Source organism: Parapusillimonas granuli (assembly GCF_013416525.1).
GTDB classification, from domain to species: Bacteria; Pseudomonadota; Gammaproteobacteria; order Burkholderiales; family Burkholderiaceae_B; genus Parapusillimonas; species Parapusillimonas granuli.
This window is the reverse complement of the sequence record NZ_JACCEM010000003.1, coordinates 1-56,043: the sequence shown is the minus strand read 5'-3', so window position 1 is coordinate 56,043 and position 56,043 is coordinate 1. Positions and strand designations below refer to the sequence as shown.

Genomic DNA, 56,043 nt, shown 5'->3' with positions numbered 1-56,043 from the left:
CGCCAGCAATCTTCGTACCTATCGTTGGGCAAGCCTACCGCAGCGGATTCGACGACCCGTCCAGATCCGTATCCGCCCCGTATTCTTCCAGCCGGTTGTACAAGGTCTTGAGGCTGATGCCCAGCATCTCGGCAGCCGTCTTCTTCACCCCCCCGCACTGCTTCAAGGTGGCCAGAATCAACTGCCGGTTGGCCTCCGCCAACGGCACCCCCACCGGCACCAGGATCTCCGACCCCCAGCCGGCCGAATGCGCCTCCAGCTCGAACGAATTGAAATCGCCCTTGATCACGTCGTCCGCCAGAATGTAACTACGATATACGTAATTGCGCAGTTCCCGGATGTTCCCCGGCCAGGAATACTCGCGCATGGCCTTGACCGCTTCGGGCGCGAAGGTCTTGCGGGTGTTGTTCTCGTCGTTCAGCTTCTGCAGGAAATGCTCGGCCAGCAGGATCACGTCGTCTTCCCGCTCGCGCAAAGGGGGCAGCTCCAGCGGAAAGACGCTCAACCGGTGATAGAGGTCCTCGCGCAGCGCCCCGCCCGCGACCGCCTGTTCCGGGTTGCGGTTGGTGGCCGCGACGACGCGCACGTCGGTCTCGATTTCCTCGTGGGCGCCGACACGCATGAAACGGCCGGTTTCCAGCACACGCAGCAGGCGTACCTGCAGTTCCATGGACATCTCGGTGATTTCGTCCAGGAAGATCGTGCCGCCGCGGGCGCGTTCGAAATAGCCCTTGTGCTGGCGGTCCGCCCCCGTGAAGCTGCCTTTCTCGTGGCCGAAGAGCTCGCTTTCGATGAGATTGGGGGAGATGGCCCCGCAATTGATGGGTATGAAAGGCTGCTGGTGCCGCGGGCTGGCCAGGTGTATGGCTTCGGCCGCGAGCTCTTTGCCGGTGCCGCTTTCGCCGACCAGCAGCACCGTGGCCTGGGTGGGCGCCACCTTCTCGATGTGGGCGCAGAGCAATTGCATCGCCCTCGATTTGCCTATCATCTTGGCGAAGCAGTCCGACGCGCCGGGCATGGGCGGGCTGCTCGCCATGGTCTTGAGTTCGACCAGTATTCCGCGCAACCGGCGCAGGCTGAGCGGCTTGAGCAGGTAGTCCACCGCGCCGCAGCGCAGCGCCTCGATGGCGCTGTCCACGCTGGAATAGCCGGTCATGAACACCACCTGCGTATCGCTCGGCCCGCTTTCCTTCCAGAAGGCAACGCCGTCGCCGTCGGGCAGTTGCACGTCCACCAGCGCCACGTCGGGTTTCTGCCTTTCCATCTGGATGCGCGCCTGGCGCACGTCGCTCGCCTGGGCGACGGTATAGCCGGCCTCCAGCGCGACGTCCGCGATGAGCTCGCGGATGTCGGATTCATCGTCAACGATCAATAAATGCGGCATATACGCTTCGTTTTAAAAATTGCTGCCTTGCCGACTTGTGGAAAGCCATGCGGGAGAAGTCGACAGGGATTCCCTTGTTGGTCATGGTACGCGGAAACGGTGGGAGCCAATGTAAACAAAATTTGCTTTTGAAACCAACGGCTATTATTGCGATCCGCCGCGCATTTCATATTAGACTCCGGCAAATGATTAACTCGTCCAAACTCATTGGGCGCTCCCCCGCGGCGTTCGAGCTTGCCCGGTCGATCGTGAAAGCCGCCCCGACGGATGCCGGCGTGCTGATCGTCGGGGAAAGCGGCACCGGCAAGGAAGTCGTCGCACGCGCCATCCATCAGCGCAGCGCCCGCTGCGACGCCCCATTCGTAGCCATCAATTGCGGCGCCATTTCGGCATCGCTGGCCGAAACGGCATTCTTTGGACACGAAAAAGGCAGCTTCACGGGGGCGGCCGCCACCGCCAAAGGCTGCTTCGAAACCGCCGACGGCGGCACCCTGTTCCTGGACGAGGTCACCGAAATGCCCCTGCCCATGCAGGTGCAGCTGCTGCGCGTGCTCGAAACCGGCCAATACCATCGCGTCGGAGGCATGGAGCTGCGGCGCGTGCATGTGCGCATCATCGCCGCCACCAACCGCGACCCCAAAGAGGCCGTCAGGTCGGGGCGTTTCCGTTCCGACCTGCTGTACCGGCTGGCCGTCTTTCCCATACGCGTTCCCGCCCTGCGCGAGCGGCAGTCCGACATCGCCTACCTGGCCCAGCGCTTCCTGGACGAGCTCAATGCCGAAGAAAAAACCCGGAAGATGTTTTCGGATGACGCCATCGCGCATCTGGAAGCGTACAACTGGCCCGGCAATGTGCGGGAACTGAAGAACACGGTCACGCGCGCCTACATCCTGGCCAACGACGTGATCGAAATCGGCCCCTTGGCGCCGGTATTCCGCGTCAAGAGCCCCGACCTGTCCAACGGCTTCCTGAAGATTCCCATCGGCACGGACCTGGCCAACGCGCAGCATGCGCTCATACAGGCGACGCTGGAATATTACTCCGGCGACAAGCGCCGCACGGCCGCCGCGCTGGGCATCAGCCCCAAGACCCTGTACAACCGGCTGGAACAGATGCGCAACGGCGAAACGCCGGCGGGCACTTCTTACCGCCACCGGTAATTCGCACCGTCCGGCCGCCGCGCGGCGGCCGGCTTCGCGGCGCCGGAGAGCGGGAAGACACATCTTTTTTCAATCGTTCAAAACACCGATACGGCTTTGTCTTGCGGCAACCGGGCGGCTCGCGGGCCGCCGCTCGAGCCCGTTCTTCGGCCGATCTGGCACGGATATTGCGTCATGTTCCATTGTGCATGCGCCGACTGGCGCCACATCCAACAACAGGAGACCAGACAAATGACGCAGATGTCTTACGAGTTGCTGACCAAGCAGCAAACCAGTCTGACGCCCCGCCTGCAGCAGTCGGTGAAGCTGCTGCAAATGTCGACCCTGGACTTCACGAAGGAAGTTGCTCAGGCCATCGCCAACAATCCTTTCCTCGAGGACGGAGAGGACGGTGCATCGGAGGAACATGCGGACGCCGGCCAACCCGCCGCCAAAGACGCCGGACATGTGAAGAACGCCGACCCGGAGTCCTCCGAACACGCCGCCGCCGAAGCGGAAGGCGACCGGGACGCGCAAGCCGCCGAGCCTGCCTTCGACGAGAGCGCCTCCACGTACTCGGGCGACTATCCCGTCCGGCGCGATCCCGACCTGCCGGACACCGATGTCGGCCAATGGGCCCAGCACCAGACCAGCATGCAGGAATCCCTGCTGACCGATCTTTGCGCGTATCCCCTGAGCGAGCGCGATCGCCTTCTTGCGGAATACATCATCGAAGCCATAGACGAGGACGGCTACCTGCGACTGCCTTTCTCCGACCTCGCGCCGGCTTCCGCGTTTTCTCCGCCCGTCGACGACAAGGAATGGGAGGCGGCGCTGCGGCTGGTGCAGCAAGTCGCCACGCCGGGGCTGGGCGCGCGCAACCTGCAGGAATGCCTGACCCTGCAGCTGCGGGCGCTGGACGAGGACACGCCGGGCAAGCAGTTGGCCGGGCGTATCGTCTCGGAACACATCGACAAGCTTGGTCGCTGCGACTATGCCGGGCTGGCGCGCGCGCTGGATTGCAGCGCGGAAGACATACAGCGGGCCACCCTGTTGATCCGCAACCTGGAACCCCATCCCGGCCGGCGCTACGGCGCCATAGACCCGTCCTGCTATGTCGTGCCCGACGTCATCGTGCGCAAGGTGGGCAAACTGTGGGTGGCGGTCAGCAACGAAAGCGCCATGCCGCATGCGCGCCTGAACACCGTCTACGCCAAGCTCTTTCGCGAGTCCCGGTACGAGGACCGTTCACTGATGGCGCAGGCACTGCAGGAGGCGCGCTGGCTGCTGCGCAGCCTGGAGCAGCGCAGCAGCACCATCCAGCGCGTGGCGCAGGCCATCGTCGCGCGGCAGCAAACCTTTTTCGACTATGGGGAAATCGCCCTCAGGCCCCTGATGCTGAGCGAAATCGCCGAGGAGCTCGGCATGCACGAATCGACGGTTTCGCGCGCGACCAGCCACAAATACCTGTCGTCTCCGCGCGGCCTGTTCGAATTCAAGCATTTCTTCTCGCGCGAGCTGGCCACCAGCTCCGGCGGGACCTGCTCGGCCGTCGCGGTGCGCGCGCTGATCCAGGAAATGATAGACGAAGAAAACCCCAAGGAGCCGCTGTCCGACGTCACGCTTGCCCGCAAGCTGGCCCGCGAAGGCGTGGTCGTCGCCCGCCGGACCGTTTCCAAATACCGCGCGCAGATCAAGTATCCGCCGGCAGAGCTGCGGCGGGCGCCATAGGCCCGTGCCCGGCCGCCGCGCCGGGGCCGGAGCCGTGGATGGGCCGGCAAAGCGGGTAAAATCCCGCAGGATCTCCCGGAGACCTGCATGGAAACACCCAAGCCGCCCACCATCGCGCTGATCGGCACCGGCGGCACGATCGCCTCGACGGCCGCCGACCCCGCCGCCATGACCGACTACGCGGTCACGGAACCCGTCAGCGCCATCCTGGACGCCGTCCCCGAAATCAACGCCCTCGCCGACGTGCAGTATTGCCAGCCTTTCAACGTCGACAGCCGCTGCATCGACGACAAAATGCTGCTGAAGCTGGCCAGGCGCGTCGACGGCATCCTGGCGGACCCCGCCGTCGACGCGGCCGTCATCACGCACGGCACCGACACGCTGGAAGAAACCGCTTATTTCCTCAACCTGGTGCTCAAGAGCCGGAAGGCGGTGGTCATGACGGGGGCGATGCGGCCGGCGTCGGCGCGCAGCGCCGACGGCCCGCTCAATCTGTACCATGCCATGCTGGTCGCCGCCGAGCCCGACGCGGCCGGCAGAGGGGTGATGGTGGTCATGAACGACGGTATCCACGCCGCCCGCCATGTCTGCAAGACGCATACGAGCAGCGTCCAGGCCTTCAGTTCGCAAGAGCACGGCTGCCTGGGCGGCATCGTCAACGGCAAGCCCCGGTTCTTCAACACCCCCGCCGCCCGCCATACGCTGGCGACCGATTTCGCGCTGGCTGGGGTGAAGGCGCTGCCCTGGGTGGACGTCATCTACGATCACCAGAGCGCCGGCCCGCATCTGTTCCAGGCTTCGATCGCGGCGGGGGCGCAAGGCATCGTGCTGGCGGGCACCGGCAACGGCAGCATGTCGCCCGCCGCCGAAAAAGGCTTACGCCTGGCCGCCAGGAAAGGCCTGGCCTGCGTGCGCAGCAGCCGCGTCGGCGCGGGCGCCGTATCGGCAAGCGCGTCGGACGCCCGCCTGGGGCTCATATCGGCCGGCTCGCTGAACCCCCAGAAGGCGCGCATCCTGCTGAAGCTGGCACTGACCGTCACCCGCGACCGCGAACGGATCCAATGGTATTTCGACCATTGCTGACGGCAACGAAACGGCCCCGGACCCTCATCCCTCCAGGCGTCGCAGGCTTTCGAACCGCCGGCGCGCGCCGCTCAGCGGGTCGACGAACTCGATCGCCCTTGCCAGCAGGCGCAAGGGCCGGCTGAAGTCGTCCTCCAGCGCCCGCGGCCGCAAAACGGGATAGAACCCGTCGTTGCATATCGGCATTCCCAATGCGCTCATGTGCACCCGCAACTGGTGCTTGCGGCCGGTGAGCGGCATCAGCCTGAACCAGCCCAGGCCGTCCCGGACCCGCATCAGCTCGATGCGGGTTTCGCTGTTGGGCGGCCCATCGACCTCCCGCATGGTGAATTGCCCCGGGCACTGCTCCAGCCGGCTGCGGCGCAGCGCCGGCGGTTCGAGACCGGCCCGCAAGGGAGCGACCGCCTCGTATTCCTTGAATACCCGGCGCGATTGGAAAAGCGACTGATACGCGCCCCGGTGGTCCGGATGCGCGCAAAACAGCAGCACGCCCGCGGTTTCGCGGTCCAGGCGATGGAGCGGCGTCAGCCAGGGCATGTCGAGCGCGCGCCGCAGCCTGGTCAGCGCGGTTTCCCGCAAATACCTGCCCCCCGGCGTGCTCGCCAGGAAATGCGGCTTGTCGACCGCCACCAGGTGTTCATCGCGAAACAGCACCGGCAGATCGAACGGCAGCGGCGCTTCGCCGGGCACTTCGCGGTAGTACCAAAGCCAGCGCCCGGGTGCATAAGCCGCCTCGCCCCGCTGGGGCCGGCCGGCCCGGTCGACGATGTCTCCCCGGGCGAGACGCTCGCGCAGGATTTCCGGGGGAACATGGGGAAAGCGCTCCGCCAGGAAATCGAGCAGGCTGCGCCAGGGGCCGTCCGGCAGATACACCCTGCTCGGCCCGACGCCGTCCCTGACGGGCAGCGGCGCGGCGGCGGCATCGGCCCCCGCATGCCGCGTCTCCATCAATCCGCCGTCCAATCCAGGATGACTTTGCCGCTCTTGCCCGACAGCATGGCTTCGAAGCCCGCCCGATACTCCTGGACGGGAAACCGATGCGTCACGATGGGCGCAAGGCTCAGCCCGCTTTGCAGCATGGCCACCATTTTGTACCAGGTCTCGAACATCTCGCGGCCGTATATGCCCTTGATTTCGAGCCCCTTGAAAATGACTTTGGTCCAGTCTATGCCGAAGCCCTGGGGCGGAATGCCCAGCATGGCGATCTTGCCGCCGTGATTCATCTGTTCCAGCATGGAGACGAAGGCGCTGGGCGCCCCCGACATTTCCAGGCCCACGTCGAAGCCTTCGGTCATGCCCAGCTCGCGCATGACCGCTTCCAGCGTCTCGTCGGCGACGTTCACGGTGCGCGTCGCCCCCATCCGCGCGGCGAGCGCCAGCCGGTAGTCATTGACGTCGGTGACCACGACGTTGCGCGCACCCACGTGGCGGGCGATGGCCGCGGCCATGGCGCCGATGGGACCGGCGCCGGTGATGAGCACGTCCTCCCCGACCAGGTTGAAGGCGAGCGCCGTGTGCGTGGCGTTGCCGAAGGGGTCGAACACGGCCGCCAGCTCGTCCGGCACGTCGTCCGGTATCTTGAAGGCGTTGAACGCCGGCAGGACCAGGTAGTCGGCGAAAGCGCCGGGGCGGTCCACGCCCACCCCCGAGGTGTTGCGGCACAGATGCCGGCGCCCCGCCCGGCAATTGCGGCAGAATCCGCAAGTGATGTGGCCCTCGCCGGAGACACGGTCGCCGATGCGGAAGCCGGCGACCTCCTGGCCGATGGCCACGATCTCGCCCACGTATTCATGGCCCACGTGCATGGGCGTCGGCACCGTGCGGGCCGCCCAGTCGTCCCAGTTCCAGATGTGGATGTCGGTTCCGCAGATGGCGGTCTTGCGGATCTTGATCAGCACGTCGTTGTGGCCGACGGCCGGGACGGGGACGTCGGTGAGCTCCAGGCCCACGCCCGCATGAGTCTTGACCAGCGCTCGCATCGTGTTCATATTCACTCCAGGCTTATATGCACCCCAGGCGCCGCCCGGCGCGCTCGAACGCCGCCACGGCCCGGTCGATCTGTTCCGGCGTGTGGGCCGCGCTCATCTGCGTGCGTATCCGCGCCTGGCCGCGCGGCACGACCGGATACGAAAACCCGATGACGTAGACGCCTTCTTTCAGGAGTTCGTCCGCCATGTCGCGGGCCAGCCGGGCATCGCCGAACATCACTGGGATGATGGGGTGCTCCCCCGGCACCAGCTCGAACCCGAGGCCTCGCATGGCGGCGCGGAACCGCCGGCCGTTTTCGTGGACGCGCCGCCGCAGCGCCTCGCCCTCGTCGCTTTGCAGCAGTTGCAGCACCCTCAGAGAGGCGGCCACGATGGGCGGCGCAAGCGTATTGGAAAACAGATAGGGACGCGAACGCTGGCGCAACAGCTCGGCGACGGAAGCATGCGCGGCCACATAGCCGCCCGAGGCGCCGCCCAGCGCCTTGCCCAGCGTGCCGGTGACGATGTGGACCCTGCCCTCGACGCCGCAGTGCTCGGGCGTGCCGCGCCCATGCGGCCCCACGAACCCCACCGCATGGGAATCGTCGACCATGACCAGCGCGTTGAATTCGTCGGCCAGATCGCAGATGGACTTCAGGTCGGCAATGATGCCATCCATGGAAAACACGCCGTCCGTGGCGATCAGCTTGAAGCGCGCCCCGGCCGCGTCCGCCGCCCGCAGCTGGGCGCGCAGGTCGGCCATGTCGTTGTTCTTGTACCGGTAGCGGCGCGCCTTGCTCAGCCGGATGCCGTCGATGATGCTGGCATGATTCAAGGCGTCGCTGATGACCGCGTCGTTCTCGTCCAGCAAGGCTTCGAACAGGCCGCCGTTGGCGTCGAAGCAGCTGGAATAGAGCACGGCGTCGTCCATCCGCAGGAAGGCGGCCAGGCCGTGCTCCAGCGCCTTGTGTCCCGCTTGCGTGCCGCAGATGAACCGCACCGACGCCAGCCCGAACCCTGCGTCGTCCAGGCCCTGCTTGGCCGCCTCGATCAAGCGGCCGTCGTTGGCCAGGCCCAGGTAGTTGTTGGCGCAGAAGTTCAGCACCTGGGCGCCGCCCTGCAGGCGCACCTGCGCCGACTGCGGGCCGGCCATCACGCGCTCGGCCTTGAAATAGGCGTCGGCGCGCAACTGGTCGACCTGCGCTTGCGCGTGCTCGAAGAATGCGTGCTTCACGAGCCCAGCCCCCGCACGGCGCCCGCTGTCTGCTTCTTCTGCCGGCGCCCTTGCGCGACCCACATCAGCGCCAGGATCAGCAGCGCCGGGATGTAGAACCAGAACTCCGACGGCCGGGCCGGGTTGGGAACCAGCACCCGGGCGATGTCCCAGCCCTGCTCCCAGCCCGCGCGGCGCGCCTGGCTGCCGAAGCGCACCGCCGCGATCTGCGCCTGGTCGCCCATGGCCATGACGGTCAGGCCCGCCGCGGACAGGCGCTGCAGGCCGGCCGCGTCGCCGGTGGCCGCGCTGCCTTCCGGCAGCGCCGGCAAGGGCACCGCCACGGTTTTCTCCAGTTCGTCGCCTTCCAGGTTCATGCCGCTGAGCACGGCGACCAGCCGGCCTCTTTCCGGCATGTCGGCGGCGATCTTGAGCAATTCGGCGGCGGGGCGGGACTCGTACTTGGGCGCGATGTGATTCATGAACCAGTCGGGCCGGAACAGCATGAAGGTCACCAGCAGCAGCAGGGCGACTTCCAGCCAGGTCGCCTTGACGCGCATCCAGCGCATGGTGGCCGCCGCGAAGGTCAGCGACGCCAGCGTGGCGCCGCCCACGACCAGGACCAGTTCGCCCCAGCCCTCGACGTCGATCAGCAGCAGCAGCGGGTTGAAGATGAACATGAAGGGCAGCACCGCCGTGCGCATGGCGTAGGTGACGCCCTGTATGCCCGTCTTGATGGGGTCTTCGCCGGAAATCGCCGCCGCGGCGAAGGTGGCCAGCCCCACGGGCGGCGTGATGTCGGCCATGATCCCGTAATAGAACACGAACATGTGCACCGCGATCAGGGGAATGACCAGGCCGCTTTGCGCGCCCAGTTCGACGACGACCGGCGCCATCAGGGTGGCCATCAGGATGTAGTTCGCCGTCGTCGGCATGCCCAGGCCCAGAATCAGGCAGACCGCCGCGGTGAAGAACAGCATGCCCAGCACGCTGCCCATGGACACCAGTTCCACGAACGCCGTCATGCGCAGGCCCAGGCCGGTGAGCGTGATGGCGCCGACGATCAGGCCGGCCGTGCCGCAGGCGATGGCGATGCCGATCATGTTGCGGGCGCCTTCCTGCAAGCCCGTCACGGTTTCCGACCAGCCCGTGCCGACGGCGGGCGCCATCGGCTGCTTGCGGAACCAGGCGATGAGCGGCCGCTGGGTCAGCATCTGTACCAGCATGGACACCACGGCCCAGAACGCCGACAAGCCGGCCGACAGCTGCTCCACCGTCAGGCACCAGACCAGTATGCCGATGGGGATCAGGAAATACAGCCCGGCGCGCACGGTCGGCCAGGTTTCGGGCCGCACCGGATTGGTGATGTTGATGTCGGTGGGCAGATCGGGATGCGATGCCGCGATGCGCAGCAGCCAGAGGTATAGCGCGACCAGCAGGCCGGTCAGGATCCAGATCGCCGCGTCGCCGGCCACCGCCTGCACGCCCACGCCTATCCAGTAGACCAGGCCCATGACGATCAGCGAGCCTGCCGTGCCCATGCCCCAGCCCGCCATCCTCTGCAGCAGCGTGCGCGGCTTCCCGGCGGACATCATGGGCTGTATGCCCAGCTGCAAGGCCTCCAGGTGCACGATGTAGAACAGCGCCACGTAGGAAATGGTGGCGGGCAGCAGGGCGTGCCGGATGATGTCGGTATAGGGTATGCCCACGTACTCGATCATCAAGAAGGCCGCGGCGCCCATGACCGGCGGCATGATCTGCCCGTTCACCGACGAAGCCGTTTCGATGGCGCCGGCGCGTATGCCGCCGTAGCCGGCTCGCTTCATCAGCGGTATGGTGAAGATGCCGCCCGTGACCACGTTGGCGACCGACGACGCGGAAACGATGCCGTTCACGGCCGAGGACACGACCGCCACCTTGGCCGGGCCGCCGCGCAGGTGGCCCAGCAAGGCGAAGGACACCTGCATCATGTAGTTGCCGGCGCCGCAGCGGTCGAGCAGCGAGCCCAGCAGCACGAAAATGAAGATATAGGAGACCGACACGCCCAGGGCCACGCCATAGACGCCTTCGGTCGTCAGCCACATGTGCGACACCAGGCGCTCCACCGAGGCGCCCCGGTGCGCAAGCGCGTCGGGCAGCCATGGCCCGAGCAGCGAATACAGGATGAAGACCGCGCCGAGCACCGCCATGGGCGCTCCAAGCGCGCGCCGCGTGACTTCCAGCAGCAGCACCAGGCCGACGGCGGCCACGCCGATGTCCAGCGCAGTGGGAATGCCCGGCCGGCTGGCCAGCTGGTTGTAGAAAAGGAAAAGATACGCGCCGCAGAATCCGGCGATGAGCGCCAGCACCCAGTCGTACCAGGGCATCTGGTCGCGCGGGGAGCTTTTCCGGGCGGGGTAGGCCAGGTAGCCCAGGAACATCGCGATGCCCAGGTGCAGGGCCCGCGCTTCGGTGTCGTTGAAAATGCCGAAGTTCAGTGAGAAAGGCAGCGGCGATGCATACCACAGCTGGAAGAGCGACCATGCGATCGCTCCCAGGAACAGGACGGCGCCGGTTATTCCACCCACATTGCGGCCGCCTCGGTCAACATCCGCAACCAATTGCTCCAGGTTGGCATTCGTTTGCTGAGGGTCGACGGACGACGATGCTGTCGTGCTCATGTGAGGATTCCTATTGTATTGCTGACGATTCGGTCCGGCGCTCCATGGATAGCCATGCGGGGGCCGGACCTTGAACGGGGAGCGGGCGGCTCGTGGCCACCCGCCTGTTGCCTATGCTTCGCCCTGACGTTACAGGAGGCCTTTTTCCTTGAAGTATTTTTCAGCGCCGGGGTGCAGCGGGGCCGACAAGCCGTTCTTCACCATGTCCTTGGCTTCGAGGTGGCCGAAGGCCGGATGCAGCTTCTTGAAGTCTTCGAAGTTGTCGAACACCGCCTTCACGATCCGGTAGACGGATTCCTCGGGCACGTCGGCCGACGTGACGAAGGTGGCCAGCACGCCGTAGGTGTTGGTTTCCTGCGGGTTGTTGGGGTATAGCCCGGCGGGAATCGAGACCTTCGCATAATAGGGGTACTGTTCCACCAGCTTGTCGATGACCGGGCCGGTCAGCGACACCAGTTGCGCGCCGCAAGTCGTGGTGGGGTCCTGGATGTTCGCCGACGGATGGCCCACGCCGTAGAAGAAGCCGTCGATCTTGCCGTCGCACAGCGCCGAGCCGTGCTCGTCGGGGCGCAGCTCGGACGCCAGCGAGAAGAAGCTCAGGTTCTGGCCACGGGCCTTGAGCAGCTGCTCCATGGAGGCGCGCGTGCCCGAACCCGGGTTGCCGACGTTGAAGCGCTTGCCCTTGAAGTCGTCGAAAGACTTGATGTTGGCTTCCTTGCGGGCGACCACCGTGAACGGCTCCGGGTGGATGGAGAACACCGAGCGCAGCTTCTTGAAGGCGCCAGCATCCTTGAATTGGCCCTCGCCATTGTAGGCGTTGTAGCCGACGTCGGACTGGACCACGCCGAGATCCAGTTCCCCGGCCTTGATCGTGTTGATGTTGAAGACCGAGCCGCCGGTGGATTCCACCGAGCACCGCAGGCCGTGGCTGGCGCGGTCCTTGTTGACCAGACGGCAGATGGCGCCGCCGGCCGCGTAGTAAACGCCCGTCACGCCGCCGGTGCCGATGCTCACGAATTTTTGCTGCGCGGCCGCGGGCAGGGGCGCGGCCAGGGCCGCGAACATTGCCGCAGCGCCCGCCGTCATGGTCAGGCGCTTGCCGAAAGAGGCGTTCAAAAACTTACGCATGTCTATTCTCCTTGGGTTTCCCCGCTGTTATTGCCGGCTCGTAACCGGTACGTTACACACCCGCCCGCTTTATGCGGCGGACGGATACAAAAAAATCGCCGCGGCCCGCATTCAGCCGCGTTTTGCCGGCGGGCTCCCGTAGGTCAGCTCGTCTCGCATGCGCAGCTCGACCTCGTCCAGCCGGTTCAGTATTTCCTTGCCGCCCGCCACCGCGCAACGGGCCACCAGGTGTTCCGCCAGGGCCAGCGGGCCCGCCATGGTGTGGAAGAACGACCCCGGCCCTTTGCGGCCGCTGCCCACTTGGCCGCCTTCCGTGCGGAACAGCAGCACGTGGCGGGCGTTCAGCGCAAGCGGTGACAGGGCGTCGTCCGTCAGGGCGATGACGGCCGCCCCGCGCGCCGCGATGTCGCGCGCGGCCCGGATGGTTTGCGTCGCGTAGGGCGACTGGCTCACCACCACCAGCGCGTCGCCGGCGCCGAGCAGGTCGGCCTGTTCGTGCAAGGTGCTGCCGCAGCCGTCCAGCAGCACACCGTTGCGCTGCACCAGCTGATACGCATAACGCATCTGGAAGGCCGTGCCGAAGCTGGACCGGGACCCCAGAAAGCCCACCAGCCTCGCGCCCAGCATGGTCTGCGCCGCGGCGTCGAACTGCGCCGGCGTATTCAACGCGCGCACCGACTGCACGGCTCCGCTTTGCAGTTCGGACAGCGCATCGTGCGCAAACCGGTTGTTCCGCGGGCCGGCCGCCTGCAGCTTGGCCGCCTTCTGCCTGAGGCTGTCGCCGCCGGTGGTCAGGGCCTGCTGGAACGGGGCGCGGAAGCTGTCATAGCTGGGATAGCCGGCTGCGCGGGCGAGCCTGAGCATGGTGGCGGGAGACACCGACAGCGCCTGGGCCTGCCTGCGCATGGACCACAGGCCGACCTCGGCCGGATGACGGCTGACCCAGCGCGCCGCCCTTTGCAATTCGGGCGTGAGCTCGGCGAACACCGCCTGCAGGCGCTGTTGCGGATCGTTGGGGGAAGCAGCCATGCCGTGGACGTAAGCGCGTATTGATAAAAAACATATGCTACAACGAGGCGAAAATTTAAAACAAATGTTTTTATCGGGGTTTGCCCTAGGAATGGCGCCGATCCGGCCTCAGCGCATGTATTTGAAGGTGCCGGTGGCCGTGGCGATCAGCCGGCCGCCGGACCAGACTTCCCCTTGCGAGAAATAGACGCTTCTGCCCTGCTTCTGCACATGGCCCTTGGCGATCAGCATGTCGCCCTGCGCGGCATCGACGAAATTCGTGGTCAGCGTCAGCGTGACCGCGCGGCGCGGCGGTTCGTCCGGCGGCGCGTACTGGCCGCAATAGCCGCAGACCGAGTCGAGCAGCGTGCAGATGACGCCGCCATGGACTCGCCCGCTGCGGTTGTCGAGCCGGCCGGACATGGGCAGGTGTATCTCGGCATAGCCTTGCCGCCATTCGACCAGGCTGACGCCCAGCCATTCGAGATAAGGATTTTCCAAGGGCAGGCCGGCCGCCTCTTCCTTGATGTCTAAACTATTCATGTCGATAAACCAAGATCATTCCGTTCCCGTTCCATTCGCCTCGCCGCCCGACACGATCAGGTCCAGCCGTTCGTGCTCGTGGTCCGCATGCAGGGGGGTCAAATCAGGCATTGTACGGTTTGCCCTGGAAGACAGCTCGCGGAACCGCGCCGCCTTGCCATACAGCCCCTGCTGGCCGGCAAGCGACTTCACCACCTCGTTGTAGTGGCGGCCGGCCGTGTCCAGCGTGGCGCCCAGCCGCTTCAGGCGCTCGGCCACCATGGCGACCTGATTGTAGATCTCGCCCGCGCGCGCGCTGAGCTCGTGCGCCTGCTCGTTGCTGCGGGCCGTCATCCAGAGATTGGCCACCGTCTTGAGTATGGGCATGAGCGTGGTGTGCGACACCAGGACCACGTTGCGCCGGTAGCCGTAGTCGAACAGCTCCCGGTCGTGCTTCATGGCTTCGATGTAGGCGGCCTCGATGGGCATGAACATCAGGACGAAGCTGGGGCTGCGCATGCCCGGAAGATTGCTGTAGTCCTTGCGGCTGAGGTCGTCGATGTGATGGCGCACCGCCTTGGCGTGGGCGTCCAGCGCCTCCCGCAGCTGCTCGGGCGTTCGCGCGGCCACCGCGCGCTCGTAATCCACCAGCGACACCTTGCTGTCCAGCAGAATGTGCTTCTGATCGGGCAGCTTCACCACGAAATCCGGCAGGCGCGCATTTCCCTGCTGGTCCCGCAGGCGCAGTTGCGCGTCGTAGTGGTCGCCCCGCATCAGGCCGGCCAGCTGCAAGGCCTGCTCCAGCTGCATTTCGCCCCAGTTGCCCGCCGTCTTCTTGTCACCCTTGAGCGCGCCGGCCAGGTTCTCGGCCTCCGCGCTCATCTTCAGCCCCACGTCCAGCACGCGGCGCACTTCCGTGGCCAGTATGGCGTTGCCGCGCACGGCTTCGTCGTGCACCTGGTTCACCCGCCGCTGGAATGCCTCGATCTGTTCGCGCAAAGGCGCGAGCAGGGCGTCCATGGAGCGGCGGCTGTCCAGGGTGAAGTGCCGGCCTTTTTCTTCCAGGATCTGGTTGGCCAGGTTCTCGAACTCGGCCTTGAGGACGTCCCTGGTGCGCCGCATGTCTTCGTCTTTCAGGCGGGATTCCGCCCGCAAGTCGTCCAGGCGCTCGCGCAGGCCTGCGGCCTCGGCCTCGCTGTGTATCAGGCGGCGCTCGAGCTCGCGCGCCGCCCGCCTGGACGCGCGCCGCGCGGGGCCCGAGGCCAGCAGCGCGATGACTATCCCGGCGGCCAGTCCCAGGGCGCCGGAAACGACGAGCTGCAGCTCGATGGACCATGGATTCATGCCTGTCGCCTTCTCAGAATAATCATCGCCCCGTCCCGCGCCATGCCGCGCTTGACTATTTGACACAAGTTTGTATGCTTCGTATTTCCGTCCGCGTACCCGGCCGAAATGCATAGTTTACGCGGCATGCCTGCGCCCTTTCCTTCATCAAACATGGGTAGATTACTTCGCTGCATACTGCTGGCCGCCGCCGCGACCATCACGATGTCTGGATCTGCCGGCGCCCGCCCATGGCCCGCCGACGATCAAACCATACAGATCATCGTACCCGCGCAAGGCCACGGCAGCACGCGCGACGCCATCGTTCAGCTCATCACCACGAAGCTGGCGCAAAAGCTGGGCCGGAATCTCCAGATCCTGAACCAGGGGGGCGCGGCTGGCAACATCGCCGCCGAACTCGCCGCCAAGGCGCCGGCCGACGGCTCCGCGCTCTTCTTCGCCTGGGGCGAAATCCTGGCCCTCCATCCCGCCGCCGACCGCGCGCAATCCGCGGCGCAAAGCTTCGACCCCATCGTCCTCATCGGCGACACGCCCAACATCCTGATCGTCAACAACGACCTGCCCGTGCACAACCTGGCCGAATTCACCGCCTACGTGCGCGGCCATCCCGGCGTCGTCAACTTCGGGTCCATCGGCAACGGCAGCTACATGCACCTGGCGGGCCTGCTGTACATGAACGTCACCGACACCAATATGGTGCACATTCCCTACAGCGCGGCCGGCCTGGCCACGTCCAACCTCATTTCCGGCGAGATCCAGTCCATGTTCCAGCTCATTCCCGGCGCGCTGGAACCCCTGCGGGCCCAGAAGGTCCGGGCCCTGGGGGTCATGGCCGCCACGCGCTCGCCCACCCTGCCCGACGTCCCCACCATGGCCGAGCAAGGCCACCCCGAACTGCAGTCATCGAACTGGTTCGCGCTGCTGGCGCCCAAAGGCGCCCCGGCCGACGCCATCGCGGCCGTCAACACGGCCGTCAACGAAATCCTTCAGGAGCCCGACGTCCGCCGCCGCCTCATCGAGCTTGGCGTCAGCCCGCGGGGCGGCACGCCCGCCGACCTCGAAGCGCACATGCTCGAAGAACAAAAAAAATGGCGGCGCATCGTCAGCGTATCGGATATGTCCATCCGCTGACGCGCGCCCGGCTCGGGCCCTAGTGCCTGTCGACGCTGAAAGACCCCAGCCCCGGAAACGGGTCGAGCGCCTGGGGCAGGCCGCTGGGGTCGCCGCGCACGAAGCGGGGCACCCTGGCGCTCGCGAAATCCCACAGGGCGCCGATGAACCGCCGGGTCTCGTCGGCCATGGGGCGGTCCGGATGGGTGATCACGCCGATCACATAAGGCAGGTGCCGGTCCGCCGAGCGGTAGACCACGCCCCGGGGCTGCACGCACTGCGCCGTGAACGGATCCATCAGCGCCAGTCCCACTTTCGCCTCCACCAGCATCAGCGCGGTGAGGTTGGACGTGGTTTCGATGTGGCGCCGGGGGGCCGCGCCGCCGCGGTGGCCCAGCAGCGCCGTCGCCAGCCGATGCCGCAGGCGCGTGCTGTTGGACATGGTGATCACGGTCTGCTCGCCGAGCATGTCCAGCGGGATGACCTCGTGCTCGGCCAGCGGATGGCCCTCGGGCAGGGCGATGACGCAAGGCGCCTGGCCGCTCCATTGCAGCCGGCAACGCCCCAGCTCGGTGGGCATGCTGATGACGCCCAAGTCCGCATTGCCGTTCGCGACCATCTGCACCGCCTGGCTCGAGGGCATGGTGCTCAGGCACATCCGGTTCTCGAACACCGGCGTGGTGGCTTCCAGGCCGCCCAGCACCGACGCCACCAGCGAGGCGCCCAGGGTGTGGTTGGAGGCGACGCACAAAGGCCGGGCGTCCCCCCGGGCGATTTCCCGGGACCGGTCCTCGAGATGCCGCAAGGTGGCCAGCACGTGCCGCGCTTCGTCATAGAAGCGCTGCCCCTCGGCCGTCAGCGTGACGTGGGGACGGGTACGAGTGAAGAGCGTGAAGCCCAACTCCTGCTCCAGGTCTTGGACCTGGCGGCTGACCACGGACTGGGAACGATCGAGCAAGCGGCCGGCTGCAGTGACGTTGCCTGCGGAACATACTGCCGCAAAGGCCTCGAGTTGGCGGATTTCCATGTGGGATAAAGCGACGCGGTGAGGCGTACAATTGAAAACATTTGTATACCATCCGAGATCATACCCACAATACGGCCAGATATATCGCCGATCTGCATACAAACTTCCGCCCAGCTTCGCGCACTGACCGGCATGCGGACCGTGTCGCCCGCGCCCGTCCGCTCCCCGACTCCCATTCCGCCCGGGCCGGCCGCGGTCCTACGGCGAATCGGGCTTTTTCACGCCGAAGCAATGCTCCAGCCCCGGAAACCGCCCTTCACGGACGTCTTGCGCGTATTGCCCCGCGGCCGCCTTGATCATGCCGCCCACGTCGGCAAACCGTCGCGCGAACTTGGGAATGCGGTCCCCGCTGAGGCCGAGTATGTCTTCGGTGACGAGGATCTGGCCGTCGCAGGCGGGCGAGGCGCCGATTCCTATGGTCGGGATGGCCAGGGCGTCGGTGATGCGGCGGCCCAGAGGTTCGGCGATGCCTTCCAGCACGACGGCGAAAGCGCCCGCCTCCTGGTGGGCCTGCGCATCGCGCAGTATCCGTTCGGCCGACTCCTCCGTCATTCCCTGGGCCTTGAAACCGCCCATGGTATTGACATACTGGGGCATCAGCCCCACGTGGGCCAGCACCGGAATGCCGCGCTCCACCAGAAAACGCGTGGTATCGGCCAGCGCGATGCCGCCTTCCATCTTGATGCCGTCGGCGCCGCTGGCCGCGAGCATTCTGGCGGCGTTGGCGAAGGCCTGCCGCGGAGATTCCTGGTAGCTGCCGAAGGGCATGTCGACGATGACGCATGCATGTGAGGTGGAACGCACCACCGCCGCCGCATGGGCGGCCATCTGTTCCACGGTGATCGACAGGGTGTCGGGCAGGGCGTAGGCCACCATGGCGGTGGAGTCGCCGATCAGAATCATGTCCAGCGCTTCATCCAGCAAACGCGCGAACGGCGCGCTGTACGCCGTCAAAGCCGCGATCTTCCGCTGCCCTTTGTAGGCCATCAGCTGGGGCACGCTGATGCGTTTCACCTGTGTATGCACACTCATTCACTTCTCCTGGTACGGGTCTTTTCAAGCCGGCGGCCGCGCACGGCGTTTGCGCGGTGCAACAACCGTATAATCGGCTAGATTAACGCAAAGGACAATCGCTGAACGCACGGAGGATCTCATGCCCGGAACACAAAGGACTTTGCCATTCCACGACGGCCGCCGCGTCCCCCAGATCGGACTGGGCTTCTGGCAGGTGAAAGACGACGAAGCCGCATCGGTGCTCGAGACGGCGCTGGAAATCGGCTATCGCTCGATCGACACTGCGGCGATCTATGGAAACGAGGCCGGGGTGGGCCGCGGCATCGCGGCGTCCGGCGTGGCGCGCGAAGAGCTGTTCATCGCGACCAAGGTATGGAACGACCGGCACGGCCACGAGGGCGCCAAGGCGGCGCTGTCGGAAAGCCTGGAAAAGCTGGGCCTGGATTATGTGGATCTGTACTTGATCCACTGGCCGGTTCCCCAGCAAGGGCGTTTCGTCCAGACCTGGGAAGCGCTGATCCAGCTGCGCGACGAGGGCCGCGCCAAGTCCATAGGCGTGTGCAATTTCAACGTTCCGCACCTCCAGGAGCTGCTGGATGAAACGGGTGTGCTGCCGGTGGTGAACCAGATCGAGCTCCATCCGCGGTTCCAGCAGGCGGAGCTGCGCCGGTTCCATGCGGAGCATGAGATCATCACGGAAGCCTGGAGCCCGCTGGGCCGCGGGCGGCTATGGGATGACGCGACGCTGGCCGGGATCGCGGTCAAGCACGGGCGCTCGGTTGCGCAGGTGATTCTGCGCTGGCATGTGCAGCTGGGCCACATGGTGATTCCGAAATCCGTGACGCCCGGCCGGATGCGGGAAAATTTCGCGGTATTCGATTTCATGCTCGACGAACACGACATGGCCGCCATTGCGTCGCTGGACAGCGCGGAGGGCCGCGGGGGCCCGGATCCGGAGGTCTTCAGCGGCTTCTAGGGCCTGTCGACGCTAAAAGGCGGGCGTCACCGGCCCTGGGGGGCGCCGGCGCCTCGCGCGCCCTTCCCCAGAAACACCGCCAACCCCGGCGCGCAAGCGAACACCGCGAAAAGCACCCAAGCAGCCTGCCTGCCGCCTGCCGGGCCTCCCGGTTCCGTGAACCCCGCCGCGTTCGTCACCATCCCGGCCAGCGCCGCTCCCATCGCCATCGCATACAGCTGCAAAGTCGTGATCGCCGCCGAGGCAATGTTCTCCTGCCCGGCGGGCGCGGACTGATATATGCGCGTCAGCATATTGGGCCAGCAGAACCCCACCCCCAGTCCCACGCCCAGCAATGGCGGCATCAATCCGTACGCCCCCTTCCCATCCGCCGAAAGACTCGTCATCGGCAGCATGAACGCCAACAGCAGCAGGGACACGGCGGAAATGGCCGGGCCGGCGAGCATCAGCCTATCGGCCAGCTTCCGCCGCCTGCCCGAGCTTGCGAAAGACCCCAGCGTCCAGCCGGCCGACATCAGCGCGGTCCAGTATCCGGCCGCCAGCGGACTCTTGCCGTGGATGTGCTGCAGGAAATAAGGAATGTAGATCTCCGTGGTGACGCCGATGCTCAGCAGGCAGATGCTGGCGTACAGACTGCCCAGCGGCGTGAAAGGCGAATAAGATCCCGTAGGAAACAGGCGCACGGCGGCGCGATCGTCGGCCCGCGCGATCCAGCCCGTGATCAGCACGCCCGCCGCGATCCCGGCCGCGTTCCATTCCAGTTTGTCGGACAGGCTGCCCAGCGACACCGCCAGCACGGAAACGGCCAGCAGCGAAATCATGCCCAGCGGCGCGCGCACGGGTCCGTCCTCGTGCTTGGACACGCCCGCGATCCGCGTGCATACCAGCACGGCCAGGACCGCCGCGATCGGCAGCACGGACCAGAACGCGAGACGCCAGTGGCCCGCTTGCGCGAAGATGCCGCCGATGGCGGGCCCCGCCAGCGTCGCCACGCCCCACATGCTGGATATCAGCACCATGGCTCGCGACCAAAGCCGCGCGTCGAAGACCAGGCGCACGGCCGAATAGCTCAGCCCCAGCAGCAGGCCGCCGCCCAGGCCCTGCGCCGTCCGCCCCAGCAGCAGCACCGGCATGGACGGGGCCAGCGCGCACACCATGGTGCCCGCGGCGAATATCGCGAGCGCGCACAGAAAGGCCCGCCGCAAGCCGAGCGATCCGACCGCCTGCGGCGATATGGCCGAGCCCAGTATCGAAGCCACGACGAACAGGGTGGTGTTCCACGCATAGTAGGCCAGCCCGCCGATGTCGGCCACGATGGACGGCAGGATGGTCGTGGCGATGTAGACGTTCACCGCATGCACGGCAACGCCGCCCGCCAGCGCCAGGGAGCGCAAGCCGTTGCCGCCCCATAAAAGCTCGTACCACGAGCCATTTTCCTGATTAGATGGCATTCCTCGCCCGCCGTGTCGACGGGGCCGTGGCCTGTCGACGTCAAAAGGCCCTTGGGCCCGGCCCCTCAATATCAATAATGAGGGGGTTTTTCGGGAGTGTAGGGATCGGCGCCGCCTTCATGCCGCGCCTGTTCGAGGCGCTTCACCAGAGCCGTGCACAAGGCGCGCAATTCATCGATCTGGCGCTGCTGCAGGTAAACCTGCCGGTTCAGCTCCTGCACCAGGTCTTCCTGGGCCGTCAGCTTGATTTCGATCTCGACCAGCCGTTGTTCCGGATCCACGCGACACCCGCCATTCCATTCCGAGAGCGGTATTGTAGCCTCCAGGCCCGTCAGCGCCCGGATCCGGGCTGGGCGGCGCGCTCTATGCCGGCGATCAAAGGGGTGCCGGAACGAGGGTCCCGGATCAGCACGCAGCTGACGCCATATAGCCGCTCGACCAGTTCCGACGTGACCACGTCCAGCGGCGCGCCCTGGGCGATGATGGCGCCGTCCAGCATGGCCACGATGTGGTCGGCATAGCGGCACGCGCTCGTCAGATCGTGCACCACCATGACGATGGTCTTGCCCGACCCGGCCAGTTCCCGGATGAGCTCGAACACCTCGATCTGGTGGCCCAGGTCCAGCGCGGACGTCGGTTCGTCCAGCAGCAGCAAGGGCGTCGCCTGCGCGATCGCCATCGCGATCCATGCCCGCTGGCGCTGGCCGCCGGACATCGATTCCAGCGGGCGATCGGCCAGGTCCACCAGATTCGTGGCCGCCAGCGCATCGCGGACGATGTCGTGGTCCTGCCGCGACCACTGGCGCAGCACGCCCTGGTGCGGCTGCCGCCCGAACTGTATCAGTTCCGACACGGTCAGGCCGTCGGGCGCCGTCGCCTCTTGCGGCAATAGCGCGAGCTGGCGCGCCACCTCGCGGGACGACATGCCGGCAATGGCCTTGCCGTTGAGCAGCACCGCGCCATGCGACGGCTTGTGCAGGCGCGACAGCCCCGCCAGCAGCGTCGATTTCCCGCAGCCATTGGGGCCGACGATGGCGGTCACCTTGCCTCGTGGTATGCGCAGGGACAGCTCCTTGACGATGGTCGTGTCGCCGTAGCCCAGGCTCAGCTCGCGCGCCTCTAGGTTGGCGCCCGCCGTTTCCGCGACGAGTTCAGTGAATAAATGCGATGTGCTCATCCAATTCTCCGGTCCGGCCGGCGCAGCAATATCCAAAGCAGGTAAGGCCCGCCCACCACCGCCGTGATCACGCCCACCGGTATTTCTATGGGAGCGAAAGCGCTGCGGCCCACCCAGTCGGCCAGCGCCATCAGCAGCGCGCCAGACAAGGCGGCCCCGATGATGGGCACGCCCTGCCTGCCCGCCAGTTGCCGGGCCATTTCCGGCGCGGCCAGGGCGATCAGGCCCACGGGCCCCACCACCGCCACGCCGAGCGCCGTCAGCACGACCGTGACGACCAGGGTCAGGGCCCGCGTCCGGCGCAGGGCGACGCCCAGGCCCACGGCCACCGGCTCGGAGAAGCGCAGCACATTCAGGGCGCGGCCGAGATACTTGGCGGCCGGCAGGCATACCAGCAGGCCCATGGCCAGCAGCCACACCGCCTGGGCGGGACGCGCGTTCAGGCTGCCCACCGTCCAGGGATAGGCGAGATTGGCGCTGTCCATGTCGCTGCGGGCCAGCATCAGATTGGTGAGCGCGCCGAATACGGCGCCGACCGCGATGCCCACGACGATGAAGCGGTAGCCCTTGGAGCCGGAGCCGCCGCTCAGGCCGAACACCAGCGCCGTGGCCGTGGCCGCGCCCATCAGGGCGAGGGCGGAGGGCGCGAGGCTGGTGGGAACCGCGATGATGGACGCGACCGCGAAGGCGCTGGCCCCGTCGTCGATGCCGATGATGCCCGGCGTCGCCAGGCGGTTGTGCGCCAGCGTCTGCAGCAGGCAGCCCGCCACGCCCAGCGCCGCCCCGCTCAGCAGGCCGGCCGCCAGCCTGGGCAAGCGCAGCTCTTTTATCAGGAAAACATGCTTGGGCTCGCCCTGGCCCAGGATGGCGCGCAAGGCGTCCCAGGGGCTCAGTTCGGCGGTGCCGTAGGCCAGGCTCGCCCCGGCCAGCGCCGTCAGCAGCACCATCAGGCCCAGCGCCGCCAGAACGCCGCGCTTGTGGAAAAGCACCCGGCCGGCGCCGGCCGACAAGGCCCAATAGCCGGCGGGCGGCGGAAATGCCGTGGCAAGCGCCGAAGAAGCCCGGGTATGCATTCAGAGCCTCGGCAGCCTGTGGCTGCGGACGATGGCGATCAGGACCGGCGCCCCGACCATGGCGGTGACCACGCCTATGGGCAGCTCGTAAGGCTTGACCACCAGGCGCGACACGATGTCGGAGAACATCACCACCACGGGACCGATCAGCAGCGACAGCCCCAGCGTGCGGCGGATGTCCGGCCCCACGAACCGGCGCGCCACGAAGGGCACGACCAGGCCCACGAAGGCGATGGGCCCCGCCGCGGCGGTCGCCGTGCCGACCAGGACGGCGACGCTGATCAGCGCCCAGACCCGGGTCGCGCGCGGATGGTGGCCCAGGCCGGTTGCGACCTTTTCCCCCAGCGCCAGCGCCGCCAGCGGCCGGACGGCGGGCAGCAGCATCAACAAGCCCGCCAACAAGCCCGGCGCGCTCCAGTAGAGCGTGGCCGCCGAGCGCCCGCCCAGCGCGCCGATGATCCAGAACCGGATCTCGTCGGCCGTGCGCTGGTCGTAAAGAAGGATGAGGGTGCTGATCGACATCAGTATCCCCGAGAAAGCCGCCCCGGCCAGCACCAGGCGCACCGGGTCGTCCCCGACGTCGCTGACTTGCGTCACGAGCAGCACCAGCAGACAGCCGACCAGGGCGCCCAGCACAGCGATGCCCAGGTGCAGCGTGGCGGCCCCGGCGCCCAGGCTGATGGCCAGCACCACGGCGAACGACGCCCCGGCGCTGACCCCGAGCAGCCCCGGCTCAGCCAGAGGATTGCGCGTCGCCGCCTGCAGGACGACCCCGGCCGCGCCCAGCGCGGCGCCCACGATCATGGCGAGTATCGTGCGGGGCAGGCGCAGCTGCGTCACCACGAAGCCAGCGTCGGAGTCCCGGCCGGCGCCCGCCAGCACCTGCATGGCCTGCGCGAACGAGACGTCTCCCGCGCCATAGCCGAGGCTGGCGAAGGAGAGCGCGGTCAGCAGCAAAGCCATGCCGAGCATGGCGCGGCGCAGGGGCCGCCTGGCGCGGCATGCGCCCGGGATGGAGTCCATCAGGGCAGCAGAACCTTCTCGATGTCCGTGAGAATGCGGTTTGCGGCGAGGATGCCGGTGCTGCTGGTCCAGACCTGGCCGTCCACCGTGACGGCATGCCCCTTCTTGACGGCTTCCAGGCGGGTGAAGGCCGGCTGCGTGCGGGCGGCGTCCAGGGTTTCCTGGCCCTTGGCGTTCAGGGTGGCCAGGAACAGCCAGTCGGCGTCGATCTTGCTGAGGTTTTCAAGGCTCAGGACGTCGCTGTGCGGACGGTCCCCGAGGTCTTCGGCGAGCGGCGGCGCCTTCAGGCCCAGCTGGCCGAGGATCTGCCCCGTGAATATCTTGCTGGACATGAGGATGGGGCCCTGGGGATTCCAGCGCGCCACCGACACCGTGGTGCCGGCCGGCAGCTTGGCGCGCAGGGCGCCGATGCGGCCGTCCAGTTCGGCCAGGGCCTGTTCGGCCTGCTCGCCGCGGTTCATGGCCTGGGCGTACAGGCGAACGTTCTTGCGCCAGTCTTCCAGGCCGGAATGGGGCGCGACGACCGTGGGCGCAAGCATGCTCAGCTTCGCGTAGATTTCCTTGTTCAGGCCGGCGGCGGCCAGAATCAGGTCGGGTTGCTGCGCCAGGATGGATTCCAGGTTGTATTCGCGCGTCGTGCCGACGATGCCGATTTTGCCGGCTTTTTCCTGCAGGTACACCGAGACGGCGTCGCCGCCGCGCGCGGCGACGGTGCCGACCGGCTTCAGGCCGAGGGCCAGCGCGGTGTCCAGCGCCGATTCGTTCAAGGCGACGATGCGCTTGGGCGTGCCTTGCACCTTGGCGGGCCCGTAGGCCGATTCGATGCTGCGGGCGGATTCCGCCCCGGCGATGGCCGGCCACAAGACCCAGCACAGGGCGGCGACCATGAGAACCAGGGCCCATGCCGCGGTCGGCAGGCGTTTATTCATAGATAGCGATGCGGGCAAAACCGGAACCTCCGAGTGACCGCGTTGGCGGCTTCACTGCCAACACGAATGAAAATGATTATTATATAGGCGCGATTATATTGCAGCGGCGGCACCGCATGTCAAAGGACGGCCGGCATCTTTTGCGTCAACGCAAGCCTCCGGCCCGGCGCAGCCCTATACCCATGCCATGCGCCCGGGCTTCCCGCGGCTGCGCCGGGGCGGCCGCTATAGTGGCTCGTCATGGCGCAGCCGGCCATGCCGATGCCCATGACATCCACGTATCTTCGGAGCCCCTCCATGCAAGCCCCCGATTTCTTCCGCAGCGCCCCCACCATCCTCATGCGCGACCCGCTGTCCGAGCTCCTGGGCGCCGCCCAGGGCGGCGTCATCGAATACACCTACGCAGACGTGGTCAAGCTGGCGGGCCATTCCTGCCCCACCGTCGCGGGCGCCTACCTCATGACCAGGGCCGCCCTGGGCAAGCTCTACGGCGAAGAGCTGCCCCTGCGGGGCGGCATCCGCGTCGACTTCCAGGACGAGCTGACCAACGGCGTGACCGGCGTGATCGCCAACGTCGTGAGCTTCATTACCGGCGCCACCGCCGACAACGGCTTCAAAGGCCTTGCCGGAAAGTACGACCGCCGCAACCTGCTGTTCTTCAACGCATCCATTCCCGGCTCCATCCGCTACACGCGGGTGGACACGGGCGCCCAGGTGGTGACGAGCTTCCATTCCCAGCACGTGCCGGGCGCCCCCGACCTGATGTCAGACCTGCGAAGAATCCTGGCCGACGACGCCGGCGAAGAATTGAAACGCTCCTTCGCCCTCAATTGGCAGGACCGCGTGCGCCGCATCCTGGAAAACGCCGACCATCCCGCCCTCATCACCTGCGCGTAGCCGTCCCGGCTTGCGGCCCGCCGGGCCGCAAGCGCTCGCCGGCGTCCTGGCCGCACGCATCATAGTCATTCATTTGAATTCGCAAAACGGCAATAGATTTGCACTATTGCAACGATGCAAAAAAACAAGTGTATCTCGTTAATGAGACCGATTATCATTACCCACAATGATATACGGAGGACGCCATGTTGCTGCTCGCACAGAAAACCAGCCAAGTTCTACTGCACATGTCGGTGGCTTTCACCATCACCTATGTGTTCACCGGTTCGTTGGCCACGGGCGGGCTCGCGGCCATCGTGGAACCCGTCTGCAACGTGGTGCTGCTGCCCCTGCACGACCGGCTGTGGGCCAGGCTGCGCAAGGCCGCGCCCAGGGCCTGGTTCCGCAGCCGCAACGGCGGTTCGGCCGCCGCGGCCGCTTAGGGCCTGTTGGCGTCAAGAGGCCCTGGCCGTCCATTTGCCCCGGAGCCCCCGAGCCCCCGGGCGTGTCAGCGCGCGGGCAGCGCCCGGACGCCCGCTCCCGCGTCATCCAGCTGGAAAGAATCCACCATGTCCCGCAGCCGCTCGGCCTGCCGCTGCAGGACTTCCGTCGCCTCGTTCACGCGCTCGACCAGCATGGCGTTCTGCCCCGCTATGCCGTCTATGCGCAGAATCGCGCGATTGGCGTCGGCCAGCCCCTGGGCCTGCTCTTGATGGGAGCGCGCAATGCTGCCGAAAGCCTGGGCCACCTCCTGGACGGAACCGGCAAGACTCGTCATGGCCGCGCCCGCGCGCTCGACCAGCGCGCCGCCATGCTGAATGGTCGATACCGAATGCTCGATCAGCGACTTGATTTCCTGCGCCGCGCTCGCGCTGCGCTGCGCCAGGCTGCGCACCTCGCTGGCAACCACCGCGAAGCCGCGCCCCTGCTCGCCCGCTCGCGCCGCCTCGACACCCGCATTGAGCGCCAGGATATTGGTCTGGAACGCGATGCCGTCGATCACGGCGACGATCTCGCCGATCTGGCCGGAAATCGCGCTGATGTCCCCCATGGCTTTCACCAGTTCGGCGACGGTCTGGTTGCTTTGCAGCGCCTGGTCCGCGGCCGACGCCACGAGCGTATTGGCTTCCGACGCCCGCCCCGCGTTCCGCTCCACCGCCTCGGACAGCTGCGCCATGGACGAGACGGCGGTCTGCACCGCGCCCGATTGTTCGCCGGTGCGCTCGTGCAGCACGCGGTTGCCGTCGGCCACCTGGCCGACCGCCTGGACAATGGATTGCGAGCCGTCCCGCACGCCCGCCACCGCCTGCGAGACCGCGCCCAGCGCCTGGCTGAGCGATTGAGCGCTGGGCGTTTGCGCCTGGACCCGCCGCAGCGACAGATTGATCTTGCCGGCGTCCGTCCCGCGCAAGGTGTCGACCAGCACGTGCAGCTCGGCCGCCTGCAATGCGTCGCGCTTCATCCACAGCGCCACATAGCAAAGTATGGCCGATTCGACCACCACATAAGCCGCATGGACCAGCACCCGCGAAAAGCCCGGTTCGGTGAAGCAGATGACGCCGTAGCCCAGGGTTTGAAGATAGTTGAAGCTGAAGTGATGCACGGCAATGACGCCGGCCGCCACGATGATGACCACCCAGTCGCGATAGCTGAGCAGCACCGCCAGCAGGACGAACACGCCGAAATGCAGTTCCGTGACGCCGTTCGCCTGGTGGATGTGCAGACCGGTCATTACCATGAACGCCGCCGCCATGGCGCAGCGTGTGGCCAGGCGCGCCGGCAGCAGGAACACCATGGCCGTGACCGCCAGCACGACGGGCACGCCGACCAGCGCCGCCCACTTGATCGTGTCGTGCATGGGCGCCAGGCCGAATGCCAGCAGCAGAAGCAGCCAAAGCACGCCCAGCATGGTGCGGTCGGCTTTCCTGTAGTGACGGTCGAAATATGTGTTGATCGCGTTCATGCAGGGCAATTTAGGGTAAAGCGCGCGCAAGCCTGCTTTGCCACGCGGACATTTTCCATTGCCTGCCGGAATTAAGATGCATCAAAACAGCCGCCGCCGCTGCTTAGCGGCCTGTCGAGGCCAAAAGGCCCTAAACCATTTCGGGCTGGGTGGCCGAGCCGTTTTGCGCGCGGTATACCGAAGGCGAGGAACCCGCGTATTCCAGGAAGGCCGTGGCGAAATTGGCCGCGCTGGAAAACCCGAGCTCTTCGGAAATCGCGATGATGCTGAGCGAGGTTTCGCACAGCAGGCGCTCGGCCGTTTTCATGCGCAACCCGCGCAGGTAGGCAAAGACGGTCGTGCCACAGACCTTGCGGAACGCCCGGGTGAGCCGCTTCTCGTTGGTGCCCAGCAGCTGGGCCAGTTCCTGCAGCCCGGGCGGATAAGCCAGCTTCTCGGCCAGATAGCGCTTGGCGGCCTGGACCAGGACCTCGTCCTCGCTCCGGAGCGGCCGGTTTTCCGCCACCACGGGAACGACCGCCGGTTGGGCGCCGACGGCGCCGGCGTACTTAAGGTGCACGCGTATGCGGGCCAGGACTTCTTCGGGCCAGAACGGCTTGAGCACGTAGTCGACGGCGCCGGCGTTCAGGCCTTCGAGGCGCTCGTCGCGGTCGGAGGCGGCGCTGAGAAAGATGACCGGCACGTGGGCGGTACGGGGATTGGCCTTCAGTTGGCGGCAGGTCACGAAGCCGTCCTGCCTGGGCATGCGGACATCGAGCAGGATGAGATCGGGCAGGCGGGCGACGGCGCGCTCGTAGCCCTGCACGCCGTCGAAGGCCACACTGAGGCGGAATTCGCAGCCGCGCAATGCCTCGACGAGCAGCCGCAATTCGTCGGGGCTATCGTCCACCAATAGAATATGCGGCGCAGCAGCCATACTTTCCAATCCTTGACAACGCGAGCTTACGCGAAGAAAACATGAACCATTACTATTGAGATCAAGCAGCGAGAGAGCCAGCTAATTATTACATCAATGACATGTGGCAACTTATTTTTAAGATTTTATTACTGGTCTGGGCCTCCCTCGCCAATGCCCATGGCGTCGACGTGCGCGGGGACCTGCCCGTCTCGCTGAGCGGGCAGATCCGCCTATATGAAGACACGGCGCACGCGCAGCACCTCACCGCCATGCAGGCCTGGGCGCTGGAAGCCCCCGACTCCTTCCACGACACGGTACTTGAACGCCACCAGGCGCTAGCGCCGTCGTCCGCCTGGTGGCTGAGCTTCGCCGTGGTCAACACGCAACCCACTCCCATGACCCTGCGCTTCCTGCCCGGCACGCTGGAACTGGACCGCCTCGACTACTACGTAGGAACGGCGGAAGGCTGGACCCACACGGCCAGCGGCAGGCTGGTGCCCGTCTCCGAGCAGAGCCCGGACACCGCCCGCGAGCAGGCCTTGCTGATCGAACTGCCCGCGCAAGGAGAACGCCGTATCCTGATGCGCATCCAGAACAGCAAGAAATTCACGCTGCATCCCACACTCTACCCGCAGCCGCAATACTTCCTGGCGGAAGAACATGAAAACCTGCTGGTCGGCATGCTGTTCGGCGGCCTGCTGAGCATTGCCTGGTGCTGCCTGCTGGTGGCGCTGCACATGCACAGCCTTGCGCTGGGGCTGCTGTCGCTGCTCGGCGCCGCCATGACCCTGTACGAAGCGTCGCTGCGCGGCTACGCAAAATTGTATCTATGGCCCGAAGCCACGGAGTGGGCCGCCCGGGCGCCGCATGTCTTCGGCCATGCGGCGCTCGCCCTCTTCCTGCTGTTCCTGCTCAGCATGGCGAAAGAGGGCCGGCACCATCCCCTGGTCGGCAAGGTCGTCATGGTGCTTGCGGGCATACAGGCCACGCTGGCCGCCGCGGCGCTGTGCGTGGATCTGGCCCTGCTGGACGGCATCGTCGCCCAGATCGCCCTGCTCTATGCCATCGGCCTGCCGATCGCCGCGCTGGTGCTGCTGCGCCGCTCCGTCCGCTCTTTCCGGCTGCTGATCGTGATGAGCGCATTCTTCTTTTCCCATACCCTGTTGCGGGCGCTGGAGCGCGGCGGCCTGTTTGCCGAACCGCTGCGCTCGGTCGGCCTGGACAACCCCGGCACCCACCCCGTCATCGCCCTTGCGGGGCTGGCCTTCAGCCTGCCGCTGCTCACCATCTGGGTCATCGAGGCCGGCCGCCGGGCCGAACCCGCCCGCGCGCCGCTCGCGCCGCCGCCCGGACCGCCGCCGGCCCCGCCGCAAGCGCAGCCGGACGGACAGACGGCCGCCCTGAACCGGGCGCTGCACGAGGCGGACGAAAAAAACCGGCGGCAGTCCGAGATGCTCAGCTATATCGGCCACGACCTGCGCGCCCCGCTTGCAACCATCGCCGGCTACGTACGCCTGCTCAAGCACACGGAAACCTCGGAACAGGCGCCCCATATGCAAGCCATCGAACGCAGCGTCAACTACCAGCTGGTCCTGATCGACGAATTACTGGAATGCGCCAAGACCGAGCTGCTGCCTTTGACCATCCAGCCCACCGAGGTCTCCGTCACCGCCTTCCTGGATGAAATCGCCTCTTACGCCGAGGCGCTGAGCACCCAGCAGAACAATGTCTTCAAGGCCGGCGCGGCGTCGCCCTTGCCGTCCCGGCTGCTCATGGACGGGCACCGCCTGAAACAGGTGCTGCTGAACCTGCTGTCCAATGCGGCCAAATTCACGCGCGACGGCACCATAGAGCTGAAAGTCGAGGCCAGCATCACCGGCAAGCGCTGCGCGCTGGAATTCTCGGTGAGCGATTCCGGCATCGGCATCGCGCCGCAATCCCAAGCGGCGATATTCATGCCGTTCAGCCAAGTCCGCGCCACCCCGGGCAGCGTCGGCCTGGGCCTGCATATCGCCCGCAGCCTCATTGAAAACATGGGCGGTTCGCTGTCCGTGGCAAGCACGCCGGGCAAGGGCAGCCGCTTCCACTTCCGGATCTCGGCCGATATCGTCGACGGCAGGCCGACCCATTGGCGGCGAGCCGACGCGCAGCCGTCAGGCGCAGCGGCGGCGCCGGCCCCCAGCGGCATGCCCGACGGCCACCTGCGCCAGCTGGCTGCGCTGGCGCAAGCGGGCGAACTGAGCCGCATCGAAGAATGGCTGGGGCTGGCGGCGCGGTCTCATCCCCAGGCCGCGGGCTTTCTGGCCGAAGTCCGCGGCGCCTTGCTGCGCATGGACTTCAAGCGCATAGAGGCGCTGGCTCAGGCCTCGGCGCCGCACCAATAGCCGCTGATCAATTGGCGGGGCCGCGCCCGCGCCACCACGCGCGCCGCATCGGCCCAGGCGTCCAGGCGGACGCACAGGCCGGCGTAGACGCCATGGCCCAGCCCCGGCTCTATCAGGCCGTCCGCGACCAGCCCTTCGCCCGCCTTGATGGAGCCGTCGGCCACGATGTCGCAGCCCGACAAAATCCCCCATCCGGTTTCAATATGGTTGCCGGCAATGACGGAGCCGCCCGACTGGATGCCGCGCGCCACGACGATGTCGTGCTCGGCCTTGATGTCGCCGCCGGCCTTGACGCCCTGCTCGCATTTGATGGAACCGCCGGCCTGCAGCGCCTGCCCGGCGCGTATGTCGCCCGCGACCACCACGCCCTGCCCGGCGACGATGTCCCATTGCGCGCGCAGGTTTCCGCCGCACTCGATGCGGGACGCCGCGTCGATGCCCCAATCGGCCGCCACGTCGCCTTCGGCCCGTATGTGCCCGCCGCTGATGATGCCGCCGCGCGATTCGATGCCTTGCCCGGCGACGATGTCGGTGCCCGCCTTGATGCCGCCGCCGGCGACGATCTTCTGGCCGGCCCGCGCGACCGTATCGACGCTGATGCCCTGGCGCACGATCAGGGAGCCGGCGAAGACGATGGCGTTGGCGTCGACGTAGTCGAGAGTCAGGACTTCGTCGGTCGGCCCGAACTGGTCGAGCAGCCAGCAGGCGTCATCGACCCGGTTGTCGGCCACCAGCGCATCGAGGATTTCCTGATAATCGCCCTGGCCGTTGCGGTCCTTGAGGAACCAGCGATAGCCCGACGTGCACGGATTCTTGGCCTTGACGAATCTTTTGGTGAGTTGCATGTCTCTGCATTCAAAATTTGCCGTGGCACGGAAAACGTGCCGGCTTGGGATCTGTGGGCGCTGAAAGGTGGGCGGCGCCTGCCCGGCCGGCGTGCGCATGCGCCGACCGTGCCGCGGGCACGCCCGGATTGTAGTCCAAGATGCCGCCGGCCAGTGCGGCCGGTCAGGCGCGGCGGTCGCGCGCCTCGCCGCTCTTGTAATAGGCGCGCTTTTCCTCGTACATGGCCAGGTCCGCGGCGCGCAAGGCGTCGTCCAGGGACATGCCTTTGTGGCAGGTGGCGACCCCGATCGACAGGCTCAAGGGAGGGCCGTTGTAGAAGTCGTTGTTCAGCCGCGTGAGCTTGCGGATGTTGTCCACCATCAGGGCGCCGGCGTCTTCGTTGGCCCCCGGCATCAGTATGGCGAATTCGTCCCCGCCTATCCGCGCCGCGTAATGGAGCTTGTCGATGGCTTGCGACAGCACTTCGCCGGCGCGGCGCAGCAGCGCATCGCCCGCCATGTGGCCCGACGTATCGTTCACGCCCTTCAAGTCATTGAGGTCGATGAAGACGATGGTGATGGGAAACTGCTTCTTCCGGTCCAGCCGCGCCAGCTCCTCCACATAGAAGGACCGGTTCTTCAAGCCCGTCTGCACGTCATGCTTGCCCAGGTATTCGAGGTAGGCTTCCGCCTTCTTGCGCGCGGTGATGTCCGTCAAGGCCAGCAGGACCTTGTCCCAGCTGTCTTCGTGGCCCGGAAAGACCGAAAACTGCAGGTGGACATACAGCAGGCTGCCGTCCAGGCTGTAATTCATGACCTCGCGCTGCTGGAACAGCTTGCCGTCCCACAGGTCCTGCAGCTGCAGGCCGAAGGTGACGTGGACCTCGTCGCGGAAGACCTCCGACATCCTGCTCAGCAGATCGGCCTTGCTCGATGCGCCGAACATCTTCAAGGTGTAGCGGTTCACGTCCAGCACCTTGATTTCCGACAGGCAGCGTTCCACGAATTCCGGGTGCACGTCGATGAAGGTGCGGAAGTCCACGATGCCGCGATCGCGGATTTCGTCGAGCAGGCGCTTGATCGCGGAAAAGTCCTCGACCCACAGCGACACCGGGCTCTGCTCGAACAGGCCGCGCGCATACTGCTCGCTTTCCACCATGCAGCGCCGGGCGTCCTCGAGGCGGCTGATGTCCTCGATGGAGACCAGCACGCGCGCCCAATCGGATTCGTGCCCGGGCAGCACCACGCCTTTCAGCAGGATGTCCATGCGCCGGCCGTCGAGCGCGTAGTTCACGCTCTGGCTCTGGAACGTGAGTTCGCCCTGCCACAGCCTTTCCAGCTCGCTGACCAGCGCCGTGTAGGTGTCGTCCCGCAGCACTTCGCTCAGGCGGCTCGCAAGCGTTTCGAACGAATCCGCCGCGTACAAAGACAAAGTGGCCCGGTTCACCCGCAACAAGCGTATGCTGTCGGAACACTCCTTCAGGCGCTGCGGCTCGCGTGCCAGGAAGGCGCGCAAATCGGTGACCCCTTGCGCCCGCCATGAGCCGAACAGCGCGCGCAATTCGCTATAGTCTTCCAGCCACAGGGAAATTGGCGTAACGTCGAAATAGTCCGTCTGGCCGGGGGTGAGCGCATCCAGGGCGGCGGTGTGTGCTTGGGGCATCGAAGGTGTGCTGGGCGGTGCGTGAAGAATTGCATCATACTACCCCCACCCGGGGCGGAAAATGATACACATACGAAAAATGATAGATTTCAAGCAAATAGACGCCTTCGTATGGGTCGCCGAACTCGGCAGCTTCCGGGCCGCGGCGGAAAAGCTCAATACGACCCAACCCGCCATCTCCCAGCGGATCGCGGCCATGGAAAAGGCCATGACCACCCGCCTGTTCGAGCGCGGGGCGCGGGGCATCAAGCTTACCGACAAAGGCCAGGAACTGCTGTCGCACGCGCATCGCATGCTGGAATTGCGCAGCGAAATGCTCACTGTCGCCAAAGCCCAGAACGCCGTTCGCGGCACGCTGCGCCTGGGGTCCAGCGAAACCCTGGTGCATACCTGGCTGCATCACCTGATCGACGACCTGCACCAGAAGTATCCGGCGCTGGTCGTGGAGCTGCACGTGGACACCTCGCACGTGCTGCGTGCCCAGCTCGCCGCCCACCAGATCGATCTCGCGTTCGTGGTGGGACGGCCGCAATCGCCCAAGGAATGCCATTTGTATCTGTGCGAATACGAGCTCGCCTGGATCGCCAGCCCGCGCCTGAAGCTGCACCGCAAGCCCGTAACCTTGACCGAACTGGGCGCCTATCCGATCATTACCTATCCCACGGTCAGCCAGCCGTACCAGGCGATCAAGACCCTGCTCGAGGAGGCCGGCATCAAGACGCCACGCATCTACGGAAGTGCGTCGCTGAGCACCATCGTCCAGATGACCTTGCGCGGCATCGGCCCCAGCGTCATCGCCCCCGCCGTGATCCGCGAAGAAATCCTGGAAGGCAAGCTCTGCGTGCTGAACGTCGAGAAAACACCCGAAGCGCTGGGCTTCCACGCCTGCTGGATCGACACGCCGCACAGCCACACCGTCCGGACCGTCGCGCGCCTGGCGCAGCGGGTGGCGCAGGCCGCCGCCCAGGCATAAGAATAATTTATCACCCCGCATGAAAAGGAACGATTGGACACGGAAACCTAGTTGGGCTGCAATAAGCCGCAGCGAATTCTCTGGAGCATGAACGGCAACCATGACGATGCATTCAAACTCTCAAGACGGCTGCGCGGCCTTGGCGCAGGAAAGCCGGCGCCTCATCCGGCAGGGCGGGCACACCGGGCCCACCGCGGGCCTGGCGCCGGGCTGCGTGCAAGCCAACCTGATGATTCTGCCGGATTCCCTGGCTGGCGAATTCCTGCTCTTCTGCCAGCGCAACCCCAAGCCCTGCCCGTTGCTCGCGGTCACCGAGCCGGGCCAATACACCGTGCCGGCCCTGGGCCGGGACATCGACATCCGCAAGGACGTGCCCAAATACCGCGTCTGGCGGCACGGCGAACTCGTCGCCGAACCGGCCGACCTGGACGCCGTCTGGCGCGACGACCTCGTCACCTTCGTGATCGGCTGCTCTTTTTCCTTCGAAGAAGCGCTCCTGGCCGACGGCATCGACGTCCGCCACATCAGCATGGGCGTCAACGTGCCCATGTACCGCAGCAGCATCCCCACCGCCGGCACGCGCAGCCTGCACGGCCCGCTGGTGGTGTCCATGCGCCCCATGAAGGCCAAGGACGCCATACGCGCCATCCAGATCACCTCGCGCTTCCCGTCCGTGCACGGCGCGCCCGTGCACCTGGGCGACCCGTCCCTGATCGGCATCCGCGACATCCATCAGCCCGACTACGGCGACCCGGTCGCCGTGCATGCGGACGAAATCCCGGTGTTCTGGGCCTGCGGCGTCACGCCGCAGGCCGTCATCCATACCGTCAAGCCCGAATTCAGCATCACCCATGCGCCCGGGCACATGCTGATCACCGACGTCGGCAACACCAGCCTCGCCTCGTTCTGAAACCGCAAGACCTTTCGTCCGTAACCATTTGGACACCCTCAAGGAGACTCACATGAAAGCATTGTTCCTCTCGACATTCGCGGCCGGCGCCCTGCTGGCGGGTTCGGGCGCCTTCGCCCAGGACAAGGTCGCCGGCCTGCCCAAGACCCAGCTGCAGGTCGTCGGCGGCTTGAGCAACCTGACCGCCTACCAGAACCACGAACAGCCGTTCTGGACCAAGACCATCCCCGAACTCTCCGGAGGCCAGGTCACGGCGACCATCAAGGGCTTCAACGACATGGGCCTGAAGGGTCCGGAAATCCTGCGCCTGGTCGGCCAGGGCGTCATCCCCATCGGGACGGCCACCATCGCCTATTTCGCCAGCGACAACCCCATCAACGAAGCCATCGACCTCGCCGGCCTGGCGCCCGACGTCAAGACCGCCAAGGAAATCACCGAAGCCTTCCAGCCGGTCTATGAAAAGTTCTACGGCAAGAACAACGTGAAGGTCCTGGGCTTTTCCACCTACCCGGCGCAAGTGCTGTTCTGCAACGCGCAAATCTCCGGCCTGTCCGACATCAAGGGCAAGAAAGTCCGCACCAGCAGCCGCACCACGGCCGAGTTCGTGCAGGCGCTGGGCGGCTCCAGCGTGACCATCCCGTTCGGCGAAGTCGTTCCCGCCCTGCAGAACGGCGTGGTCGACTGCGCCATCACGGGTTCCATGTCGGGCTATTCCGCCAAATGGTACGAAGTCAGCACCCACCTGTACGCCTTGCCCATCAACTGGAACCAGCAGATCCACGCGGCCAACCAGGGCTACTGGGACAAGCTCGATCCCAAGGTCCAGGATTTCCTGCAGAAGAACATCAAGGTCATGACCAACGCCATCTGGGAGGCCGCCGCACGTGAAACCCAGGAAGGCTATGACTGCAACACGGGCGCCGACGCATGCAAACAGCCGGTCAAGGGCAAGATGAAGCTGGTCGCGCCCACCGACGCCGACCGCGCGCTGCTGAAGAAGATCACGGCGGAAACCGTCGTGCCGAAATGGGCGGCGCGCTGCTCGGCCGAATGCGTGGCCGACTTCAACGACACCATCGGCAAGGCCTTGGGCATCACCGCCAAGAAGTAGTCCTACTTTGAACCGGCGGCGGCCCGCGCGGCCGCCGCCAGATCCGACAAAGCGGTGAACACCATGAAACTATCCTCGGAACGCTACGTTCTTCTCAACCGGCTGCTCCGCGCGGCCACGTCGCTGTCGCGCCTGGCCATCTGGGTGGCCGGCGGGCTCACGCTGGCCAGCGCCCTGTACATCACCGCGGACGTCATCACCCGCAAGTTTTTCAGCATCGCGCTGGGCGGTTCCGACGAACTCTCGGGCTATGCCTTCGCCATCAGTATTTCATGGGCGCTGGCTTTCGCCACGCTGCAGCGCGCCAACATCCGCATCGACGCCCTGTACCAGCTGCTGCCCGCGCGCGTCTGCGCCCTGCTGGACTGGATCGCGCTGGTGGGGCTGGCGGTGTTCGCCATCTATCTCACCTGGTACGCCAGCGACGTGGCCGCGCTTTCCTGGGAACGCAACGCCACCGCCAACACCGTCATGGCGACGCCCCTATGGATCCCGCAATTCCTGTGGGCCATCGGCCTGATCTGGCTGTGCGTGGTCCTTGCGCTCATGCTCATACGCTCGTCCATCGCCCTGGTCACCGGCGACATCGACACGGTCCGCGCCATTTGCGGCATACGCAGCACGCAAGAGGAAGCGGCTGAAGAAGCCGAGGCGGGCGTGCGCATGGTCCGAGGAGACGCATGATGGTCGCCACCTCTTTGGTTCTATTGCTCGTCCTGCTGGGCATCAGCATACCGGTCGGCGCGGCGCTGGGCGTGCTGGGCCTGATCCTGGACCCTCTGTATTCCATGCTGCCGCTGACGCGCGCCATCGGCGAAGTCTCGTGGTCCACCAGCAATGAATTCCTGCTGGTCGCCATCCCCCTGTTCGTGATGCTGGGCGAAATCCTGCTGCGGTCCGGGCTGGCGGAAAAAATGTACAACGCCATGAGCCTCTGGCTTTCCTGGCTGCCCGGCGGCCTGATGCACGCCAACATCGGCGCCAGCGCGCTCTTCGCCGCCACGTCCGGCTCCAGCGTGGCCACCGCGGCCACCGTGGGCACCGTCGCCATTCCCCAGATACAGAAGAAGGGCTACAACGAATCCCTCTTCCTGGGCAGCCTGGCGGCCGGGGGCACCCTGGGCATCCTCATCCCGCCGTCGATCAACCTGATCATCTACGGCGTGCTGACCAACACCTCGGTGCCCAAGCTCTATCTGGCGGGCATCATCCCCGGCATCGGCATGGCGGCGCTGTTCATGCTGGCCATCGCCATCGCCTGCATCGCCAAGCCGAAATGGGGGGGCGAGAAAGTCTCGGCCACCTGGGGCCAGCGCATGGCCAGCCTGGTGCATCTCGTGCCGCCGCTGGGCATCTTCATGCTGGTGGTCGGCTCCATCTACGCGGGCATCGCGACGCCCACCGAAGCCGCCGCCCTGGGCGTGGTGGGCGCGCTGATTCTCGCGGCCAGCGTGGGCCGCCTGACGCTGCCCATGCTGCGCGACGTCCTGGAAGGCACCATGAAGGCCACGGCCATGATCATGCTGATCGTCATCGGCGCCGCCTTCCTGAACTTCATCATGGCCGCGACCGGGCTGACGACGGCCTTGACGCAGACCATCACCGGGCTGGACGTATCTCCCACCACCATGCTGATCATTCTGGTGGTGTTCTACCTGGTCCTGGGCTGCTTCATGGAAACCCTGTCCATGATGATCACCACGATTCCCATCGTGGCGCCCATCATGATCGCATTGGGCTACGATCCGGTCTGGCTGGGCATCGTCATCATCATCCTGGTCGAAGTCGCGCTGATCACCCCGCCCGTGGGGCTGAACCTGTTCGTGGTCCAGAGCCTGCGCACCAGCGGCAGCATGAACGCCGTCATGATCGGCAGCCTGCCCTTCGTGATCATGCTCATCGCCATGGTGGCCATCCTGGCCGTCGTGCCCGACCTGGCGCTGTGGCTGCCGCGCGTCTTCAGTTAACCGTCAGAGGAAACCGTGAAACTCTCGTTCCAACTCATCCGCGCCGACCGACCCGAAGAACGGGTCGAGGCCGACATCACCACTTGCATCGTGGCCGGCTGGGCCGGCCGCGACCTGGCCGCCATCGAGCACCACATCGAAGAACTGGCCGCCATCGGCGTCCCGCGCCCCAGCGCCGTGCCCCTCTACTATCGCATCGCCGCCAACCAGCTCATCCAGGATCCGCAAGTGCAGGTCGTGGGCGACGGCTCTTCCGGCGAAGCCGAGGTCTTCCTGTTTTCCAGCCAAGGCCGGACCCTGGTCAGCCTGGCGTCGGACCACACCGACCGCAAGCTCGAGGCGCACAGCGTCGCCTTGTCCAAGCAGCTGTGCGTCAAGCCCGTCGCCACCCAGGCCTGGCTCTATGAAGACGTCGCCGGCCACTGGGACGAACTGCTGCTAAGATCATGGATCGAAGAACAGGGCAAGACCGTGCTGTACCAGGAGGGCCCGCTGGCCCAGCTGCGCCACCCGCTGGAACTCGTCCGCGGCCACTTCGGGCGGGACGCCATGCCGAAACATTGCGGCATGACCTGCGGCACAGTGGCCGCCATCGGCGGCATCCGGCCCTCGCCGTCGTTTACCATGGAACTGCACGACCCGCGCCTGCAGCGCAGCATCAAGCATCGCTACACGCTCGACATCCTGCCCGAAATCGCCTGATCCCATCAACGTACAACCGGAACACCGCAAGGCCATCGACATGCTTCCCACCATCCGCGCCCTTCAGGAACGACTCGCACAAGGCACGACCACCTCGCTGGCGCTGACCGAGGCGGCCCTGGCACGCATCGGCGACCCCCACGGCGAAGGCGCGCGCGTCTTCACCCAGGTATTCCGCGACCAGGCCCTTGCGGCCGCGCGCGCCTCGGACACCCTGCGGGCGGCCGGGCTGGTCCGCTCCCCCCTCGAAGGCCTGCCCATTTCCGTCAAGGACCTCTTCGACGTCGCCGGCCAAACCACCTGGGCCGGCTCGGCGGTGCTGAAAAACGCCCCGCCCGCGCAGGCCAATGCGGAAATCGTGCAGCGCCTCGTCAACGCCGGCGCCGTCATCGTCGGCAAGACCAACATGACGGAATTCGCGTTCTCGGGGCTGGGCCTCAACCCCCACTACGGCACGCCCAGCAGCCCCTGGGACCGCGCGTCCGGGCGCATTCCCGGCGGCTCGTCGTCGGGCGCCGGCGTATCGGTGGCCGACCAGATGGCCGTGGCGGCCATCGGCACCGACACCGGCGGCTCGATCCGCATTCCTTCCGCCTTCAACGGCCTGGTGGGCTTCAAGCCCACGGCCAGGCGCGTGCCGGCCGACGGCGCCCTGCCTCTTTCGTTCAGCCTGGACTCCATCGGGCCGCTCGCCGCTTCGGTGGAATGCTGCGCCATCGTGGACGCCGTGCTGTCCGCCCAGCCGTACAAGGCGCCGGAAGCCGTGGCCCCGGCGCACATGCGCCTCGCCGTTCCGGCGTCCATGGTCCTGGAAGGCGCGGACGACCACGTCCGCGGCGCGTTCGAGCGCGCGCTGGACGCCCTGAAGGCGGCCGGCGCCAGCGTCCAAGCCATCGACCTGCCCGAGTTCCAGCAACTGCCCCACATCAACCGCCAGGGCGGCCTGGTCTGCGCCGAGGCGTGGTCCTGGCACCGTTCCCTGCTGAGCGAAAGACCGGGCGAATACGATCCCAGGGTGTCGCCGCGCATACTGCGCGGCAAGGACATCTCGGCCGCGGACTATATTGAATTGCTGGATGCGCGCAAAAACTGGATCGCTTCGGTCGAAGCCAGGCTGCGCCAATACGACGCCCTGCTGATGCCGGTCTCGCCCGTGGTGGCGCCCAGGATCCAGGACTTGCAGGCTTCGGACGACGCCTACTTCGCGGCGAACGGGCTGATCCTCCGCAATCCCACGTTCATCAACTTCCTGGACGGCTGCGCGCTTTCCATCCCCTGCCATCAGGCGGGGACGGCGCCCGTGGGCTTGATGGTGGCCGGGCCGGCGATGCACGATCGGCACATCCTGGACGTGGGCGCGGGAATCGAGGCCGCGCTCCGATAAGCGGCGGGCCACACGCGGAGCCCGCCCTTTCAGCATGCCGCTGCCCTTATCGGCAAGCGGGCTGTGTTCCAGGGCGGCCCGCCCTAAGCCGCCTTGGAAAAATCACAGCAGTCCTTGGCCAGCCGCGCCACGTTCTCATAAAAAATCGAGCCGGCCTCCCGCCGGTAAGCCGCGCAATACAGCGTGCTCGGCGCCGGCACGGTCGTCCTGAGCACCACCAGCCGCCGCTGCCGCACCATGTCCGAAAAATAATCGCGCGGCAGGCAGCATACCCCGAAGCCCGCCGCCGCCAGGCCCGCCATCGCGATCAGGCTGTTGATCGTGAACAGATTCTTCTGGGCCACATGGGGGCTCAGCCACTCGTCATACACCGTGTTCAGCGCCGACTCCTGCGACTGGCGCAGCAAAGGCATCTTGGCCAGCTGCGCGGGCGTATAGACCGCGTCCGGATCCAGCTGGTCCGGACAGCCCATCCAGGCGAACTCCAGCTCGCGCAAAGGCTGCGACACCAGATGGCCGTCCAGGAACTTGTGATTCAGAAAGGCCAGATCGATCTCGCCCGACAGCAGTTGCTTCTGCAATTCCCCCGCCATGTCGATGCGCGGCTCCAGGTCCACGTTCGGATAGCGCGAACGCAGGCTGCGGATCAGCGAAGGCAGCCAGGTCATGGCCATGATCTCCGTGATTCCGAACCGCAACGTGCCGGTGAGCACATTGTGCCCCTCCAGCCGCGCCACCAACTGGTCGCGGTCGGCCAGCATCTTCTCGGCGATCGCGAAGATCTCGTGGCCCTTGCCGACCAGCGCAGCCTTGTGCCCGCTGCGGTCGAACAGCACGATGTCGAACTTGTTTTCCAGTTCCTGGATACGCTTGGTGATGGCGGACTGCGTCGTGTGCAGCTTGTCCGCCGCGGCGGAGAACGTGCCGAGCTTCACGGCCCAGTACAGGGCCTCGATCTGTTTGAATGTCAGCATAGACGGTGGCCGTTAACACGAAGGGGAAGGCGGCGCCGGCCGTGCGCCAGTTTACCGCGCCGACCCTCCCGCCGCGGCCGTCCGGCAACGCGCGCCGCGGCGCCGGCGCCTGGCGGCCTCAATGGCGGATCTCGTTCAGGAACTTCTGCGCCCTGGCGCTTTGCGGCCGGTTGAAGAACTCTTCCGGCGTGCCCGTCTCGACGATGCTGCCGGCGTCCATGAACCAGACCCGGTCGCCCACTTCGCGGGCGAAGCCCATCTCGTGCGTGACGCACACCATGGTCATGCCCTCTTTGGCCAGCAGCTTCATCACCTGCAGCACCTCGCCCACCATTTCCGGATCGAGCGCGCTGGTGGGCTCGTCGAACAGCATGACCGGCGGATTCATGCACAGGGCGCGCGCAATGGCGACGCGCTGCTGCTGCCCGCCCGAAAGCTGCAGGGGATAGGCGTCGGCCTTGTGGCCCAGGCCCACCCGCTCCAGCAACTGCATCGCCCGTTCCCGCGCCTCGGCCTTGTTTGCGCGCTTCAGTTGCAAGGGCGCCAGCGTCAGGTTCTCCATGACGCTCAGGTGGGGAAAAAGGTTGAACTGCTGGAAGACGAAGCCGATGTGGCTGCGCAGCTCGTCGATCTGGTTGCGCTTGTCGTAGACGTCGCGGCCGTTCACCGTGATGGTGCCTTGGTCGATGGGCTCCAGGCGATTGACCGTGCGGATCAGCGTGGACTTGCCCGACCCGGACGGGCCGCAGACCACCACGACCTCGCCCGGCTTGACGTGGGCATTGATGTCCTTGAGGGCATGGTAATCGCCATACCACTTGTTGACCTGGGAAAATCGAATCATGTCGTTGCCACCTTCACGGCCTGGCCGCTGCGCTTGCGCCCTATCATGCGCTCGGTGAGCGCAACCAGGCAAGTCAGGCCGAAATTCAATACGAAATATGTCAGCGCCAGCAAGGTGAAGACCTCCAGCGGCTTGGTCAGCAGCACGCTGTTGATCTGGTTTGCGGCATAAGTCAATTCCTGCACGCCGATCACATAGGCGAGCGAGGTTTCCTTGACCGTGGAAATGAACTGGCTCAGCATGCTGGGCAGCATGTTGAACAAGGCCTGCGGCAGGATAACCTTGCGCATGGTCTGCATGTACGACAGCCCCAGCGCCCTGCTCGCCTCTTGCTGGCCGGCCGGCAAGGCCTGTATGCCCGCGCGTATGATCTCCGCCAGATAGGCGCTTTCATAGATGACCAGGGCCACGACCATGGTCGTCGCGCCCGCCACCGGCCGCCCGATGATCAGCGGCACGAAAAAATACGCCCAGAAAATGAACATCAACAGGGGCAGCCCGCGCACCACGTATACGACGGCGGACGCCGGCAGGTAGAAGATGCGATAGGGGCTCACCCGCCCCAGCGCCAGCAGTATGCCGCCCGGGAACGCCAGCAGCAGGCTGACGGCGGCCAGGCCGAGGGTGGCGGCGAGGCCGCCCACGGGGCCGTGCGGGTACTGGCCCACCAGCAGCAACAGCGCATTGTCTTGAAGAATTTCCCACATGGCTCAGCGCGCCCCTACGATCCGGAAGCGGCGCGCCAATGCCGCGCCGCCCCACATGATGAGAAAGGAGATTCCCAGGTAGATGACCGTCACGGCCGCGTAGGCTTCGAAGGTCCGGAAGGTGTAGTTTTCGATTTCGCGGCCGGCCGCCGTGAGCTCCATCACCCCGATCGCCATGGCCAGGCTGGTGTTCTTGAACAGCAGCAGGGTCTGGTTGAGCAGGGGCGGTATGGCGATGCGGAAGGCCTGCGGCAGCACCACCTTGCGCATCGTCCGCAGGAAGCTCAAGCCCAGCGCGCGCGAGGCTTCGATCTGCCCCGAAGGGATCGACCGCACCGCGCTGCGCAAGTCTTCGCAGACATACGCGGAAGTGACCAGCGCGATGGCGACCATCGCCAGCGGAAACTCGCTGCCATGGCTGTTCAGCCAGTCCACCGCCGATACCGGCAGCAGCTGCGGTATGCCGAAATACCAGAACAGGATGTGCACCAGCATCGGCACGTTGCGATGGAAGGCCACATATAGCGTGACGACGCCGTTCGCAAGCCGCGAGCCCGTCATGCGTATGATGGCCAGCAGCATGCCGATCGCGAATGCCAGCAGCCAGGCGAGTCCGGTCAGCGCCAGGGTGTTCAACAGCCCCCTGAGCAATATGTCCGGATACTCGCCCTGGAAGATGGCGCCAAAATCAAAAACGTAATGCATCTACCCGAGACTCCAAATCTCTATCGCCGGGAAATCATCCCGTGATTTCCGCGATCTTGAACTCGCGCTTCATCTTGTAAAGCGTGTCCATGCCGAACCACTTGTCGTAGATGCGATCGGCTTCGCCGGAGGCATCCATGTCCGTCAGGACTTTGTTGACGTGGTTGCGGAATTCGGTGTCGCCCTTGCGCATGCCCATGCCCCAAGGTTCCAGGAACAGCGCGGGCTCCAGCAGCTTGACCGGTACCGGGCTGGTGGCGGCCTGGGCCTTGAATTTCACGGCGTTCAGTTCCGAGATCACGAAGCCGCTGACCTTGCCCTGCTGGACCGCCAAGAAGGCGCCGCTGGGATCCTTGAACGTCACGGTCTCCACATTGGGAATGTGCTTGCGTGCGCCCGCTTCGGACGACGAACCGCGCACGGCGCTCACGCGCTTGCCCGCCAGGTCGGCGGGCGACTTCAGGTCCTTGTCGGATTCGCGCGCCAGCACCTTCTGCAGGCTGGCGAAATGCTGGAAGGAATAATCGATCTGCTGCGCGCGTTCCGGCGTCCATCCCAGGTTGGCGGCGATCAGGTCGACGCGGCCGGCCACCAGCTCCGGAATGCGGGCCTCGACGGCGATCAGCTTGAGCTCCAGGGGCACTTTCAGGCTGTCGGCCACGGCCTGGCACATGTCGACTTCATAGCCCACGATCGCGCGCGTCTTGGGATCCTGGAAGCTGAAGGGCTCGGCCGTGCCCATGGTGCCGCATATGAACTTGCCGCGCGCCTTGATGTCGTCGAGCGTGCCGGCCTGGGCGGCGGGCGCCAGTACGGCAACCATGCCGAGCGCGGCGGTCAGAGCCAAAATTTGCTTCTTCATGATGTTTCCTCTTCAAATAATAAAAACAATGCCGTTGAAAACCAGGGCCGCCTCTGCCGGCCTCAAGCCAAGTTCGCGCAAGCCCGCGCGATACGTTCGCAACCAATTTCGATCTGCTCGATGGAAGTCGCGAAACTGAGCCTCAGATAAGGCGACAAGCCGTAGGACGTGCCGTCCATCACGGCGACTTTCGCCTCGTCCAGCAAGTACATCGATACGTCCAGATCGGACTCCAGCACCCGGCCGTCCGGGGTCTTTTTACCGATCAGGCCCTCGACGCCGGGATAGACGTAGAACGCGCCCGCCGGCTGTGCGCAGCGTATGCCCGGAATCGCGTTCAGCAGCGCCACGATGCGGTCGCGGCGCGCCTTGAACAGTGCCGTGGCCTGCGCCACGCAAGCCTGATCGGCGCTCAGGGCGAAGGCGGCGGCCGCCTGGTTCATGGCGGCCACGCAGCTGGTGCTCTGCGATATCAAGGTGCCCATGGCCTTGACCAGCCCGGCGGGCCCGCCGGCATAGCCGACGCGCCATCCCGTCATCGCATAGGCTTTGGACACGCCATTTATCGTCAGCGTGCGCTGCGCAATGCCGGCGTCCAGCGCCGCGATGGAAACATGGCGCGCATCGCCGTAGGCCAGATGCTCGTATATTTCGTCCGTCAACACCCATACATGGGGATGGCGACGCAGGACCTCGATCAGCGCCCGCAGCTCCGCTTCCGTATACAAGGCGCCCGTGGGATTGCTCGGCGTGTTCAGCAAGACCCATTTGCTGCGGGCCGTGATGGCGTTCTCCAGCAGCCCGGGCGTGAGCTTGAAGCCGTCGGCCTCGGTGCAGGGAACGATGACGGGCTTGCCGTCGTTGAGCAGGACCATGTCCGGGTAGGACACCCAGAACGGCGCGGGAACGATGACTTCGTCGCCGGCGTCCACCGTGGCGGAAAAGGCGGTGTAGATCAGTTGTTTCGCGCCGGTGCCGACGACCAGCTGGTCCAGGCCGTAGTCCAGGCCGTTCTCGCGCCGGAACTTGGCCTGCACCGCCTGCAAGAGCGCCCGTGTGCCGACGCTGGAAGTATAGCGGGTCTGGCCCGACCGCAAGGCCTGCACGCCGGCCTCGACGATGTGGGCGGGCGTGTCCATGTCGGGCTCGCCGACGGTGAAGTCGGTGATGTCCTGCCCTTGCGCGCGCAGCTGGTCGACCCGCGTCTTGGCCGCCATGCTGGGGGAAGGCTTGATGGCGCGCACACGCTGCGACAGCACGGCGCGCGCCGCCTGGGAAGGTTCGGAACCTGAAAGAGAAACTGCCATGATGGTGTAGATGCTTCCGTGAAATTGAACATTCATGCCACGGTGCATCATGCGCAGCTTCTCTTGTTTCAAAAAGAGAATAATTTTCCACCATCTGAATTCCATGAAGGAATCATGTGCTGGTGCGTCCAAACATGGCCAGGCCGGCCGGCCGCGCAAGACCCGCATGGATACTGGGCTGCGGCGCTGCGGCGGCCCCCATGCGGATGGCGCGCGGCCCTTGCGGCCCGGCGCGCCTCGCTCCATTCCCTGAGCTCAATACTAGGGTAATTCTCTATGCCTGTTTGGAAGCCGATCGAAAGCTTCGTTGCGCCGCCGAGACTCAGGCCTTGCGCTCGCGCAGCGCGAACCCCACCAGCATCGACGTCCAGCCCTGGAACAGCAGGTCGAAAGCCAGCAGCAAGCCGAGTATCCAGGCGCTGTTGCCGGGCCAGTTGACGGCGATGAGTACGCCGGTCAGCAAGGTGATGATTCCCGAAAACGCCAGCCATTTCCAGCCGGGCTGCGCGCGGTTGTTGAACCATATCCACAGCCGCAAGGCCCCGACGCCGATGAGGGAGGCGCCCAGGAGCAAGGTCAGGGCCGATGCGCCCACGGCGGGATTGACGATGGCGATGAGGCCCGCGCCGGCATACAGCAAGCCGCTGAGCGTCCAGAACAAAAAGCCCGACATGTGCTTGATGCGCCAGGCATGGATGAGCTGGCCGACGCCGCCCGCCAGCATCATCGCGCCGATGAACAGCACGCTGACCAGGGTTGCCGCGAAAATATACGCCATGGCGATCACGCCCAGCACGACCAGCACCGCCCCCAGGGCGACGAACCAGCCCCACCGGGCGCGCAATTGCGTCAGCGCGGCGGCCAGGTCAACGGAATCGGGGGTTGGACCACGTAACGGATCAGTCATCGTGTACTCCTTGGAGTTGGATTGCGTTTCCATTATCGCCGAACCCGCCCGCGGGCGGGTGACGGTGATCAAAGCCGGAGGTAATGGTAAATTCTGCCCTGAGACCACATATTGCAGACGGAATCCCCTTGCCCCATGACCGGTGAAGACGGCCAAATTTTCCTGCGCTACGACGACGCCCCCGAAGCCCGGCTGATCCTGCTGGGCGACTGGACCTTGCGCAACTACGTGAAAATCGGCGACGCCATCGCGAGCCTCAAGAGCCGGCTGCCCGCGCCCGATGAGGGCCGCGCGCTTCCCGTCGACGTCAGCGCGCTGCATGCGCTCGACACCTCGGGCGCGGCGCGGCTGCTCGAACTGCTGGGCCCGGATGCGGCCGCGGCCGTCGCCCGCCCCGGTTCGGGCCTGCCCCGCGAGCGCAGCGCCCTGCTTCGCACCGTGATCGACGCCACCACGGCGGCGGGGCAGGTGCCCGAGCGCCGGGCGCTGCCGGCCTTCGTGGAACTGCTCGGCCGCATCGGCCTGGCGATGGAACAGCTATGGCGCCAGACGCTCGCGCTGCTTGGCTTCATCGGCCTGACGCTGCAATCCCTGGTGCTCAATCTGCCGCGGCCCCGGCGGTGGCGCGTCACCTCCATCGTCGCGCAAATCGAAGAAACCGGGTTCAACGCGGTTCCTATCGTTGCCTTGCTGACCTTCATGGTGGGGGCGGTCATCGCTTTCCTGGGCGCGACCATTCTGGCCGACTTCGGCGCCAGCGGCTACACCGTCAACCTGGTCGCGTTTTCGTTCCTGCGCGAATTCGCGGTGCTGCTCACCGCCATCCTCATCGCCGGCCGCACGGCCAGCGCCTTCACCGCGCAGCTGGGCTCCATGAAAGCCAATGAAGAGATCGATGCCTTGCGCACCATGGGCATGAGCCCGATAGAAGTGCTGGTGCTGCCCCGCATACTGGCGCTGCTGGTCTCGCTGCCCTTGCTCACCTTCGTCGGCATGGTGTCGGGGATTCTCGGCGGCCTGCTGGTTTGCGCGCTTTCGCTCGATATTTCGCCCACCATGTTCTTCACCATCCTCAAGGACGACATACCCCTGCGGCACTTCCTGCTGGGCATGGCCAAGGCCCCCTTGTTCGCCTACCTGATCGCGGTCATCGGCTGCCAGGAAGGCTTCAAGGTGTCGGGCAGCGCCAAATCGGTGGGCGAGCACACCACGTCCTCCGTGGTGCAATCGATTTTCATCGTGATCCTGCTCGACGCCCTGGCCGCGCTGTTCTACATGGAGATGGGATGGTGACTCCCCCTTCCACGAACGGCAAGGAAACGATCATACAGGTCAAGGGGGTCACCAACCGTTTCGGCTCCCATACCGTGCACGAAGCGCTGGACCTGGACGTATACCGCGGCGAGATCCTGGGCGTCGTCGGCGGTTCCGGCACCGGCAAATCCGTACTGCTGCGCACCATCATCGGGCTGCAGAAGCCGGCCGCGGGCACGCTGCGCCTGTTCGGGCAAGACCCGCAAGCCCTGAGCCCGCGCGAACGGGCCGCCCTCGATCGGCGTTGCGGCGTGCTGTTCCAGCAAGGCGCCCTGTTCTCGTCGCTGACCGTCACGGAAAACGTGGCCGTGCCGCTGATCGAACACGCGGGCCTCACCCGGCCCCAGGCCGAGGCCCTGGCCGGCACCAAGATCGCTCTGGCCGGCCTGCCCGCCAACGCCGGCGGCAAGTACCCCTCCGAACTGTCGGGCGGAATGATCAAGCGCGCCGCCCTGGCCCGCTCCATTGCGCTGGACCCCGACATCCTCTTCCTTGACGAGCCCACCGCCGGTCTGGACCCGGTCGGCGCCGCCGCCTTCGACGAGCTGGTGCTGACCCTGCGCGGCGCGCTGGGGCTGACGGTGTTCCTCGTCACCCACGACCTGGACACGCTCTACGCGATCTGCGATCGCGTCGCCGTGCTGTCGAACAGAAAAGTGCTGGTGGCCGATACGCTGGAAGCCGTCGCCGCCAACCCCGACCCCTGGATACAAAGCTATTTTCACGGGCCTCGCGGCCGTGCCGCCGGTACGGCCAATTCGCATCGCAAGGAGCATTCCTGATGGAACCCCGCGCCCATCACATTCTGATCGGCCTGTTCACCGTGGCGCTGTCCGGCGCCGCCCTGCTGTTCGCGCTCTGGCTGGGCAAGTCGTACAAGGACGTCGAGTTCAACTACTACACCGTGGTCTTCCACGAGACCATACGCGGCCTGTCCAAGGGCAGCGCAGTGCAATTCAGCGGCATCAAGGTCGGCGACGTCATCGACCTGACGCTGGACCCGGACCAGCTCGACACCGTGCGCGCCCACATCCGCATCGACGGCAAAGTCCCGATCCGGCAGGACACGCGGGCCAAGCTCGCGCTCACCGGCATCACGGGGACCTCGGTCATCGAGCTGAGCGGCGGCTCGGACCACAGCCCCTTGCTGAAGGGCGACGAGGACAATCCGGGCGTCATCATGGCCACGCCTTCGTCGCTGACGCAGCTGTTGGCCAACAGCGATAGCCTGCTGACCGGCATCACGGAGCTGGTGGTCAGCGCCAAGGCGCTGCTGTCGCCCGAGAACGCGCAAAGCCTGGGCAACAGCCTGAAGTCGCTGGAAAGCCTCACGGCCGGCATGGCGCGGCAGGGCCAGAGCGTGGACAAGCTGCTGGACAGCCTGGCCATGGCCAGCCAGGACGTCCGCTCGACGCTGCGGGAAGCCGAAAGGCTGATGCGCGATGCGGACGGCCTGGTGAAGAACCAGGCCACCGGCGCCATGGTCGCCGCCCAGCGCGCCATGGCCTCGCTGGAAAAGGCCGGAGCCGGCGTCAGCAAGCTGCTGAACCAGGGCGACGGTTCGCTCAGCAACGGCCTGGGCGAGCTCGGGCCGGTGCTGCAGGAGCTCCGCGCAACGCTCAGCGGCATGAACGCCTTCATGCGCCGGCTCGAAGAAAACCCCGCGGATTACCTGCTGCGCGGGGAACGACTACAGGAGTATGCCCCATGATTCCGCGCCACGCGCCTTCCCGGCGGCCGGCCGCCCGCCTCGCCGTCGTTCTTTCCACCCTGTTGCTGACGGCCTGCTCGCTGGTCCCCAAGGCGGAATCGCCAAGCGTCTACTTGCTGCCGGCAACGCCCGGCGCGCCGGCGAACGCCGCCGGCGCGCCCGCCCCGCTGCCGCTGACACTGCGGGTGGCCACGCCGTACAGCGGCGCGATCCTGGACAGCACGCGCATCATGGTGGTGCCGGAGGGCACCACGCAGATCCAGGCTTATGCGGGCGCCAGGTGGAGCGACCGGGCACCGGCGCTGCTGCGCGATCGCCTGGTCGATGTATTGCGGGAACGGAACGGCTTCCGGGACGTGGCGGGCGCGCGGAACAATGCCAGGGCGGACCTGGAGCTTCGCAGCGAGTTGCTCGCCTATCAGGTCGAGCATCCGGCGGGGCGGCCCACCGTCCATATCGTGCTTCAGGCATCGCTGGTTGCGCTGGACAGCAATCGTATCCAGGCCGGCCGGCGCTTCGAAGTGAGCCGGGTGGCGCGGGATCGGCGGATGCCGGAGGTGGTGGACGCATTCGGGGCGGCCAGCGGCGAGCTGGCGGGCCAAGTGGCGGAGTGGGCGCGGAGCGAGGCGGGCCGGCTCAGGCCATCAGGCTGAGCGTCTTCCGGAAGCGGCGCAGCGACACGGTGAAGAACACCGCGCCGATGAACGATAACGCCAGGAACTGCGGCCAGACCACCTGGATGCCCGCCCCGCGATAAAGAATCGCCTGGCCCAGCGACACGAAATGCGTCGTCGGCGCGGCCAGCATGATGTCCTGGACAAACACCGGCATGCTCTCCCGCGGCGTCAGCCCGCCCGACAACATCTCCATCGGCAGCAGCGTCAGTATCAGCAGCAGCCCGAACTGAGGCATGGACCGCGCCACCGTCGCCATGAAGATGCCCATCGACGTCGTCGCGAAAAGATGCAGCGCGGCGCCCGCCAGGAAAAGCGCGATCGAGCCTTCTATGGGCACCCCCAGCGCGCCCCGCACGACGAAAACCAACGATACCGCCGAAGCCCCCAGCACGACCAGGCTCATCGACCAGACCTTGGACAGCATGATTTCCGCCGGCGTGACCGGCATGACGAGCAGATGCTCTATGGTTCCATGCTCGCGCTCCCTGATGAGCGCCGCGCCCGACAGGATGATGGACAGCATCGTGATGCTGTTGATGATTTCCATCAGCGAACCGAACCACGCCTGATCGAGGCCGGGATTGAAGCGCATGCGCAAGGCCAGCTCGACCGGCGCAACGGCGTCCGCGCGATGCCGGTTCACGAATTCGCTGATCTCGCCGTTCACGATCTGCTGTATGTGGTTGCTGCCGGCAAACGCCTGCGACATGCGCGTGGCATCGACATTCAGCTGCAGCGCCGGTTGCCGGCCGGCCAGGACGTCGCGCTGGAAGCCGGGCGGAATGCTCAATGCGAAGGTGTATTCGCCCACGTCCATGCCCCGGTCGATCTCGTTGTGGGCGACCATCAACGGCGGATTGAAGCGCGGGGGGTAGAAGGCGGCGGCGATCCGGCCCGACAATGGTGAGCGGTCCTCGTCCACGATGGCGATGGGCGCCTTGTGCAGGGTTTCGGGCATGGCCGTCGCCGCGCTGTATATCGCCACCGTGAAGGCGTAGGCCACCAGCACCAGCATGACCGGGTCCCGGATCAGGCTCCAGAACTCCTTGATGCCCAGGCGGAAAACGTTCGCGAAACTCGGCATGTCAGCGCTCCTGCTTTCTCAACAAGGCGATGGACAAGGCGAGTATGACCGGTATGGACGCGGCCATGGCCCAGAAAGCGAGGCGCAAGTCGGCCAGTTCCAGCGCCTTGCTGAACACGCCGCGGCTGATCGTCAGGAAATAAGTGGCCGGATAGGCGGCGCCGATGAATGCGCCCACGCCTTCCAGCGAGGACACGGGGTTGAGCAGGCCCGAGAACTGCACCGCCGGCAGCACCGTGCCTATCATCGTGAAGAATATGGCGGCGATCTGGCTGCGGGTGAAGCTGGAGGCGAACAGCCCGAAGCCGGTCGAAAACACCACGAACAGGAAAGCGGCGAAGCTCAGCGTCCAGAAGCTTCCTTTCAGCGGCACGCCGAAGACCAGGACGGCCAAGGCGGTCAGCATCAGAAAGTTCAGCATGCCCATGGCGATGTAGGGAAGCTGCTTGCCCAGCAGGAATTCGCTGCGGGTGACCGGAGTCACATAGAAATTGGTGATGGAGCCGAGCTCTTTCTCGCGCACGACGGACAAGGCCGTCAGCATGGCGGGGATCATCAGCAAGAGCAGCGGAATGATGGCCGGCACCATGGCCGGCAGGCTTTTGACGTCGGGATTGTAGCGAAAGCGCGTCTCGATGAGGGCGGCCGGCCCGGCCTGGGCGCCCAGGCGTTCGCGCGCCATGTCGGCCAGCCACCCCTGGTGCATGCCGTGCAGATACCCCTGCACCGTTTCCGCCCGCTGGGGGTTGGCGCCGTCCGCCCAGGCGCCGATTTCCACCGTCTTGCCGCGCTTCAAGTCGCGCGCGAAGCCCGCCGGTATTTCAATCGCCAGCGCCAGTTCGCCGCTGCGCATCCGCCTGTCCAGGTCTTCGTAATCGAGTATGGGCGGATGCTCCACGAAATAGCGCGAGCCCGACAGATTCAATGTGTAGTTGCGGCTCAGCGTGGTCTGGTCCCGGTCCAGCACGGCATAGCTCAGGTCTTCCACGTCCATGCTGATGCCGTAGCCCATGATGAACATCAGCAGGACCGTGCCCAGCAGGGCGAGCGTGCGGCGCACCGGGTCGCGCCGCAGCTGCAGCGTCTCGAGGCGTGTGTAGCTCAATGCCCGCGCCATGCTGAAGCCGCCGCCGCGCTTGGCCGCGGCATGCGCGGCGGCGGGCGGGCGCTCCTCGGGCGCGGCCGGCTCCGGCGACGGGCCCGGCGCATCCTTTTCTTGCGCCGCGACGGCCTCTTCCAGGTAGCTGATGAAGGCCTGCTCCAGATCCGCCACGCCCCGATTGCGCACCAGCTCGGACGGCGTACCGCTGACCAGCACCTTGCCCGCATGCATCAGCGAAATTCGGTCGCAGCGCTCGGCCTCGTTCATGAAATGCGTGGAGATGAAAATCGTCACGCCGTCATTGCGTGCGAGGTCCAGCATCAGTTGCCAGAACATGTCGCGCGCAATGGGGTCCACGCCCGACGTGGGCTCATCGAGAATCAGCAGCTCCGGGCCATGCACGAGCGCCACGGCCAGCGACAGCCGCTGGCGCAGGCCCAGGGGCAGGCTCGCCGGCAGGGCGTCCAGTTCGTCCAGCAGGCCGAAGCGCTCGGCCACGGCGCGCACGCGGGCCGGAATGGCGCTTTCCGGGACCCGGAACAGCCGCGCATGCAAGGCCAGGTTCTGGCGCACGGTCAGCTCGGAATACAGCGAAAAGGATTGCGACATATAGCCCACGCGCCGGCGCGTGTCCATGTCCTGCGCATCGACTTCCTTGCCGAACAGCCAGGCCCGTCCTTCGCTGGCGGGAAGCAGGCCGGTGAGCATCTTCATGGTCGTCGTCTTGCCGCAGCCGTTGGACCCCAGGAAGCCGAAGATCTCCCCTTGGCGGATCTTCAGGTCGACGTGGTCGACGGCGACGAAGTCACCGAAGCGCATGGTCAGGCCGCGGGCTTCGATGGCGGTCTCGGCGGCCCGGTCCGCGTCCAGGCGCCGGACGTCCACCGGCCGGTGGCCACGCCGTTTCTCCTCGGGCAGCAAGGCGATGAAGGCCTGCTCCAGGGTGGCGCCGCCGGCCAGCGCGCGCAACTGCCCGGGCGTGCCCTGCGCCAGGATGCGGCCTTCATCCATGGCGACCAGCCAATCGAAGCGGTCGGCCTCTTCCATGTAGGCGGTGGCCACGATGACGCTCATGTGGGGCCGTTCGCGGCGAATGCGGGCGATGAGGTCCCAGAACTGGCTGCGGGCCAGGGGATCCACGCCCGTCGTGGGCTCGTCCAGGATCAGCAGATCGGGGTCGTGGATCAAGGCACAGCACAGGCCCAGCTTCTGCTTCATACCTCCGGAAAGCTTTCCGGCCGGGCGCGCCAGGAATCGCTCCAGGCCCGTGCTGCGGGTCAGGTCGTCGATGCGGCGGCGCCTCTCGGCCTCGCCGTGCCCGAAAAGGCGGCCGAAGAATTGCAGGTTTTCCTCGACCGACAGCGTGAAATAGAGATTCTTGCCCAGGCCCTGGGGCATGTAGGCGATATGGGGGCAGACCGCATTGCGATGCGCGGGGTCGGCCATGTTGCCGCCCAGCGCGCGGACTTCGCCCTGCTGGACCCTGCGCGCCCCGGCGATCAGCGCCAGCAGGCTGGACTTGCCCACGCCGTCGGGGCCGATCAGCCCCACCATGCCGCTCGCGGGGAGCTCCAGGCTGATGCCGTCCAGAGCCAGCGTCTCGCCATAGCGCAGGCTCACCCCATGCACGCTGGCGACGGCGTCCGGCATGTTTTACTCCGGCACCTTGATCGCCAGCTCGTCCGGCCAGGGGACGTCGCGGTTCAAGCGCAGCCAGGCCACGCCCGGCAAGCCGGTCTTCACTTGCTCCAGGTGCTTTTGCAGCAGGCTTTGATCGATCTGCGCCTTCACCCGGAACATGAGCTTCTGCCTTTCACTGGCCGTTTCCACGGTTTTGGGCGTGAATTGCGCCGTGGCCGAAACGAAGGACACCTTGGCGGGGATGACGTATGCGGGCGCCGCATCCAGCAACAGGCGCACCTCGCTGCCCAGCGCCACCCGGCCGGCCACGGCTTCCGGCAAGAAAAAAGTCATGTAGACGTCGGCGAGGTCGACCACATTGAGCACCTTGCCGCCGGCGCCCAGGACTTCGCCCGGCTGCGCGATGCGGTATTGCACTCGTCCGTCCCGCGGCGATTTCAGCACGCTGTCTTCGATGTCCGCCTGGACCCGCGCGATGGTCGCCTCGGCCGCGACCACGGCGGACTCCAGCCCGACCACCTGGGCCTGGGCGGCGTCGATGCCGGCCAGCGCCGCCTCGACCTGGGCCTGGGCGGCGCCCAGGACGGCTTCCGCGCCCAGCACCGCGGCACGGTCGTCGTCCAGGGTCTGGCGGGACGTGGCGCCCTCCTGCGCAAGCTTTTCCGATCGTGCCAGGCGCTGCTGCGCAAGATTCAGCTGGCTCTGCCTTTGCGCGACCACGGCCAGCGCCGCCGCATGCTCGCTCTTGCGCGCGGCAACCTGGGCCAAGCCGCTGCTGACGTTGTGCAGCGCCCTTTGATGCTGCGCCCGCGCCTCGGCCAGCTGCGCCTGGAGCACGTCGACCTGCATATGGGCCAGGGGTTGCCCGGCTTTCACGAAGCCGCCCTCGGTGACCAGGATGTCCGCCACCCGGCCGGCCAGTTTCGTGGAGACGTCGATCTCGGTTGCCTCGATGCGGCCGTTGCCGCTGATGAAGGCATCGCCATAGCCCTTGTCCTGGAGCTTCAGCGCATAATAGGCGCCCGCGGCCGCGATCAGGGCCGCGGCCGCGGCGATGATGAATCCCTTTCTTGTCGGTCTGTCGGGCATCGCTTCATTCGAACGGTTGGACAAAGGGCCGGCGCGCCACGCCGGCGCGCGGCGGAAGGCGAAGGCCCATGCCGAGCATGCATGCGGCGTCAGCCGAAGGTTTCAATGGCCTTCTGGATGACGGCGTACAGGACGGCAAGAAAACCGATGCCCATGAGTACGATACCAGGATTTCTGTCCCGGAAGCCCAAGCCGATGAAGGACAGGATGAAACCCACGACGAAAATGATCATTAAGGTGGTGTTGCTCAATATCATGGCCCCGCCCGTGCAAGATGCTTATCGAGATGATGGGGGTAGAGCTTAGCATGACGGCACCGCCGCCGCGTGGCAAGCCGGGCCGCCAACTTGATTCTTCTCAAGATGGCGGACATGTGCCCTGTTCAGGCGCGTTCAAAGCAAAACCCCCCAGTCGATGTGTCGCTGGGGGGTTTTTTGGTATAAGAGCCTGACGATGACCTACTTTCACAGACGTACGTCCACTATCATCGGCGCAAAGGCGTTTC

At 66.1% G+C, this 56,043-nt stretch carries 51 protein-coding genes; 19 read left to right on the top strand and 32 right to left on the bottom strand.

The window, feature by feature from the left end:
• Positions 1-34: 34 nt before the first annotated feature.
• A complete protein-coding gene (locus H0A72_RS05645) occupies positions 35-1,384 on the bottom strand; it encodes a sigma-54-dependent transcriptional regulator (RefSeq protein ID WP_180154101.1) in 1,350 nt (449 codons plus the stop codon).
• Positions 1,385-1,569: 185 nt separating this feature from the next.
• Here H0A72_RS05645 and H0A72_RS05640 point away from each other — a divergent pair, with 185 nt between their 5' ends.
• The 3 genes from H0A72_RS05640 to H0A72_RS05630 all read left to right on the top strand — a co-directional run bounded on the left by H0A72_RS05640 (position 1,570) and on the right by H0A72_RS05630 (position 5,337).
• Complete coding sequence (locus H0A72_RS05640) at positions 1,570-2,544, top strand: sigma-54 interaction domain-containing protein (RefSeq protein WP_180154100.1); 975 nt, start codon at positions 1,570-1,572, stop codon at positions 2,542-2,544.
• Between the two features lie 231 nt (positions 2,545-2,775).
• Positions 2,776-4,254, top strand: coding sequence for an RNA polymerase factor sigma-54 (locus H0A72_RS05635; RefSeq protein WP_180154099.1), 1,479 nt, complete (start codon positions 2,776-2,778; stop codon positions 4,252-4,254).
• Positions 4,255-4,341: 87 nt separating this feature from the next.
• A complete protein-coding gene (locus tag H0A72_RS05630; protein ID WP_180154098.1) occupies positions 4,342-5,337 on the top strand; it encodes an asparaginase in 996 nt (331 codons plus the stop codon).
• Positions 5,338-5,361: 24 nt separating this feature from the next.
• Here the strand turns inward: H0A72_RS05630 and H0A72_RS05625 are convergent, their stop codons facing one another.
• From H0A72_RS05625 to H0A72_RS05590, 8 genes are all read right to left on the bottom strand, one after another.
• Positions 5,362-6,285, bottom strand: coding sequence for a pseudouridine synthase (locus H0A72_RS05625; protein ID WP_180154097.1), 924 nt, complete (start codon positions 6,283-6,285; stop codon positions 5,362-5,364).
• A complete protein-coding gene (tdh, locus tag H0A72_RS05620; protein ID WP_180154458.1) occupies positions 6,285-7,316 on the bottom strand; it encodes an L-threonine 3-dehydrogenase in 1,032 nt (343 codons plus the stop codon). The genes H0A72_RS05625 and tdh overlap by 1 nt, the downstream gene beginning before the upstream one ends.
• Positions 7,317-7,338: 22 nt before the next feature.
• A complete protein-coding gene (locus tag H0A72_RS05615; protein ID WP_180154096.1) occupies positions 7,339-8,538 on the bottom strand; it encodes a glycine C-acetyltransferase in 1,200 nt (399 codons plus the stop codon).
• A complete protein-coding gene (locus H0A72_RS05610; RefSeq protein ID WP_180154095.1) occupies positions 8,535-11,177 on the bottom strand; it encodes a TRAP transporter permease in 2,643 nt (880 codons plus the stop codon). Before H0A72_RS05610 ends, H0A72_RS05615 begins: the two co-directional genes overlap by 4 nt.
• 129 nt (positions 11,178-11,306) lie before the next feature.
• Entirely contained in the window at positions 11,307-12,305 is a 999-nt protein-coding gene (locus tag H0A72_RS05605; protein ID WP_180154094.1) for a TAXI family TRAP transporter solute-binding subunit, read from the bottom strand.
• 111 nt (positions 12,306-12,416) lie between these two features.
• Positions 12,417-13,400: a MurR/RpiR family transcriptional regulator gene (locus H0A72_RS05600; RefSeq protein WP_425502488.1), complete on the bottom strand. Its 984-nt coding sequence runs from the start codon at positions 13,398-13,400 to the stop codon at positions 12,417-12,419.
• 42 nt (positions 13,401-13,442) lie between these two features.
• Positions 13,443-13,856, bottom strand: a complete 414-nt coding sequence (locus H0A72_RS05595) for a PaaI family thioesterase (protein ID WP_180154092.1) — start codon at positions 13,854-13,856, stop codon at positions 13,443-13,445.
• Between the two features lie 15 nt (positions 13,857-13,871).
• The gene (locus H0A72_RS05590; RefSeq protein WP_180154091.1) at positions 13,872-15,179 is read right to left on the bottom strand and encodes a DNA recombination protein RmuC; all 1,308 of its coding nucleotides are present in this window, start codon (positions 15,177-15,179) and stop codon (positions 13,872-13,874) included.
• 153 nt (positions 15,180-15,332) lie between these two features.
• Here H0A72_RS05590 and H0A72_RS05585 point away from each other — a divergent pair, with 153 nt between their 5' ends.
• On the top strand, positions 15,333-16,310 hold the full coding sequence (locus H0A72_RS05585) for a Bug family tripartite tricarboxylate transporter substrate binding protein (RefSeq protein ID WP_180154090.1): 978 nt from the start codon (positions 15,333-15,335) through the stop codon (positions 16,308-16,310).
• A 19-nt stretch (positions 16,311-16,329) separates the two neighbouring features.
• On the opposite strand, the gene H0A72_RS05580 is transcribed toward H0A72_RS05585, so the two are convergent.
• Together H0A72_RS05580 and panB are read right to left on the bottom strand one after the other, a co-directional pair.
• Positions 16,330-17,316: a LysR family transcriptional regulator gene (locus H0A72_RS05580; protein WP_180154089.1), complete on the bottom strand. Its 987-nt coding sequence runs from the start codon at positions 17,314-17,316 to the stop codon at positions 16,330-16,332.
• 198 nt (positions 17,317-17,514) lie between these two features.
• Entirely contained in the window at positions 17,515-18,348 is an 834-nt protein-coding gene (panB, locus tag H0A72_RS05575) for a 3-methyl-2-oxobutanoate hydroxymethyltransferase (protein ID WP_180154088.1), read from the bottom strand.
• A 121-nt stretch (positions 18,349-18,469) separates the two neighbouring features.
• Between panB and H0A72_RS05570 the strand changes: the two genes are divergently transcribed.
• Positions 18,470-19,306, top strand: coding sequence for an aldo/keto reductase (locus H0A72_RS05570; protein WP_180154087.1), 837 nt, complete (start codon positions 18,470-18,472; stop codon positions 19,304-19,306).
• A 26-nt stretch (positions 19,307-19,332) separates the two neighbouring features.
• Here H0A72_RS05570 and H0A72_RS05565 read toward each other — a convergent pair whose 3' ends face one another.
• The 6 genes from H0A72_RS05565 to H0A72_RS05540 form a co-directional block, all read right to left on the bottom strand.
• Positions 19,333-20,757 carry an MFS transporter gene (locus H0A72_RS05565; protein WP_180154086.1) on the bottom strand — a complete coding sequence of 475 codons (1,425 nt, stop codon included), beginning with the start codon at positions 20,755-20,757 and terminating at the stop codon, positions 19,333-19,335.
• A gap of 71 nt (positions 20,758-20,828) precedes the next feature.
• On the bottom strand, positions 20,829-21,038 hold the full coding sequence (locus H0A72_RS05560) for a SlyX family protein (protein ID WP_180154085.1): 210 nt from the start codon (positions 21,036-21,038) through the stop codon (positions 20,829-20,831).
• A gap of 50 nt (positions 21,039-21,088) precedes the next feature.
• Complete coding sequence (locus H0A72_RS05555; RefSeq protein ID WP_180154084.1) at positions 21,089-21,934, bottom strand: ABC transporter ATP-binding protein; 846 nt, start codon at positions 21,932-21,934, stop codon at positions 21,089-21,091.
• Positions 21,931-23,007 (bottom strand): FecCD family ABC transporter permease, encoded by a 1,077-nt coding sequence (locus tag H0A72_RS05550; RefSeq protein ID WP_180154083.1) that lies wholly within the window; start codon positions 23,005-23,007, stop codon positions 21,931-21,933. Before H0A72_RS05550 ends, H0A72_RS05555 begins: the two co-directional genes overlap by 4 nt.
• Positions 23,008-24,030, bottom strand: a complete 1,023-nt coding sequence (locus H0A72_RS05545; RefSeq protein ID WP_218953194.1) for a FecCD family ABC transporter permease — start codon at positions 24,028-24,030, stop codon at positions 23,008-23,010.
• A complete protein-coding gene (locus H0A72_RS05540) occupies positions 24,030-24,959 on the bottom strand; it encodes an ABC transporter substrate-binding protein (RefSeq protein ID WP_180154082.1) in 930 nt (309 codons plus the stop codon). The genes H0A72_RS05545 and H0A72_RS05540 overlap by 1 nt, the downstream gene beginning before the upstream one ends.
• Positions 24,960-25,256: 297 nt before the next feature.
• Between H0A72_RS05540 and H0A72_RS05535 the strand changes: the two genes are divergently transcribed.
• Both H0A72_RS05535 and H0A72_RS05530 read left to right on the top strand, forming a co-directional pair.
• On the top strand, positions 25,257-25,856 hold the full coding sequence (locus H0A72_RS05535; protein WP_180154081.1) for a hypothetical protein: 600 nt from the start codon (positions 25,257-25,259) through the stop codon (positions 25,854-25,856).
• Between the two features lie 185 nt (positions 25,857-26,041).
• Complete coding sequence (locus tag H0A72_RS05530) at positions 26,042-26,278, top strand: DUF2061 domain-containing protein (RefSeq protein WP_180154080.1); 237 nt, start codon at positions 26,042-26,044, stop codon at positions 26,276-26,278.
• 65 nt (positions 26,279-26,343) lie between these two features.
• Here the strand turns inward: H0A72_RS05530 and H0A72_RS05525 are convergent, their stop codons facing one another.
• The gene (locus H0A72_RS05525) at positions 26,344-27,798 is read right to left on the bottom strand and encodes a methyl-accepting chemotaxis protein (RefSeq protein WP_180154079.1); all 1,455 of its coding nucleotides are present in this window, start codon (positions 27,796-27,798) and stop codon (positions 26,344-26,346) included.
• A 130-nt stretch (positions 27,799-27,928) separates the two neighbouring features.
• Positions 27,929-28,714 (bottom strand): response regulator, encoded by a 786-nt coding sequence (locus H0A72_RS05520; RefSeq protein WP_180154078.1) that lies wholly within the window; start codon positions 28,712-28,714, stop codon positions 27,929-27,931.
• A 170-nt stretch (positions 28,715-28,884) separates the two neighbouring features.
• On the opposite strand from H0A72_RS05520, the gene H0A72_RS05515 reads away from it, so the two are divergent.
• Complete coding sequence (locus H0A72_RS05515) at positions 28,885-31,080, top strand: ATP-binding protein (RefSeq protein WP_180154077.1); 2,196 nt, start codon at positions 28,885-28,887, stop codon at positions 31,078-31,080.
• Here the strand turns inward: H0A72_RS05515 and H0A72_RS05510 are convergent.
• Together H0A72_RS05510 and H0A72_RS05505 are read right to left on the bottom strand one after the other, a co-directional pair.
• Positions 31,056-31,925 (bottom strand): hypothetical protein, encoded by an 870-nt coding sequence (locus H0A72_RS05510; protein ID WP_180154076.1) that lies wholly within the window; start codon positions 31,923-31,925, stop codon positions 31,056-31,058. The genes H0A72_RS05515 and H0A72_RS05510 overlap by 25 nt on opposite strands.
• A 163-nt stretch (positions 31,926-32,088) precedes the next feature.
• Positions 32,089-33,567, bottom strand: a complete 1,479-nt coding sequence (locus H0A72_RS05505) for a sensor domain-containing diguanylate cyclase (RefSeq protein WP_180154075.1) — start codon at positions 33,565-33,567, stop codon at positions 32,089-32,091.
• A gap of 79 nt (positions 33,568-33,646) precedes the next feature.
• Here H0A72_RS05505 and H0A72_RS05500 point away from each other — a divergent pair, with 79 nt between their 5' ends.
• From H0A72_RS05500 to H0A72_RS05470, 7 genes are all read left to right on the top strand, one after another.
• Positions 33,647-34,540 carry a LysR family transcriptional regulator gene (locus H0A72_RS05500; protein WP_180154074.1) on the top strand — a complete coding sequence of 298 codons (894 nt, stop codon included), beginning with the start codon at positions 33,647-33,649 and terminating at the stop codon, positions 34,538-34,540.
• A 106-nt stretch (positions 34,541-34,646) separates the two neighbouring features.
• Positions 34,647-35,450, top strand: coding sequence for a putative hydro-lyase (locus tag H0A72_RS05495; protein WP_180154456.1), 804 nt, complete (start codon positions 34,647-34,649; stop codon positions 35,448-35,450).
• A gap of 52 nt (positions 35,451-35,502) precedes the next feature.
• Complete coding sequence (locus H0A72_RS05490) at positions 35,503-36,561, top strand: TRAP transporter substrate-binding protein (RefSeq protein WP_180154073.1); 1,059 nt, start codon at positions 35,503-35,505, stop codon at positions 36,559-36,561.
• 63 nt (positions 36,562-36,624) lie between these two features.
• Positions 36,625-37,245 (top strand): TRAP transporter small permease subunit, encoded by a 621-nt coding sequence (locus tag H0A72_RS05485; protein WP_180154072.1) that lies wholly within the window; start codon positions 36,625-36,627, stop codon positions 37,243-37,245.
• Complete coding sequence (locus tag H0A72_RS05480; RefSeq protein WP_180154455.1) at positions 37,245-38,528, top strand: TRAP transporter large permease; 1,284 nt, start codon at positions 37,245-37,247, stop codon at positions 38,526-38,528. The genes H0A72_RS05485 and H0A72_RS05480 overlap by 1 nt, the downstream gene beginning before the upstream one ends.
• Before the next feature lie 15 nt (positions 38,529-38,543).
• The gene (locus H0A72_RS05475; RefSeq protein ID WP_180154071.1) at positions 38,544-39,230 is read left to right on the top strand and encodes a DUF2848 family protein; all 687 of its coding nucleotides are present in this window, start codon (positions 38,544-38,546) and stop codon (positions 39,228-39,230) included.
• Positions 39,231-39,270: 40 nt separating this feature from the next.
• Positions 39,271-40,614, top strand: a complete 1,344-nt coding sequence (locus H0A72_RS05470) for an amidase (RefSeq protein WP_180154070.1) — start codon at positions 39,271-39,273, stop codon at positions 40,612-40,614.
• A gap of 83 nt (positions 40,615-40,697) precedes the next feature.
• Here the strand turns inward: H0A72_RS05470 and H0A72_RS05465 are convergent, their stop codons facing one another.
• The 7 genes from H0A72_RS05465 to H0A72_RS05435 all read right to left on the bottom strand — a co-directional run bounded on the left by H0A72_RS05465 (position 40,698) and on the right by H0A72_RS05435 (position 46,920).
• Positions 40,698-41,588: a LysR family transcriptional regulator gene (locus H0A72_RS05465; RefSeq protein WP_180154069.1), complete on the bottom strand. Its 891-nt coding sequence runs from the start codon at positions 41,586-41,588 to the stop codon at positions 40,698-40,700.
• Between the two features lie 118 nt (positions 41,589-41,706).
• Entirely contained in the window at positions 41,707-42,432 is a 726-nt protein-coding gene (locus H0A72_RS05460) for an amino acid ABC transporter ATP-binding protein (RefSeq protein ID WP_180154068.1), read from the bottom strand.
• Complete coding sequence (locus H0A72_RS05455) at positions 42,429-43,139, bottom strand: amino acid ABC transporter permease (RefSeq protein ID WP_180154067.1); 711 nt, start codon at positions 43,137-43,139, stop codon at positions 42,429-42,431. Before H0A72_RS05455 ends, H0A72_RS05460 begins: the two co-directional genes overlap by 4 nt.
• Positions 43,140-43,142: 3 nt before the next feature.
• On the bottom strand, positions 43,143-43,844 hold the full coding sequence (locus H0A72_RS05450) for an amino acid ABC transporter permease (RefSeq protein WP_180154066.1): 702 nt from the start codon (positions 43,842-43,844) through the stop codon (positions 43,143-43,145).
• Positions 43,845-43,878: 34 nt separating this feature from the next.
• The gene (locus H0A72_RS05445; RefSeq protein ID WP_180154065.1) at positions 43,879-44,706 is read right to left on the bottom strand and encodes an ABC transporter substrate-binding protein; all 828 of its coding nucleotides are present in this window, start codon (positions 44,704-44,706) and stop codon (positions 43,879-43,881) included.
• A 62-nt stretch (positions 44,707-44,768) separates the two neighbouring features.
• The gene (locus H0A72_RS05440; RefSeq protein ID WP_180154064.1) at positions 44,769-46,013 is read right to left on the bottom strand and encodes an aminotransferase class I/II-fold pyridoxal phosphate-dependent enzyme; all 1,245 of its coding nucleotides are present in this window, start codon (positions 46,011-46,013) and stop codon (positions 44,769-44,771) included.
• A gap of 322 nt (positions 46,014-46,335) precedes the next feature.
• Positions 46,336-46,920, bottom strand: a complete 585-nt coding sequence (locus H0A72_RS05435) for an HdeD family acid-resistance protein (RefSeq protein ID WP_180154063.1) — start codon at positions 46,918-46,920, stop codon at positions 46,336-46,338.
• Positions 46,921-47,055: 135 nt separating this feature from the next.
• On the opposite strand from H0A72_RS05435, the gene H0A72_RS05430 reads away from it, so the two are divergent.
• Genes H0A72_RS05430 through H0A72_RS05415 form a run of 4 tightly spaced genes read left to right on the top strand, consistent with a single transcriptional unit; the run spans position 47,056 to position 50,598 of the window.
• The gene (locus tag H0A72_RS05430; RefSeq protein WP_180154062.1) at positions 47,056-48,213 is read left to right on the top strand and encodes an MlaE family ABC transporter permease; all 1,158 of its coding nucleotides are present in this window, start codon (positions 47,056-47,058) and stop codon (positions 48,211-48,213) included.
• Positions 48,207-49,016 carry an ABC transporter ATP-binding protein gene (locus tag H0A72_RS05425; protein WP_180154061.1) on the top strand — a complete coding sequence of 270 codons (810 nt, stop codon included), beginning with the start codon at positions 48,207-48,209 and terminating at the stop codon, positions 49,014-49,016. The genes H0A72_RS05430 and H0A72_RS05425 overlap by 7 nt, the downstream gene beginning before the upstream one ends.
• Positions 49,016-49,945, top strand: coding sequence for an MlaD family protein (locus H0A72_RS05420; protein WP_180154060.1), 930 nt, complete (start codon positions 49,016-49,018; stop codon positions 49,943-49,945). The genes H0A72_RS05425 and H0A72_RS05420 overlap by 1 nt, the downstream gene beginning before the upstream one ends.
• A complete protein-coding gene (locus H0A72_RS05415) occupies positions 49,942-50,598 on the top strand; it encodes an ABC-type transport auxiliary lipoprotein family protein (RefSeq protein WP_180154059.1) in 657 nt (218 codons plus the stop codon). The genes H0A72_RS05420 and H0A72_RS05415 overlap by 4 nt, the downstream gene beginning before the upstream one ends.
• Here the strand turns inward: H0A72_RS05415 and H0A72_RS05410 are convergent.
• From H0A72_RS05410 to H0A72_RS05395, 4 genes are all read right to left on the bottom strand, one after another.
• Positions 50,582-51,706, bottom strand: a complete 1,125-nt coding sequence (locus tag H0A72_RS05410) for an ABC transporter permease (protein WP_180154058.1) — start codon at positions 51,704-51,706, stop codon at positions 50,582-50,584. The two genes, H0A72_RS05415 and H0A72_RS05410, sit on opposite strands and share 17 nt — an antisense overlap.
• Before the next feature lies 1 nt (position 51,707).
• Positions 51,708-54,458 (bottom strand): ribosome-associated ATPase/putative transporter RbbA, encoded by a 2,751-nt coding sequence (gene rbbA / locus H0A72_RS05405; protein ID WP_180154057.1) that lies wholly within the window; start codon positions 54,456-54,458, stop codon positions 51,708-51,710.
• Positions 54,459-54,461: 3 nt separating this feature from the next.
• Positions 54,462-55,538 (bottom strand): HlyD family secretion protein, encoded by a 1,077-nt coding sequence (locus H0A72_RS05400; protein WP_180154056.1) that lies wholly within the window; start codon positions 55,536-55,538, stop codon positions 54,462-54,464.
• 89 nt (positions 55,539-55,627) lie between these two features.
• Positions 55,628-55,795: a hypothetical protein gene (locus H0A72_RS05395; protein WP_180154055.1), complete on the bottom strand. Its 168-nt coding sequence runs from the start codon at positions 55,793-55,795 to the stop codon at positions 55,628-55,630.
• Between the last annotated feature and the right edge of the window lie 248 nt (positions 55,796-56,043).

What these genes read in the sequence shown, in the direction of transcription:
- H0A72_RS05645 (WP_180154101.1), bottom strand. Translation starts at nt 1,384, where the DNA reads ATGCCGCATTTATTGATCGTTGACGATGAATCCGACATCCGCGAGCTC.
- H0A72_RS05640 (WP_180154100.1), top strand. Translation starts at nt 1,570, where the DNA reads ATGATTAACTCGTCCAAACTCATTGGGCGCTCCCCCGCGGCGTTCGAG.
- H0A72_RS05635 (WP_180154099.1), top strand. Translation starts at nt 2,776, where the DNA reads ATGACGCAGATGTCTTACGAGTTGCTGACCAAGCAGCAAACCAGTCTG.
- H0A72_RS05630 (WP_180154098.1), top strand. Translation starts at nt 4,342, where the DNA reads ATGGAAACACCCAAGCCGCCCACCATCGCGCTGATCGGCACCGGCGGC.
- H0A72_RS05625 (WP_180154097.1), bottom strand. Translation starts at nt 6,285, where the DNA reads ATGGAGACGCGGCATGCGGGGGCCGATGCCGCCGCCGCGCCGCTGCCC.
- tdh (WP_180154458.1), bottom strand. Translation starts at nt 7,316, where the DNA reads ATGCGAGCGCTGGTCAAGACTCATGCGGGCGTGGGCCTGGAGCTCACC.
- H0A72_RS05610 (WP_180154095.1), bottom strand. Translation starts at nt 11,177, where the DNA reads ATGAGCACGACAGCATCGTCGTCCGTCGACCCTCAGCAAACGAATGCC.
- H0A72_RS05605 (WP_180154094.1), bottom strand. Translation starts at nt 12,305, where the DNA reads ATGCGTAAGTTTTTGAACGCCTCTTTCGGCAAGCGCCTGACCATGACG.
- H0A72_RS05595 (WP_180154092.1), bottom strand. Translation starts at nt 13,856, where the DNA reads ATGAATAGTTTAGACATCAAGGAAGAGGCGGCCGGCCTGCCCTTGGAA.
- H0A72_RS05590 (WP_180154091.1), bottom strand. Translation starts at nt 15,179, where the DNA reads ATGAATCCATGGTCCATCGAGCTGCAGCTCGTCGTTTCCGGCGCCCTG.
- H0A72_RS05585 (WP_180154090.1), top strand. Translation starts at nt 15,333, where the DNA reads ATGGGTAGATTACTTCGCTGCATACTGCTGGCCGCCGCCGCGACCATC.
- H0A72_RS05580 (WP_180154089.1), bottom strand. Translation starts at nt 17,316, where the DNA reads ATGGAAATCCGCCAACTCGAGGCCTTTGCGGCAGTATGTTCCGCAGGC.
- panB (WP_180154088.1), bottom strand. Translation starts at nt 18,348, where the DNA reads ATGAGTGTGCATACACAGGTGAAACGCATCAGCGTGCCCCAGCTGATG.
- H0A72_RS05570 (WP_180154087.1), top strand. Translation starts at nt 18,470, where the DNA reads ATGCCCGGAACACAAAGGACTTTGCCATTCCACGACGGCCGCCGCGTC.
- H0A72_RS05565 (WP_180154086.1), bottom strand. Translation starts at nt 20,757, where the DNA reads ATGCCATCTAATCAGGAAAATGGCTCGTGGTACGAGCTTTTATGGGGC.
- H0A72_RS05555 (WP_180154084.1), bottom strand. Translation starts at nt 21,934, where the DNA reads ATGAGCACATCGCATTTATTCACTGAACTCGTCGCGGAAACGGCGGGC.
- H0A72_RS05550 (WP_180154083.1), bottom strand. Translation starts at nt 23,007, where the DNA reads ATGCATACCCGGGCTTCTTCGGCGCTTGCCACGGCATTTCCGCCGCCC.
- H0A72_RS05545 (WP_218953194.1), bottom strand. Translation starts at nt 24,030, where the DNA reads ATGGACTCCATCCCGGGCGCATGCCGCGCCAGGCGGCCCCTGCGCCGC.
- H0A72_RS05540 (WP_180154082.1), bottom strand. Translation starts at nt 24,959, where the DNA reads ATGAATAAACGCCTGCCGACCGCGGCATGGGCCCTGGTTCTCATGGTC.
- H0A72_RS05535 (WP_180154081.1), top strand. Translation starts at nt 25,257, where the DNA reads ATGCAAGCCCCCGATTTCTTCCGCAGCGCCCCCACCATCCTCATGCGC.
- H0A72_RS05530 (WP_180154080.1), top strand. Translation starts at nt 26,042, where the DNA reads ATGTTGCTGCTCGCACAGAAAACCAGCCAAGTTCTACTGCACATGTCG.
- H0A72_RS05525 (WP_180154079.1), bottom strand. Translation starts at nt 27,798, where the DNA reads ATGAACGCGATCAACACATATTTCGACCGTCACTACAGGAAAGCCGAC.
- H0A72_RS05520 (WP_180154078.1), bottom strand. Translation starts at nt 28,714, where the DNA reads ATGGCTGCTGCGCCGCATATTCTATTGGTGGACGATAGCCCCGACGAA.
- H0A72_RS05510 (WP_180154076.1), bottom strand. Translation starts at nt 31,925, where the DNA reads ATGCAACTCACCAAAAGATTCGTCAAGGCCAAGAATCCGTGCACGTCG.
- H0A72_RS05505 (WP_180154075.1), bottom strand. Translation starts at nt 33,567, where the DNA reads ATGCCCCAAGCACACACCGCCGCCCTGGATGCGCTCACCCCCGGCCAG.
- H0A72_RS05500 (WP_180154074.1), top strand. Translation starts at nt 33,647, where the DNA reads ATGATAGATTTCAAGCAAATAGACGCCTTCGTATGGGTCGCCGAACTC.
- H0A72_RS05495 (WP_180154456.1), top strand. Translation starts at nt 34,647, where the DNA reads ATGCATTCAAACTCTCAAGACGGCTGCGCGGCCTTGGCGCAGGAAAGC.
- H0A72_RS05490 (WP_180154073.1), top strand. Translation starts at nt 35,503, where the DNA reads ATGAAAGCATTGTTCCTCTCGACATTCGCGGCCGGCGCCCTGCTGGCG.
- H0A72_RS05485 (WP_180154072.1), top strand. Translation starts at nt 36,625, where the DNA reads ATGAAACTATCCTCGGAACGCTACGTTCTTCTCAACCGGCTGCTCCGC.
- H0A72_RS05480 (WP_180154455.1), top strand. Translation starts at nt 37,245, where the DNA reads ATGGTCGCCACCTCTTTGGTTCTATTGCTCGTCCTGCTGGGCATCAGC.
- H0A72_RS05470 (WP_180154070.1), top strand. Translation starts at nt 39,271, where the DNA reads ATGCTTCCCACCATCCGCGCCCTTCAGGAACGACTCGCACAAGGCACG.
- H0A72_RS05465 (WP_180154069.1), bottom strand. Translation starts at nt 41,588, where the DNA reads ATGCTGACATTCAAACAGATCGAGGCCCTGTACTGGGCCGTGAAGCTC.
- H0A72_RS05460 (WP_180154068.1), bottom strand. Translation starts at nt 42,432, where the DNA reads ATGATTCGATTTTCCCAGGTCAACAAGTGGTATGGCGATTACCATGCC.
- H0A72_RS05455 (WP_180154067.1), bottom strand. Translation starts at nt 43,139, where the DNA reads ATGTGGGAAATTCTTCAAGACAATGCGCTGTTGCTGCTGGTGGGCCAG.
- H0A72_RS05450 (WP_180154066.1), bottom strand. Translation starts at nt 43,844, where the DNA reads ATGCATTACGTTTTTGATTTTGGCGCCATCTTCCAGGGCGAGTATCCG.
- H0A72_RS05445 (WP_180154065.1), bottom strand. Translation starts at nt 44,706, where the DNA reads ATGAAGAAGCAAATTTTGGCTCTGACCGCCGCGCTCGGCATGGTTGCC.
- H0A72_RS05440 (WP_180154064.1), bottom strand. Translation starts at nt 46,013, where the DNA reads ATGGCAGTTTCTCTTTCAGGTTCCGAACCTTCCCAGGCGGCGCGCGCC.
- H0A72_RS05435 (WP_180154063.1), bottom strand. Translation starts at nt 46,920, where the DNA reads ATGACTGATCCGTTACGTGGTCCAACCCCCGATTCCGTTGACCTGGCC.
- H0A72_RS05430 (WP_180154062.1), top strand. Translation starts at nt 47,056, where the DNA reads ATGACCGGTGAAGACGGCCAAATTTTCCTGCGCTACGACGACGCCCCC.
- H0A72_RS05425 (WP_180154061.1), top strand. Translation starts at nt 48,207, where the DNA reads ATGGTGACTCCCCCTTCCACGAACGGCAAGGAAACGATCATACAGGTC.
- H0A72_RS05420 (WP_180154060.1), top strand. Translation starts at nt 49,016, where the DNA reads ATGGAACCCCGCGCCCATCACATTCTGATCGGCCTGTTCACCGTGGCG.
- H0A72_RS05415 (WP_180154059.1), top strand. Translation starts at nt 49,942, where the DNA reads ATGATTCCGCGCCACGCGCCTTCCCGGCGGCCGGCCGCCCGCCTCGCC.
- H0A72_RS05410 (WP_180154058.1), bottom strand. Translation starts at nt 51,706, where the DNA reads ATGCCGAGTTTCGCGAACGTTTTCCGCCTGGGCATCAAGGAGTTCTGG.
- rbbA (WP_180154057.1), bottom strand. Translation starts at nt 54,458, where the DNA reads ATGCCGGACGCCGTCGCCAGCGTGCATGGGGTGAGCCTGCGCTATGGC.
- H0A72_RS05400 (WP_180154056.1), bottom strand. Translation starts at nt 55,538, where the DNA reads ATGCCCGACAGACCGACAAGAAAGGGATTCATCATCGCCGCGGCCGCG.
- H0A72_RS05395 (WP_180154055.1), bottom strand. Translation starts at nt 55,795, where the DNA reads ATGATATTGAGCAACACCACCTTAATGATCATTTTCGTCGTGGGTTTC.